The 55,292-nt window shown below is 64.5% G+C and carries 54 protein-coding genes and 1 tRNA gene (2 of these 55 only partly in view); 27 read left to right on the plus strand and 28 right to left on the minus strand.

Annotation, left to right across the window (positions count from 1 at the left end; translation table 11 throughout):
- The 5 genes from AC4HIX_RS04410 to AC4HIX_RS04430 all read left to right on the plus strand — a co-directional run.
- On the plus strand, positions 1–736 hold the 3' portion of the coding sequence (locus AC4HIX_RS04410; RefSeq protein ID WP_490398039.1) for a beta-ketoacyl-ACP synthase III. Its footprint begins 239 nt before the window's first position; 736 of the gene's 975 nt are visible here — the last part of the coding sequence; its start codon lies beyond the left edge, outside the window; the stop codon is at positions 734–736.
- Between the two features lie 101 nt (positions 737–837).
- Positions 838–1,140: an integration host factor subunit alpha gene (ihfA, locus tag AC4HIX_RS04415; RefSeq protein WP_008207184.1), complete on the plus strand. Its 303-nt coding sequence runs from the start codon at positions 838–840 to the stop codon at positions 1,138–1,140.
- A 16-nt stretch (positions 1,141–1,156) separates the two neighbouring features.
- Entirely contained in the window at positions 1,157–3,217 is a 2,061-nt protein-coding gene (locus tag AC4HIX_RS04420; protein WP_490398040.1) for a MerR family transcriptional regulator, read from the plus strand.
- A 149-nt stretch (positions 3,218–3,366) separates the two neighbouring features.
- Positions 3,367–3,443, plus strand: a tRNA-Pro gene (locus tag AC4HIX_RS04425).
- 125 nt (positions 3,444–3,568) lie between these two features.
- Positions 3,569–4,648 (plus strand): 2'-deoxycytidine 5'-triphosphate deaminase, encoded by a 1,080-nt coding sequence (locus AC4HIX_RS04430; RefSeq protein WP_490398041.1) that lies wholly within the window; start codon positions 3,569–3,571, stop codon positions 4,646–4,648.
- Positions 4,649–4,710: 62 nt separating this feature from the next.
- Here the strand turns inward: AC4HIX_RS04430 and AC4HIX_RS04435 are convergent, their stop codons facing one another.
- Positions 4,711–5,208 carry an Lrp/AsnC family transcriptional regulator gene (locus tag AC4HIX_RS04435; protein ID WP_490398042.1) on the minus strand — a complete coding sequence of 166 codons (498 nt, stop codon included), beginning with the start codon at positions 5,206–5,208 and terminating at the stop codon, positions 4,711–4,713.
- A 104-nt stretch (positions 5,209–5,312) separates the two neighbouring features.
- On the opposite strand from AC4HIX_RS04435, the gene AC4HIX_RS04440 reads away from it, so the two are divergent.
- Positions 5,313–6,464 carry an MFS transporter gene (locus tag AC4HIX_RS04440; protein WP_490398043.1) on the plus strand — a complete coding sequence of 384 codons (1,152 nt, stop codon included), beginning with the start codon at positions 5,313–5,315 and terminating at the stop codon, positions 6,462–6,464.
- Here AC4HIX_RS04440 and AC4HIX_RS04445 read toward each other — a convergent pair.
- From AC4HIX_RS04445 to AC4HIX_RS04480, 8 genes are all read right to left on the minus strand, one after another.
- A complete protein-coding gene (locus AC4HIX_RS04445) occupies positions 6,439–6,645 on the minus strand; it encodes a hypothetical protein (protein ID WP_490398044.1) in 207 nt (68 codons plus the stop codon). The two genes, AC4HIX_RS04440 and AC4HIX_RS04445, sit on opposite strands and share 26 nt — an antisense overlap.
- A gap of 126 nt (positions 6,646–6,771) precedes the next feature.
- Positions 6,772–7,455 (minus strand): SMC-Scp complex subunit ScpB, encoded by a 684-nt coding sequence (gene scpB, locus AC4HIX_RS04450; RefSeq protein WP_475052660.1) that lies wholly within the window; start codon positions 7,453–7,455, stop codon positions 6,772–6,774.
- Positions 7,455–8,249 (minus strand): segregation and condensation protein A, encoded by a 795-nt coding sequence (locus tag AC4HIX_RS04455; protein WP_490398045.1) that lies wholly within the window; start codon positions 8,247–8,249, stop codon positions 7,455–7,457. The genes scpB and AC4HIX_RS04455 overlap by 1 nt, the downstream gene beginning before the upstream one ends.
- The gene (gene nagZ / locus AC4HIX_RS04460; protein WP_490398046.1) at positions 8,242–9,246 is read right to left on the minus strand and encodes a beta-N-acetylhexosaminidase; all 1,005 of its coding nucleotides are present in this window, start codon (positions 9,244–9,246) and stop codon (positions 8,242–8,244) included. Before nagZ ends, AC4HIX_RS04455 begins: the two co-directional genes overlap by 8 nt.
- Positions 9,247–9,363: 117 nt before the next feature.
- On the minus strand, positions 9,364–10,548 hold the full coding sequence (locus AC4HIX_RS04465) for an SPOR domain-containing protein (RefSeq protein ID WP_490398047.1): 1,185 nt from the start codon (positions 10,546–10,548) through the stop codon (positions 9,364–9,366).
- A gap of 117 nt (positions 10,549–10,665) precedes the next feature.
- Entirely contained in the window at positions 10,666–12,411 is a 1,746-nt protein-coding gene (gene argS, locus AC4HIX_RS04470) for an arginine--tRNA ligase (protein ID WP_490398048.1), read from the minus strand.
- A 177-nt stretch (positions 12,412–12,588) separates the two neighbouring features.
- Complete coding sequence (locus AC4HIX_RS04475; RefSeq protein ID WP_490398049.1) at positions 12,589–12,888, minus strand: YciI family protein; 300 nt, start codon at positions 12,886–12,888, stop codon at positions 12,589–12,591.
- Positions 12,889–13,055: 167 nt separating this feature from the next.
- On the minus strand, positions 13,056–14,207 hold the full coding sequence (locus AC4HIX_RS04480) for a deoxyguanosinetriphosphate triphosphohydrolase (RefSeq protein ID WP_490398097.1): 1,152 nt from the start codon (positions 14,205–14,207) through the stop codon (positions 13,056–13,058).
- Between the two features lie 102 nt (positions 14,208–14,309).
- Between AC4HIX_RS04480 and AC4HIX_RS04485 the strand changes: the two genes are divergently transcribed.
- The gene (locus tag AC4HIX_RS04485; protein WP_475052673.1) at positions 14,310–14,633 is read left to right on the plus strand and encodes a HesB/IscA family protein; all 324 of its coding nucleotides are present in this window, start codon (positions 14,310–14,312) and stop codon (positions 14,631–14,633) included.
- Positions 14,634–14,755: 122 nt separating this feature from the next.
- On the opposite strand, the gene AC4HIX_RS04490 is transcribed toward AC4HIX_RS04485, so the two are convergent.
- The 3 genes from AC4HIX_RS04490 to AC4HIX_RS04500 form a co-directional block, all read right to left on the minus strand.
- The gene (locus AC4HIX_RS04490; protein WP_490398050.1) at positions 14,756–15,667 is read right to left on the minus strand and encodes a DMT family transporter; all 912 of its coding nucleotides are present in this window, start codon (positions 15,665–15,667) and stop codon (positions 14,756–14,758) included.
- Complete coding sequence (locus AC4HIX_RS04495; protein WP_490398051.1) at positions 15,667–16,728, minus strand: DUF6902 family protein; 1,062 nt, start codon at positions 16,726–16,728, stop codon at positions 15,667–15,669. The genes AC4HIX_RS04490 and AC4HIX_RS04495 overlap by 1 nt, the downstream gene beginning before the upstream one ends.
- Before the next feature lie 96 nt (positions 16,729–16,824).
- Positions 16,825–17,430 carry a hypothetical protein gene (locus AC4HIX_RS04500; protein WP_490398052.1) on the minus strand — a complete coding sequence of 202 codons (606 nt, stop codon included), beginning with the start codon at positions 17,428–17,430 and terminating at the stop codon, positions 16,825–16,827.
- A 362-nt stretch (positions 17,431–17,792) separates the two neighbouring features.
- Here AC4HIX_RS04500 and xth point away from each other — a divergent pair, with 362 nt between their 5' ends.
- Entirely contained in the window at positions 17,793–18,599 is an 807-nt protein-coding gene (xth, locus tag AC4HIX_RS04505) for an exodeoxyribonuclease III (RefSeq protein ID WP_490398053.1), read from the plus strand.
- Between the two features lie 101 nt (positions 18,600–18,700).
- Here xth and AC4HIX_RS04510 read toward each other — a convergent pair whose 3' ends face one another.
- Together AC4HIX_RS04510 and dksA are read right to left on the minus strand one after the other, a co-directional pair.
- Positions 18,701–19,867, minus strand: a complete 1,167-nt coding sequence (locus AC4HIX_RS04510; RefSeq protein WP_490398054.1) for an FAD-dependent monooxygenase — start codon at positions 19,865–19,867, stop codon at positions 18,701–18,703.
- A gap of 102 nt (positions 19,868–19,969) precedes the next feature.
- Positions 19,970–20,392 carry an RNA polymerase-binding protein DksA gene (gene dksA, locus AC4HIX_RS04515; protein WP_421053780.1) on the minus strand — a complete coding sequence of 141 codons (423 nt, stop codon included), beginning with the start codon at positions 20,390–20,392 and terminating at the stop codon, positions 19,970–19,972.
- Between the two features lie 186 nt (positions 20,393–20,578).
- On the opposite strand from dksA, the gene AC4HIX_RS04520 reads away from it, so the two are divergent.
- The 4 genes from AC4HIX_RS04520 to AC4HIX_RS04535 all read left to right on the plus strand — a co-directional run bounded on the left by AC4HIX_RS04520 (position 20,579) and on the right by AC4HIX_RS04535 (position 24,421).
- Positions 20,579–21,418, plus strand: coding sequence for an AAA family ATPase (locus tag AC4HIX_RS04520; protein ID WP_475052687.1), 840 nt, complete (start codon positions 20,579–20,581; stop codon positions 21,416–21,418).
- A 262-nt stretch (positions 21,419–21,680) separates the two neighbouring features.
- Positions 21,681–23,015 (plus strand): DUF2927 domain-containing protein, encoded by a 1,335-nt coding sequence (locus AC4HIX_RS04525; RefSeq protein ID WP_490398055.1) that lies wholly within the window; start codon positions 21,681–21,683, stop codon positions 23,013–23,015.
- A 33-nt stretch (positions 23,016–23,048) separates the two neighbouring features.
- Positions 23,049–23,216: a hypothetical protein gene (locus tag AC4HIX_RS04530; protein WP_490398056.1), complete on the plus strand. Its 168-nt coding sequence runs from the start codon at positions 23,049–23,051 to the stop codon at positions 23,214–23,216.
- Positions 23,217–23,236: 20 nt separating this feature from the next.
- On the plus strand, positions 23,237–24,421 hold the full coding sequence (locus AC4HIX_RS04535; protein WP_490398057.1) for a vWA domain-containing protein: 1,185 nt from the start codon (positions 23,237–23,239) through the stop codon (positions 24,419–24,421).
- Positions 24,422–24,638: 217 nt separating this feature from the next.
- Here AC4HIX_RS04535 and AC4HIX_RS04540 read toward each other — a convergent pair whose 3' ends face one another.
- The gene (locus AC4HIX_RS04540; RefSeq protein ID WP_490398058.1) at positions 24,639–25,007 is read right to left on the minus strand and encodes a hypothetical protein; all 369 of its coding nucleotides are present in this window, start codon (positions 25,005–25,007) and stop codon (positions 24,639–24,641) included.
- Positions 25,008–25,191: 184 nt separating this feature from the next.
- On the opposite strand from AC4HIX_RS04540, the gene AC4HIX_RS04545 reads away from it, so the two are divergent.
- From AC4HIX_RS04545 to AC4HIX_RS04565, 5 genes are all read left to right on the plus strand, one after another.
- Positions 25,192–26,646: an alkaline phosphatase D family protein gene (locus tag AC4HIX_RS04545; protein WP_490398059.1), complete on the plus strand. Its 1,455-nt coding sequence runs from the start codon at positions 25,192–25,194 to the stop codon at positions 26,644–26,646.
- A gap of 201 nt (positions 26,647–26,847) precedes the next feature.
- Entirely contained in the window at positions 26,848–27,612 is a 765-nt protein-coding gene (gene minC / locus AC4HIX_RS04550) for a septum site-determining protein MinC (RefSeq protein ID WP_490398060.1), read from the plus strand.
- A 26-nt stretch (positions 27,613–27,638) separates the two neighbouring features.
- The gene (gene minD, locus AC4HIX_RS04555; RefSeq protein ID WP_475052697.1) at positions 27,639–28,487 is read left to right on the plus strand and encodes a septum site-determining protein MinD; all 849 of its coding nucleotides are present in this window, start codon (positions 27,639–27,641) and stop codon (positions 28,485–28,487) included.
- Between the two features lie 3 nt (positions 28,488–28,490).
- Positions 28,491–28,754: a cell division topological specificity factor MinE gene (gene minE / locus AC4HIX_RS04560; RefSeq protein WP_475052699.1), complete on the plus strand. Its 264-nt coding sequence runs from the start codon at positions 28,491–28,493 to the stop codon at positions 28,752–28,754.
- 186 nt (positions 28,755–28,940) lie between these two features.
- A complete protein-coding gene (locus AC4HIX_RS04565; RefSeq protein WP_490398061.1) occupies positions 28,941–30,392 on the plus strand; it encodes an HD-GYP domain-containing protein in 1,452 nt (483 codons plus the stop codon).
- Here AC4HIX_RS04565 and AC4HIX_RS04570 read toward each other — a convergent pair.
- On the minus strand, positions 30,389–31,561 hold the full coding sequence (locus tag AC4HIX_RS04570) for a threonine/serine exporter family protein (RefSeq protein WP_490398062.1): 1,173 nt from the start codon (positions 31,559–31,561) through the stop codon (positions 30,389–30,391). The two genes, AC4HIX_RS04565 and AC4HIX_RS04570, sit on opposite strands and share 4 nt — an antisense overlap.
- Positions 31,562–31,722: 161 nt before the next feature.
- Here AC4HIX_RS04570 and AC4HIX_RS04575 point away from each other — a divergent pair, with 161 nt between their 5' ends.
- Positions 31,723–32,409: a M48 family metallopeptidase gene (locus AC4HIX_RS04575; protein ID WP_490398063.1), complete on the plus strand. Its 687-nt coding sequence runs from the start codon at positions 31,723–31,725 to the stop codon at positions 32,407–32,409.
- Between the two features lie 75 nt (positions 32,410–32,484).
- Here the strand turns inward: AC4HIX_RS04575 and AC4HIX_RS04580 are convergent, their stop codons facing one another.
- The 4 genes from AC4HIX_RS04580 to AC4HIX_RS04595 form a co-directional block, all read right to left on the minus strand.
- Positions 32,485–33,027: an RSP_2648 family PIN domain-containing protein gene (locus AC4HIX_RS04580; protein WP_490398064.1), complete on the minus strand. Its 543-nt coding sequence runs from the start codon at positions 33,025–33,027 to the stop codon at positions 32,485–32,487.
- 5 nt (positions 33,028–33,032) lie between these two features.
- Positions 33,033–34,247 carry an RSP_2647 family RNA methyltransferase gene (locus AC4HIX_RS04585; protein WP_490398065.1) on the minus strand — a complete coding sequence of 405 codons (1,215 nt, stop codon included), beginning with the start codon at positions 34,245–34,247 and terminating at the stop codon, positions 33,033–33,035.
- Between the two features lie 101 nt (positions 34,248–34,348).
- Positions 34,349–34,621 (minus strand): hypothetical protein, encoded by a 273-nt coding sequence (locus AC4HIX_RS04590; RefSeq protein ID WP_475052711.1) that lies wholly within the window; start codon positions 34,619–34,621, stop codon positions 34,349–34,351.
- Positions 34,602–37,409: a [protein-PII] uridylyltransferase family protein gene (locus AC4HIX_RS04595; RefSeq protein WP_490398066.1), complete on the minus strand. Its 2,808-nt coding sequence runs from the start codon at positions 37,407–37,409 to the stop codon at positions 34,602–34,604. Before AC4HIX_RS04595 ends, AC4HIX_RS04590 begins: the two co-directional genes overlap by 20 nt.
- A 346-nt stretch (positions 37,410–37,755) precedes the next feature.
- Between AC4HIX_RS04595 and AC4HIX_RS04600 the strand changes: the two genes are divergently transcribed.
- From AC4HIX_RS04600 to AC4HIX_RS04615, 4 genes are all read left to right on the plus strand, one after another.
- Positions 37,756–38,217 (plus strand): DUF2852 domain-containing protein, encoded by a 462-nt coding sequence (locus tag AC4HIX_RS04600; protein WP_490398067.1) that lies wholly within the window; start codon positions 37,756–37,758, stop codon positions 38,215–38,217.
- A gap of 84 nt (positions 38,218–38,301) precedes the next feature.
- Positions 38,302–38,733 carry an RDD family protein gene (locus tag AC4HIX_RS04605; RefSeq protein ID WP_490398068.1) on the plus strand — a complete coding sequence of 144 codons (432 nt, stop codon included), beginning with the start codon at positions 38,302–38,304 and terminating at the stop codon, positions 38,731–38,733.
- 143 nt (positions 38,734–38,876) lie between these two features.
- Positions 38,877–39,701 carry an arginyltransferase gene (locus AC4HIX_RS04610; protein WP_475052718.1) on the plus strand — a complete coding sequence of 275 codons (825 nt, stop codon included), beginning with the start codon at positions 38,877–38,879 and terminating at the stop codon, positions 39,699–39,701.
- A complete protein-coding gene (locus tag AC4HIX_RS04615; RefSeq protein WP_490398069.1) occupies positions 39,701–40,084 on the plus strand; it encodes a VOC family protein in 384 nt (127 codons plus the stop codon). The genes AC4HIX_RS04610 and AC4HIX_RS04615 overlap by 1 nt, the downstream gene beginning before the upstream one ends.
- Before the next feature lie 147 nt (positions 40,085–40,231).
- Here the strand turns inward: AC4HIX_RS04615 and AC4HIX_RS04620 are convergent, their stop codons facing one another.
- The 3 genes from AC4HIX_RS04620 to AC4HIX_RS04630 all read right to left on the minus strand — a co-directional run bounded on the left by AC4HIX_RS04620 (position 40,232) and on the right by AC4HIX_RS04630 (position 44,751).
- Positions 40,232–42,586: a TRAP transporter large permease gene (locus AC4HIX_RS04620; protein WP_490398070.1), complete on the minus strand. Its 2,355-nt coding sequence runs from the start codon at positions 42,584–42,586 to the stop codon at positions 40,232–40,234.
- Positions 42,587–42,600: 14 nt separating this feature from the next.
- Positions 42,601–43,527 carry a TRAP transporter small permease subunit gene (locus AC4HIX_RS04625; protein ID WP_475052723.1) on the minus strand — a complete coding sequence of 309 codons (927 nt, stop codon included), beginning with the start codon at positions 43,525–43,527 and terminating at the stop codon, positions 42,601–42,603.
- 141 nt (positions 43,528–43,668) lie between these two features.
- Entirely contained in the window at positions 43,669–44,751 is a 1,083-nt protein-coding gene (locus AC4HIX_RS04630) for a TRAP transporter substrate-binding protein (protein WP_475052726.1), read from the minus strand.
- A gap of 283 nt (positions 44,752–45,034) precedes the next feature.
- Between AC4HIX_RS04630 and AC4HIX_RS04635 the strand changes: the two genes are divergently transcribed.
- Positions 45,035–46,462, plus strand: a complete 1,428-nt coding sequence (locus AC4HIX_RS04635) for a cache domain-containing protein (protein ID WP_490398071.1) — start codon at positions 45,035–45,037, stop codon at positions 46,460–46,462.
- A 61-nt stretch (positions 46,463–46,523) separates the two neighbouring features.
- Positions 46,524–47,168, plus strand: coding sequence for a response regulator transcription factor (locus AC4HIX_RS04640; protein ID WP_490398072.1), 645 nt, complete (start codon positions 46,524–46,526; stop codon positions 47,166–47,168).
- 28 nt (positions 47,169–47,196) lie between these two features.
- Here the strand turns inward: AC4HIX_RS04640 and AC4HIX_RS04645 are convergent, their stop codons facing one another.
- From AC4HIX_RS04645 to AC4HIX_RS04655, 3 genes are all read right to left on the minus strand, one after another.
- Complete coding sequence (locus tag AC4HIX_RS04645; protein WP_490398073.1) at positions 47,197–48,342, minus strand: lytic murein transglycosylase; 1,146 nt, start codon at positions 48,340–48,342, stop codon at positions 47,197–47,199.
- A gap of 120 nt (positions 48,343–48,462) precedes the next feature.
- Positions 48,463–49,464, minus strand: coding sequence for a hypothetical protein (locus tag AC4HIX_RS04650; RefSeq protein ID WP_490398074.1), 1,002 nt, complete (start codon positions 49,462–49,464; stop codon positions 48,463–48,465).
- A gap of 77 nt (positions 49,465–49,541) precedes the next feature.
- Complete coding sequence (locus tag AC4HIX_RS04655; protein ID WP_490398075.1) at positions 49,542–50,393, minus strand: HalD/BesD family halogenase; 852 nt, start codon at positions 50,391–50,393, stop codon at positions 49,542–49,544.
- A 405-nt stretch (positions 50,394–50,798) separates the two neighbouring features.
- Between AC4HIX_RS04655 and AC4HIX_RS04660 the strand changes: the two genes are divergently transcribed.
- Together AC4HIX_RS04660 and ilvN are read left to right on the plus strand one after the other, a co-directional pair.
- Positions 50,799–52,550 (plus strand): acetolactate synthase 3 large subunit, encoded by a 1,752-nt coding sequence (locus AC4HIX_RS04660; RefSeq protein ID WP_475052736.1) that lies wholly within the window; start codon positions 50,799–50,801, stop codon positions 52,548–52,550.
- 89 nt (positions 52,551–52,639) lie between these two features.
- Positions 52,640–53,200, plus strand: a complete 561-nt coding sequence (gene ilvN, locus AC4HIX_RS04665; RefSeq protein ID WP_475052738.1) for an acetolactate synthase small subunit — start codon at positions 52,640–52,642, stop codon at positions 53,198–53,200.
- Positions 53,201–53,231: 31 nt separating this feature from the next.
- Here the strand turns inward: ilvN and AC4HIX_RS04670 are convergent, their stop codons facing one another.
- Positions 53,232–53,588: a hypothetical protein gene (locus AC4HIX_RS04670; RefSeq protein ID WP_490398076.1), complete on the minus strand. Its 357-nt coding sequence runs from the start codon at positions 53,586–53,588 to the stop codon at positions 53,232–53,234.
- Positions 53,589–53,863: 275 nt separating this feature from the next.
- On the opposite strand from AC4HIX_RS04670, the gene AC4HIX_RS04675 reads away from it, so the two are divergent.
- Positions 53,864–54,622, plus strand: coding sequence for a helix-turn-helix domain-containing protein (locus tag AC4HIX_RS04675; protein ID WP_490398077.1), 759 nt, complete (start codon positions 53,864–53,866; stop codon positions 54,620–54,622).
- Between the two features lie 2 nt (positions 54,623–54,624).
- On the opposite strand, the gene AC4HIX_RS04680 is transcribed toward AC4HIX_RS04675, so the two are convergent.
- Positions 54,625–55,292 carry the 3' portion of a DUF2189 domain-containing protein gene (locus tag AC4HIX_RS04680; RefSeq protein ID WP_475052742.1) on the minus strand. Its footprint extends 103 nt past the window's final position, so 668 of the gene's 771 nt are visible here — the last part of the coding sequence; the start codon falls outside the window, past its right edge; the stop codon is at positions 54,625–54,627.

Consider the following 55,292-nt stretch of genomic DNA (forward strand, 5'->3'; position numbering starts at 1 on the left):
GGCAACCTCCACCGCCGACCTTACCTTCCCCTCTGCCGCCACAATGGTGCAATCCAAGCTGGGCATGACCAAGGGCTTTGCCTTTGACGTGCAGGCGGTCTGTGCGGGCTTTGTCTATGCGCTGAGCAACGCCAATGCGCTGATCGCCTCGGGCCAAGCGGAGCGGGTGCTGGTGATCGGCGCCGAGACCTTCAGCCGGATCATGGACTGGACCGACCGCTCCACCTGTGTGCTGTTCGGCGATGGCGCCGGGGCGCTGCTGCTGGAGGGCCAGGAGCTGGCAGGCACCAACAAGGACCGCGGCATTCTGGCCACCGACCTCAACTCGGACGGCCGCTACAAGGATTTGCTGTATGTTGACGGCGGCGTATCGTCGACCCAGTCGACCGGCCATCTGCGGATGCAGGGCAACCAGGTGTTCCGCCATGCAGTCGAAAAACTCGCCTCTACCGCGAACACCGCACTGGACCGCGCCGGGCTTTCGGCGGCAGATGTGGACTGGATCGTGCCGCATCAGGCCAACATCCGCATCATCCAGGGCACGGCCAAGAAAATGGGCCTGAGCATGGACAACGTGGTGGTAACTGTGCAGGATCACGGCAATACCTCCGCCGCCTCCATTCCGCTTGCCCTGTCTGTCGGCAAAGAGCGCGGCCAGATCAAAGAAGGCCACCTGATCGTGACCGAGGCCATCGGCGGCGGCCTGGCCTGGGGCGCGGTTGTGCTGCGCTGGTAACCCTTCCGCCCGGATTCCTGCCCGAAACACCCCGCGCAATTCATTGATATTGACAGGGAATTTCCCCGCGCCATATGCTTTGGCAAACAACGGGGATTGGTATGGGCGAAAAAACACTGACACGAATGGATTTGAGTGAAGCAGTTTTCCGGGAAGTTGGCCTGTCGCGCAACGAAAGCGCGCAGCTGGTGGAAAGCATGCTGCAGCATATGTCGGACGCCCTGGTGCGCGGTGAACAGGTGAAGATCTCCTCGTTCGGGACATTCAGCGTAAGGGACAAGTCTGCCAGGGTCGGGCGAAACCCGAAGACCGGCGAAGAAGTGCCGATTCAGCCGCGCCGCGTGCTGACCTTCCGGCCCTCCCACCTGATGAAAGACCGCGTGGCAGACGGCAACCGTAAATAACGGGACCAATTGAGCCATGTCAAAATCACCGGACGCCTTCCGCACCATCAGCGAAGTTGCGGATTGGCTGGGCGTGCAGGCGCATGTCCTGCGCTTCTGGGAGAGCAAGTTCACCCAGGTCAAACCTGTGAAGCGCGCCGGCGGGCGCCGCTATTACAGGCCTGCGGACATGCAGCTGCTGGGCGGCATCAAGAAACTGCTGCACGACGACGGTATGTCGATCAAGGAGGTGCAGGCACTGCTGCGCGAGCATGGCGTCGCCCATGTGGCGGAGTTTTCCCATTCCCTCGACGCCACCGCCGAGGACCGGGCTGCCGCGGCGCCGCCCGCAGACAAGCTGGGTGATGACTGGCAAAGCTCTCTGGACCTGAGCCACGAGCAGGCCGCGCAGGATGAGGCCGGTTCCGGCCTTGGCCCCAGCAATGTGGTTGGCTTCCCGCAACAGACCGCCGGCGGAGCGGTCCCGGACGCCGCGGCAAGCGGCACCTCGCAGGAGACCGCCGCCGCCCCCGGAGAGATGAGCCCTGCGGCCCCGGAAAACGCTCCGGACACAGTTTCTGAGCCCGCTCCCGCAGAGCCGGAAGGCCCGGAAGCGGCGCAAGAGCCGCAGATGCGGATGGACCTGACCCACCCCGCCGACGAGGCAGAAACAGAGGAAGCGGCGGAGCCTGAGCTGGGCCAGCCCGGCTCCGGCACAGTGTCTGCCGACGAAGCGGCGGCGGATGACACTGCACCTGCTGCTGCGGAAGACTACCCCGCTGCGGTGACGGAAACCGGGGCCGCCTCACCGTGGAACGATACCAGCGCGGAGGATGCTCCCGAAGACGCCCCCTCGGCAGAGGCTGCCGGCAAGGAGGCCGGCGAGGCCGCAGCTGAACCGCCAGCAGCCCCGCAGGCGCCCGCAGCGGCGGAACACCCTGAGCAGCTTGAGATGCCAGCGGCTGCCGCAGATGAAGCGCCGCAAGACGCCGCACCGTTAGTATCTGAGGACGCCCAGGCTGCTGAGGCAGTGACCGCGCCGGATCACGAGGCCGCCCCCACTGACATGGTGGACCCGCTGCAAGGTGACATGGTCGTTTCCCATGCAGAATCTGAAGCCGGCCAGGAACAGGTTCTGCCGGAAGACCCTGCTTCCGCAGCAGAGACGCCATCCGCGCAGTCAGCTCCGGCAGGGCTGACCGGGCGGGCTTCGTCCCGTGCGGCACCGCAAGCGCCGCTGCTGGATTCGCCGGTGGAACCACCTGCGGAGGACGTGGCGGAGATGCCAGAGGAAGCTTCCGCCGGCGCGGACACTCTGCAGCCTGGCGAAGCCGGGCCGCAGGCGGAGCCGGAGCGGCTGGACAGCCCTGACCACACTGAACACTCCGGAGAAGGCATCGCCCTGGAACCCGCCGCAGACCCTGAGCCGGTGGCTGCTTACGGGCCCGAGGAGGAATACCAGACGGCTGCAGGCGCTGGCCAGGCGGAGGACATGCCCCCGCTCGCGGCTGTTGAAGCCGAACCGGCGCCAGCAGAGGATACTCTGGTTGCTGCGGCCGGGCTGCAGCCTGATATGCCGCTGGAGTTTGGCAGCGGTGCCGAACCGGCCGCCGCCTCTCTGCCGGTGAGCGGCTCCGGGGAGGACGCGGATACGGAAGCTGACCCTGCGGCCGCCTTCCCCCCGCATGATCTGGACGAGGCCGCGCGGCAGGTGGATGCGATGGAATTCGCCTCCGGCTTTGACCCTGATGCCGACGTGTCCCCTGAGGCGGAAACGCCGCAAGACAGCCTGGCGGCAGAACAACTGCCAACGCCGGAATCCGCGGAAACGCCTCTGCCAGAGATGGCGGAACCACCTGCGCCGGAGGCAGCAGAACCGGCTGCACCACAGGCAGCAGAACCGCCTTTGCAGGAGGCGGCGGATCCCTCCCCTGCCCCCGCTGCGCCGCATCATGCTGTTCTGGCCCATCTGGCGGCGATCCGGAGCCTGCCGCCGCAGACTTTGGAAGAGATTGCCGCCTGCGCCGAGAAACTGCGCGCATTGTCCGCACGGGAGGCGGTTTCAGGTGCAAGGGAATCCAGTCAGGAAATCACTTGATTTCCGGGCTGTGCCCCGCGCCGGAAAACCGCAGTCTCAGGGCTGCGGCGCCGCAACTGCCTCAGCCGACTGAATTTCTTTGCGGGGACCGAAAAAATCTTGCCGCGCCCTCTTGCCCCTGCCGTGAAAACGGTTAGAAGGCTCTTCAACGGGCTATGGCGCAGCCTGGTAGCGCGTCCGTCTGGGGGACGGAAGGTCGCAGGTTCGAGTCCTGCTAGCCCGACCATTTGAAAAACGCCCGGGTGCTTCGGCACCCGGGCGTTTTCATATCCCGGCCCTGATTTGCCGATTGCGCAGCAGGGCCGATTGGGCCAGCATCGCCGGGACATCCGGCGCGGAGGGGGACAGGAAATGACAGGCGTTTTGCCCAGCCAAACCATTGAAAACATGCTGGAGAACGGCGAGATCACCGTCAGCACGCCGCTGGTGGAGGGCCAGGTGCAGCCTGCCAGCCTCGACCTGCGGCTAGGCAATGTGGCCTACCGGGTGCGCGCGTCGTTTCTGGCGGGCCAGGGCCGCAGCGTCTCCGACCGTCTGACCGAATTTGAGATGCACCGGATCGACCTGAGTAATGGCGCGGTGCTGGAGAAAGGCTGCGTCTATGTGGTGCCCTTAATGGAAGGGCTAGCGCTGCCGCAGGATGTGTCGGCGGTGGCCAATGCCAAGAGCTCGACCGGGCGGCTGGACCTCCTGACCCGCACCATCACCGACGGCGGCGAGGAGTTCGACCGGATCAAGCCAGGGTACACCGGCCCGCTGTATGCAGAGATCTGCCCGCGCTCCTTCTCGGTGCTGGTGCGGCCAGGAATGCGGCTGAACCAGATCCGCTTCCGCCGCGGCCAGGCGGTGCTGTCGGACGCGGAGCTCAAGATGCTGCACGCGGGCACGCCGCTGGTCGACGGCGAGGCGGTGATTGAGGACGGCCTGGGCTTTTCCGTCGATCTGAAGCTGCCGGGCACCGATCTGGTCGGCTACCGCGCCAAGCCGCATACCGGGGTGATCGACCTGGACCGGATCGGCGAATACGATCCGCAGGAGTACTGGGAGGAGGTTCGCACCAAGGATGGCCGCATCATCCTGGACCCCGGCGCGTTCTATATCCTGGTAAGCCGCGAGGCAGTGCATATCCCGCCGGCCTTTGCCGCCGAGATGGCGCCCTATCTGGCGATGGTGGGCGAGTTCCGGGTGCATTACGCGGGGTTCTTCGACCCCGGTTTCGGCCATGACGCGGCGGGCGGTGCCGGATCGCGCGGGGTGCTGGAGGTGCGCTGCCACGAGGCGCCGTTTGTGCTGGAGCATGGCCAGGTGGTGGGGCGTCTGGTCTATGAGAAGATGGCCGAGGTGCCGGAGCAGCTCTATGGCGCGGGGATTGCGTCGAACTACCAGGGCCAGGGGCTGAAACTGTCGAAGCATTTCAAGACGCCTGCCTGATCGCGGTTAGGGCAGCGCCCGTGGGGGCGGACGGGCACTGCCCGGCCTATCGGCCGGGCGGTCTATTTCACCGGCCCGCCTCCTGCCAAATCCTCTGTCGTGCCCGCTTGCACCGGCCGGTCCAGATGAGTGGACAGCACCGTATAGGTGCGGGTGGCGCGCACGCAGCCGACCTCATAGATCCGCGCAAGCAGCCCCTCCAGCGCCTTGGGAGAGGCGACGCGGACCTTGAGGATCAGGTTGGTGTCCCCGGCGGAGCTGTGCACCTCCTCTAGCTCCGGCATGTCCTGCAAGGCCAGCAGGTCCGTGGTCACGCCCCAGCCCTCGGTATCCACGTGGATGAAGGCCAGGAGCGGCTTGCCCACCGCGGCGCCGTCGAGCCGTGCAATAGTCGCCTCGATCGCGCCAGAGGCCCGCAGCCGCTTGACCCGCTCGTGCACCGCGGGGGCCGACAGGCCGACCTCCTGGCCGATGGCGGCGTAGGAGAGGGTCGCGTCCTGGCTCAGCGCGCCTAATATTCTTCGGTCCAAAGCGTCCAGCGCACGGGTGGTCCCGGCCATTTTCCGAACTCCATTTGTTTTTTCTGCCGCCTGGACGGCCCGCTCTTCACAGAACCACATTCAGTTCGTAGCTAAATTACCTGAACAATTTTCGAGGTAAACCCATGCGAACCCCGATTCTGATCCTGATGAGCGCAATTGGCGTGATTGGTGCAAACTCGCTGCTGCTGTCGCCGGTGGTGACGGCGGTCAGCCAAACCCTGAATGCCACCACGGCAGAGGTGATGCGGGCCGCCAGCGCCTATGGGCTGGGAGTGGCGGCCGCGGCGCTGCTGCTGGCACCGCTGGGGGACCGTATTGGAGCGGGACGGCTGCTGCGCGCGGCGCTGTTGCTGCTGGGGGCCGGGCTGGCGGCCAGCGCGGCGGCACCGGATGTCTGGACGCTGATCGCGGCGCAGGCCCTCTGCGGGCTGGCGGCGGGGGCTGCCCTGCCCTCAATCTACACGCTGGCGATGGTGATTGCCCCCAAGGGGCGCGAGGCGCGGGTGCTGGGCTATGTGCTGGCGGGCTGGACGGTGTCGATGGTGCTGGGGGTCAGCGTCAGCGCCTGGGCCACCGACCTGGCGGGCTGGCGCGCGGTCTATGGCACGCTGGCGGGCGTGGCGCTGCTGTTGTGGGCCGCCTCCGCGTCTTTGCGCGCCGCGGGCAGCCCCAGCGGCCAGGCGACCTCGCCGCTGACGGCGCTGCGGGTGCCGGGGATCTTCCGCGGTCTCTTGGCAACCGCCCTGCTGATGCTGGGCTTCTACGGCAGCTATTTCTTCACTGGGGCGCACATCACGCTAGAACTGGGGAAGAGCACCACCCAGGCCGGCCTTCTGCCGCTTTTCTACGGCATCGGCTTTGGCCTTGCCGTGCTGCTGGATCCGCTGCTGGACCGGCTGGGGCTGGCGCGCGCCACCGCGCCGGTGCTGCTGGCGGTCACAGCCAGCTATCTGCTGATGATGGCTGTGGCGCCGCACTACGTGCCGCTCTTGGGCGCGGCCCTGGTCTGGGGCGTGTTCCAGCATCTGGGCCTCAACCTGCTGGTGGCGCGTCTCACCGCCCTGGACCCGTCCCAGCGCGGCGCCATCATGGGGCTGTACAGCACCGTCACCTATCTTTGCGTATTTGCTGCGCCCTTTGCCGGCGGGCTGCTGTTCGCCGCTTGGGGGCTGGCGGGCTGCCTGGCGTTGTCGGCGCTCCTGGCCCTCAGCGGCGCGGCAGAGGCCCTGGGCCTGCGCCGCAAGGATCTCAGCCCTGGCGGCGCCCCTGCTTGACGGAAGGAATGCGCGAGCGCCCGGCCTGCTGCACGGGCGGGGCGCTTTGCCCCTGCCCTTGGCTGCGGCCTTGCTGTTTGCTGCGCTTGGCAACGGCGTTGATCCCGGCATTCACACCGGCCCCCACCGCGCGGCTGACCAGCCGCCGCAGCACCATGTTGATGATCCAGTTGATATTCATCGCGTTGCCCGCCGTGTTTTGTCCTGCGGAGCATCCTAGGGGCAGATTAAGACGATTTCTGGGCGCCTCGTCAGGTGCCTGTCAGGGCGGCGGCGGTGACGATTGCTCCAGCCGCCGCCGGCGCCGTCACTCCTCGAACAGTTCGGCCTGTTCTTCCGGCTCGTCGTCCTCGTCGCCGCCCTGGCCCATCGGCAGGCTGCCCGGCGGCGGGCGGTTTTCCAGAAGGCCCGCGGCGCGCAGTTCCTTGAGGCCCGGCAGGTCGCGGGCGCTTTCCAGGCCGAAGTGATCCAGAAACTCCGGTGTCACCACGAATGTTACCGGCCGGCCCGGCGTCATCCGGCGGCGGCCGAGGCGGATCCAGTTCATCTCCATCAGCTGGTCGATGGTGCCGCGCGACACCGAGACACCGCGGATTTCCTCGATTTCGGTGCGGGTTACCGGCTGGTGGTATGCGACAATCGCAAGGGTCTCGATTGCGGCGCGGCTTAGCTTGCGCAGCTCAGTGGTTTCCTTCTGCATCAGGAAGCCCAGGTCCGGCGCGGTGCGGATCGCCCAGGCATCGCCCAGACGCACCACCCGCACGCCGCGCCCCTCGTAGCGCTTGCGCAGATGCTCGACTGCCTCGCGTGGGTTGCAGCCATGCGGCATGCGGCCTTCGAGGTCGCGCAGGGTCACCGGTTCGGCGCTGGCAAACAGCACCGCTTCTACCATCCGCTCCTGCTCTGCCATCGGCGGCGCGTCGAACAGCGTATCGTTGTCTTCGCGGATGGGAGCGCCCTGGCTCTGACCATCCATGATCTGGTCTTCCATCAGGTATCCTCGTTCAGGCTGCGCAGCTGGATCGGCGCAAATGTTTCGCTCTGGCGCAGCTCGGCCTTGCCTTCCTTGACCAGCTGCAGCGAAGCGGCAAAGGTCGCCGCAGTGGCGGACCGCCGCTTGACCGGGTCGCTGTGCCAGCCGTCCGGCAGGTAGCTGATCAGGTCGGTCCAGTCGCCAGTAAAGCCCAGCAGATGGCGCATCCGGTCCAGCGCCTCCTCCATGGTGAAGACCGAGTCGCGGTCCATCACAAAGGGGCGAAAATCCTCCTTGGTGCGGATGCGGGCATAGGCCTGCATCAGGTCCAGGAGGTTGGCGGTATAGGTGACGGTCTTGATCCGGGCGACGGTCTCCACCTCGCCGCGGGCGAAGAAGTCGCGGCCCAGCCGGTCGCGGCCCATCAGCCGGGCGGAGGCATCACGCATCGCCTGCAGACGCTCCAGCTGGAACGCCAGGTGCGCGGCAAGCTCCTCGCCCGAGGGGCCTTCCTCCTCCGGATCGGGGGGCAGCAGCAGGCGCGATTTCAGGAAGGCGAGCCAGGCCGCCATCACCAGGTAGTCGGCGGCAAGCTCGATCCGCAGCTCCTTGGCCTTTTCGACAAAGGCCAGGTACTGCCGCGCCAGCTCCAGCACAGAGATCCGGCGCAGGTCCACCTTCTGGGTGCGCGACAGCGTCAAGAGCAGGTCGAGCGGGCCTTCGAACCCGTCGACGTCCACGATCAGCGACTCGGCTGCGAGCCGTTCCTCTACGCTCGTGTCCGCATCTGAAAAGAGTGTCTGTTCAGCCATACACCTGCCCGCCCATGAGGGCGGCAAGTTCGTCTTCAGCGGCCTGAATGTCAAGATCCGCAGGGGGTTTGCGGGCTGCCAGCGCGCGGTCTGCGCGGGTTTGCGCTGCCTCTGTCATGCGGCCTGCGGCCTCTGCCACCGCGATCCGGTCGGCCAGCGGGGCGTTGCACAGGAGAACCACATCGCAGCCGGCCGCCAGCGAGTCACGCGTGATGTCCGTCAGCGCCCCCTTGAGCGCCTTCATCGAGATGTCGTCAGTCATGATCAGCCCGTCAAAGCCGATCTGCTCGCGGATCAGCTGCATCATAACCGGCGAGGTGGTGGCCGGGCGGCTGTCGTAGGCGTCATAGACCAGATGCGCGGTCATCCCCAGCGGGATGCCGTTCAGCGCCTTGAATGCGGCGAAGTCGGTCTGCTCCAGAGTGCGCGGTTCAGCACCCACATGCGGCAGGTCCATGTGGCTGTCGGCGGTGGCGCGGCCATGGCCGGGGATGTGTTTCAGCACCGGCAGCACGCCGCCGTCGAGATGGCCCTGCGCCACCGCGCGGCCGATCGCGGCCACGCTCGGCGCGTCTTCGCCGTAGCAGCGGTTTTTCAGGAATTCATGGGTGTCCGCGCAGGCCACATCGGCAATCGGGGCGCAGTTGCTGTCGATGCCGAGGCTGTGCAGCTCATCCGCGATCAGGCGGTAGCGCAGGTACATGGCGCGCTCGGCGCCCGCGCCGGCCCGCTGCACATGCTCCAGCGGCGGCAGCCACTCGCGCCCCAGCGGGCTGCGCAGGCGCTGCACCCGGCCGCCCTCCTGGTCGATGGTGATCGGGCAGTCGCGCCCCACCGCCTCGCGGAATTCGTTGCACAGGGCGCGGACCTGATCGGCGTCTTGGATGTTGCGGGCAAACAGGATGAAGCCGAAGGGATCGGCATCGCGGAAGAACGCCTTTTCATCTGCGCTCAGGCGCAGGCCGTCGGCGTCAAGGATGGTGGCTCCAAAAGTCATGAGTGTGCCCTATCGCCCCCTAAGTTGCGGGAGGGCAGCGCCCGGCCCGGGGTGGGTGCTATGCGCCCGCCCTGGGGGCGGGTCGGGCGCTGCCCGGCCTGGCGGCCGGGCGGTTCGTTACCGCGTGGTTACCGGAATGCAGTCGGCATTGCCAGCCACCAGCGCCGAGCAGAAGCGGCGGGCATCCGACAGCCCGGCAAAGCCCATCGCCCGAAGGCGGTAGAAGGTGCGGCCGCCGCTTTCGGCGCGCTGGATCACCCGCTGCTTGCCTTCCAGATAGTCGGCAAAGCGGGCATGGATGCGGTCCCATTCGGCGCGGGCAACTTCGGGGCTCTCATAGGCGCCCAGCTGCGCCAGCCTGGTGCCGGCCGGAAGGGTGGCCGGGTCGACATCGACGGCCGCGGCACGTGCCGCCGGTGCGGTTGCGGCCGGAGCGGGGCTGAACCTTGCGGGCCGGGCCGATGGCCGCAGCGAGAGTTTGACGCCGGGCGCGTTCAGGATTGCCGGCGATGCGGCAGCAGCGGCAAGTGCCGGCTGCAGCGGTTCCGGCTGCACGATGGCGGGTGCCTGTGCCGAGGCGGGTACCGCAGCCGACAGCGTTTCCGCCTCGCGGGCGAGTTCCGCAACCAATGCGTCGATATCGCCGTTCTGGAAGGAGGCCACCGCGTCGTCGCTGACGCCCGGCCCTTCGGACGCCCCTGGCTCTGCCGGAACGGCCGGAAGCTCTGCCGGGGCGGATTCCGCGGCCAGCTGCGGCAGCGGTTTGTCATCTTCGGTCAGCCGGATCGCGGGCGGTGCCAGGGTCAAACGGTCGGCCGGGGCCTCGGCGCTGCCGCTGGCGGCAACCGCATTGACCGCAAGCCCCTGGTGATCCGCCTGGGAGCCGCCCGGATTCGCGGGCTGTTCGCGCATCGGCCCTTCGGCCGCGCGCACCACCGGCACGCCGCTGACGTCCCGCATCACCAGCTTGTAGCCCCAGAAACCAACCCCCGCGACAAGCGCAATCGAGGCCGCGGCGCCCAGCAGGCTCAAGGTCTTGGAGAATCGCGCCCTCAGCCCGGCGGGAGCAGCGGCATAGGCGGTGTAGCCATCGTCGTCATAACCCTGCCCGTCCGGCTGGTAGCCGTAGGAAGGGTCGGCGTAGCCATAGTCCGGTTCAGCGCCCGGCCCGGTGTACTGCTGCCCTGCATACTGCTGATCGGAGTACTGCTGCCCGTAGGGGCCGCCAGTTGCGGTGTCCTGCTGCCGGCCACTGCCCTGTGTATAGGCGTGCCCCTGGCCCGCCTGCGCAAAATACGCCATTTTCCGCCTCACTGCCCAGGTGGCAGCGCATGTGCTGCGCTGCGCCCCAAGTCTCTTGAACTGCCTCACTCCGGCGGATGTGCAATTTTCACCGCAAAGGCTGACGCCCTTTTTGGTTTATCGCATCTCTTCTGCCGGTTTCACGCCAAGAATACCAAGACCTGCCGAAATGACAACGGAAACGGCTTTGGCCAGGGCCAAATTCGCATGTGTTGCCGATTGGCTGCTCTCGTTAACAAATCGTAAACCTTCTTGCGATTTTCCGAGGTGGTACAGCCCGTGCAGCTCCGACGCGAGGTCGTAGAGATAGAAAGCAACCCGGTGCGGCTCATGGGTGCGGGCAGCGATTTCCACTTGGCGCGGCCATTCGGCCAGCTTCTTGGCCACCGCCAGCTGAGCGGGGTCAGCAACGAGGCTCAGGTCGGCGGCGTTCAGGGCGGCGTCATCCGCCGCGATCCCCTGCTCCGCTGCCTTGCGCAGGGTCGAGCAGATCCGCGCGTTGGCATATTGCACATAGAACACCGGGTTGTCCTTGGACTGCTCCAGCGCCTTGTCGAGGTCGAAGTCGAAGCCCTGGTCGTTCTTGCGGGTCAGCAGCATGAAGCGGGTGACGTCGGGGCCCACCGCATCGACCACGTCGCGCAGGGTGACAAAGGTCCCTGCCCGCTTGGACATCTTGAATTCCTGGCCGTCCTTGAACAACTTCACCAGCTGGCAGAGCTTGATGTCCAGCGGCACCTTGCCGTCGGACAGCGCCGAAACCGCCGCCTTCATCCGCTTGACGTAACCGCCGTGGTCGGCGCCGAAGATGTCGATCAGCTCGTCAAAGCCGCGCTCCACCTTGTCATAGTGATAAGCGATGTCCGGCGCGAAATAGGTCCATGAACCGTCGGATTTCTTCACTGCCCGGTCGACGTCGTCGCCGTGGTCGGTGGATTTGAACAGGGTCTGTTCGCGCGGCTCCCAATCGTCGGGCTTCTTGCCTTTCGGCGGCTCCAGAACGCCCTGGTAGATCAGGCCCTTGGCCTCAAGCGCCTTCAGCGCGGCCTCGATCTTGCCGGTGCCGTAGAGGGATTTTTCGGAATAGAACACGTCCATTTCGATGCCAAGCTGGGCCAGATCCTCGCGGATCAGTTCCATCATCGCATCGGTGGAGAACTCGCGCACATCCGCCAGCCAGACCTCCTCGGGCTGGTCCAGATAGGCATCCCCCACCTTGTCCTTCAGCGCCTGCCCCACGGGCACCAGGTAGTCGCCGGGATAGGTGCCGTCGGCAAAGGCGATTTCCTGGCCGTGCGCCTCCAGGTAGCGCAAGTAGACCGAGCGCGCCAGCACGTCGACCTGACCGCCGCCGTCGTTGATGTAATACTCGCGCGTGACGTCATAACCGGCATAAGCCAGCAGTGCCGCCAGCGCATCGCCGAACACTGCGCCGCGGGTATGGCCCACGTGCAGCGGGCCGGTCGGGTTGGCAGAGACATATTCCACATTGACGCGCTTGCCCGCGCCCATGTCCGAGCGGCCGTAATCCGTGCCTGCGTCCAGGACGGATTTCAGCACACCCTGCCAGATGCCCGGCGCCAGCCGAAGGTTGAGGAAGCCGGGGCCTGCTACTTCCGCGCTCGTGATCCGTTCGTCTGCGGCCAGTTTGGCCGCCAGCGCCTCGGCAATGTCGCGCGGCTTCATCTTTGCCGGTTTTGCCAGCACCATCGCTGCGTTGGTCGCCATATCGCCATGGGCAGCATCGCGCGGCGGCTCTACCGCGACGTTGGCAAAATCGAGGCCCTCGGGCAGCACGCCTTCGCCGGTCATGGCGGTGAGGCTGTCAATCACAAGCGAGCGGATATCGGTAAAGAGGTTCATATCTGGCGTCCCAACTGTTCAGCACTGCGGATACCGGGGGCCGCAGGAAGGGTCAACAGGATTGCAGGGGCAACCCGGGGGCCTCAGGCGGAGCGTGCCGGAAAATTCGAATTTTCCGGCCAATTTTCTTCCTCAAGAAAATTGCGCCGCTGCCGCGGCGCGGCGCCCGCCCGGCGGTTAGGAGAGCATTCCCTGGACGGCGGAGGCGGTGCCCCATTGGGTGATGGTGTAACGGCGCAGGGAGGCGACGTAATAGGGGTCCTGCAGGATCAGCCGCTCCACGTCCTGGCGGGTTTCGGCCTCCACATTCCAGATCGCGCCGGGAAAGTCCTGCATCGGCCGCATCGCCAGCGCGCCGCCGATCTGCAGCTCCGGATGGGCGCGCACAAAAGCGATGTGGGCGTCGCGCCGTTTCCTGTCGCCGCGCACCCGGTCCATCTCCGGTTTATCTGCGAATGTGACGGTCCAGCGTGCCATGGCTTTCCCCTTGCTGCCTCTCCCGCGGATACCGCCGATGCGCCGCGTGATCATAGGGCCAGATGATAGCACGGCTTACAGCCAATTCCCGAATCCGGAGGACGGACCCGGCAGGCAGGCAAGGCGCCTCCGGACCTGTTTCCCCGTCTTGCTTCGCGCGCCTGAGCTCAGACTTCTACCTTCACCCCGATCAGCCGCTCATGCTGCTGCAAGGCAAAGCGGTCGGTCATGCCGGCAATATAGTCCGACACGATACGGGCCAGCGCGGCGCGGTCCGCGGCTGCGGCGATGTCGGCGTGCCAGCGCTCCGGCATCTCCAGCGGGTTGTCCAGGAAATAGGGGAACAGCGCCTCCACCACCTTGGCGACCTTGGCGCGCTTCTCCATCACCGAGGGCGCCCGGTACATGCGGGTGAACAGGAAGGCGCGGATTTCCTTCAGGTCGCGCCACAGCGGATCGGAGAATTTCACCACCGGCCGCCCCAGGGCGCGGACCTCCTCGACGCTTTGCACGCCGCTTTCCGCCAGCAGCGTGCGGGCGGTGTCGATCACGTCGCCCACCATCACCCCGAAGAAGCGGCGCAGCGCCTCGTGGCGGCGGCGGTTGGGGTCAAGGCCGGGGTAGAGCCGGTCCACCTCACCGTATGCCTTGTCCAGCAGCGGCAGCCGGGCCAGGTCATCATCGCTGAACAGCCCGGCGCGCAGGGCGTCGTGCAGATCGTGGTTGTTGTAGGCGATGTCATCCGACAGCGCGGCCACCTGCGCCTCGGCGCTGGCGTGGGTGTGCAGCTCCAGATCCACCGCGGCGTTGCATTCGGCCAGTGCCCAGGGCAGCTCACCCGCCACAGGGCCGTTGTGTTTGGCAATCGCTTCAAGGGTTTCCCAGGTGAGGTTCAAGCCGTCGAACTCGGCATAATGCCGTTCCAGCCGTGTCACGATGCGGATCGCCTGCGCGTTGTGGTCAAAACCGCCGTAGGGTTCCATCAGCGCGTGCAGCGCATCCTCGCCGGTGTGGCCGAACGGCGTGTGGCCCAGGTCATGCGCCAGCGCCACCGCCTCGGTCAGTTCCTGGTTCAGCCCCAGCGCGCCCGCTATGGTGCGGCCCACCTGCCCCACCTCGATCGAGTGGGTCAGGCGGGTGCGGTAATTGTCGCCCTCATGCTCCACAAACACCTGGGTCTTGTGCTTGAGCCTGCGGAACGCGCTGGCGTGGATGATCCGGTCGCGGTCGCGCTGATAGGGCGAGCGGAAGGAGCTTTCCTCCTCCGGAACCTGCCGCCCGCGGCTGCGGTCCGGCATCGTGGCATAAGGTGCGTGCAATTCAAATCTTTTGGCCAAAGCTGGGGCTCCACATCTTGCCGCGTGAATTGCACCTTTCTATATAAAGCTTTGCGCTGCAACCTACGCCCGTGGAGAAAGCTGATGAACCTGCCCCCGAAAGTCACTGACCGCGCCTTTGCCCGGCTGGCCGAGATCGGCGCCGCGGATCAGGGCCAGGCGCTGCGCGTCGCGGTCGAAGGCGGCGGCTGCTCCGGCTTCCAGTATGAGATCGCGCTGGACGAGGCAAAAGATGACGATCTGGTGCTTGAGGGCCAGGGCGAGAAAGTGGTGGTCGACGCCGTCTCGCTGCCGTTCCTGGAGAACGCCGTGATCGATTTCACCGAAGAGCTGATCGGCGCGCGGTTCACCATCGAGAACCCGAACGCCACCTCCAGCTGCGGCTGCGGCACCTCGTTCTCAATGTAATCCCAGCCTTGCCGGCATGTTTCCCGGCGCGCGAAACGGCCCGGAAAACGCGTGTTTTCCGGGCGGTAATCACTGCATAATTCCGGTACCCCGTGGAAGGCACAGGCACCCTGTTTCAGACGTCAGGGATCGGTCTGCAACCGTCCCGCCCCGCGCAGCCGCGGCATCGCCGGGGCGAGCTGGTCCCAGATCAGGTAGAGGCCGGAGGCAATCACAATGGCGCCGCCGGCATAGGTTGTAAGGGGCGGAAACTCTCCAAAGAACACCGCGCCGATCACCGCCATCCAGATGAATTGCAGGTTCATCAGCGGGGTGACGGCATAAGACGCCAGCAGCCGCAGCGCCACCACCAATAGCCAGCGCGCCCCGAACAAGAGAAACGCATATGCGCCGGCCCAGACCACATCCCTAAGCGGCATCGGCAGCCAGACAAAGGGCAGCATCAGGAGCATCACCAGGCAAATGGTCAGGTTTGGGTAAAAAACCTGGGCCAGCGAATTGCTTTCATACCGGCCGATAAACCGCGCCAGCGTCATGGAAAAGGTGCCGGAGACCGCTGCGCCAAAGGCTACAAAATGGCCCAGAGACGCAGAGGCAATCCCTCCCGGAAACAGGAACAGCACCCCGGCAAAACCAGCGCCGAGGGCTGCCCAGGCCACAGGGCGCACCGGCTCCTTCAGCACCAGACCGGACATGGCGCCGGCCAGCAGCGGCATCAGACCGATAAAGACGAACACCTCGGCAAAGGGCAGCAGCCGGAACGCATAGAAGAAGCAGACCGCCGCAACCAGCGTCGCGCCGGAGCGCAAGGCCATCGCCCGTGGGCACACGGTCCGGAACCCGCCCCGCATACCGGGCAGCCGGTCGGCCAGCAGGCAGAAGCCAGCGACCATCGCGCCGGACAGCGCATAGAGCTGGGCGGCGGCGTATTGGCCTGCAAGCAGCTTGGTGATCCCGTCGGCAGAAGCAATCAGCCCGGTGTAGGCGACCACCAGCAGCGCCCCGGCCAGGGCTTGGTTGCGGGACCAGCGCATCACGCCGCCCCTGCGCTGCCCGCGCGCGCAAAACCTTCGAAAAATCCGGCAAATCCCGCGCAGCTGCGTTCGGCCGCCAGCAGGATGCCATGTTCCTCTTCGCTCAGCGCCGCCTCCGCGCGCGCTTTCACGACGCTCCAGCTGGCCCGGGCCATTCCGGCCTCGAATACGGCTTCAGACAGGCTCCTCAAGATGCTCCCTCCCTGCTGCGCCGACACATGCACCGCCCCTACGGGAACCGGCTGCCGGAAGGCCGGGCGACCGGACAGCAGCATGAGCCAGTTGACTACAAAATACTCGTGATACGCATCATGAAGTCCACTAAATTCACCCCTAGCGAGTGAATAGGCAGAAACCTGCGCATCAAGCCAGGCCTCCCACGCGGCCGGCGGCTGCTGCCCGGCGTAGCGCATAGCTATGCAAATCTCGGCCAGCAGGTCGGCATTCTGATCAAGGAACGCCACCAGCCCGGCGAACTCCAGGCTGGTGATTGCGGCCTGTGGCAGGCCAGGGTCCCGGCGTCCGTACCCGGACAGGTAAAACACGATATGTGTTAGCTCGTAGGCGGCTTTTTTGTTTGGAATGGCAAAAGTTTGCGGGCGCGAGATAAAGCTGCGGAGCCGGTCATCCAGCCCGTCATCCCGCACAGTGACGCCGCGCCGCGCCAGCAGGCGGCGGGCCTCGGCTCGCTGCAGGTCCGAAAGCTCTGCCGCTACCAGCCCCTGGGCGCAAACCCACTCGGCAATCTGCGCCCCGGTCTGGCCCGGCAGGCCCAGATCCTCCAGATCCAGGCAGATCGACAGGATGAAGCGGTAGTACTGGCGGAAGAAACTGATGCGGCGCGCCGCGCCCTCGTAAAACGGCTGCAAGGGCGCCAGGGCCTCAGCAGTCACATCCGCCCCGGTGCATTCGAGAATGTTCAGAAGCTCCGCATTTTCCTTGAGCCAGAACACGTCTTCCTGACTGCGCCGGTGCGATGCGAAGCTGGCGATCAGCGCCTCCTGAGCGCCGGCCCGGGACTGGCGGGCGGCGGGAGAGAAAAACGGGAGGATCTTGGCCATGGAAACCTCTTGCAGTTGGATGCGGTGCGGCGGCGGCCCCGAATACTGGCGCCGCCCCGGGGCATAAGGCCGGGAGGTTCCCCGGCCCCGCCAGGATCAGCTGCCCGAAGAGAACAGCCGGGTGGCATCGCCGCTGCTGGTGCGCGCCTCAGACGCGGGAGCGGAGCCCGAGGAGAACAGATGGGTCCCCTCCCCGCGGCCTGCCGCCGCCGTCGCGGCCGGTGCCGAACCGGAAGAGAACATTTCCGTCAGGTCGCCCGCACGGGTTTCGGACTGCGGCGCCGGCGCAGAGCCAGACGAAAACATTTCCGTCAATTCGCCCTCTGCTGAACCGCTGCGCAGAGCAGGCGCGGAGCCGGACGAGAACATCCCGGTCTGATCACCGGCCTCAACCCTTGCGTGCGAAGCGGGTGCGGAACCGGATGAAAAAAGCTGCACCAGATCGCCCGCAGTGCTTTCCGCTGCGGCCGAAGGTGCAGATCCAGACGAGAACAGACCGGTTTCCTCCCCAGCCCAGCTTTCGGTCTTCTGCGGCATTGAACCGGACGAAAACAGCGACACACCATCCCCCACGGCGGGATCTGCCGCGTATTCGGGTGCGGAACCGGAGGAGAACATCTCAGTGGCACCGCCTGTGAACAGGCTGTCGTCTGCGCCCGGACGGGTTGCGCGGAAGGCATTGATTTTTTGCTGAGCAGTCATTTTGGAACCCCATTCGTTGAAGACAAAAGGCTCCTCGACGCTGGCACGCCCGCTGCACAGCGCAAAGATAAAATGCAATTTCACATTGTATTTTTGCCAAATTTAAACTTTAACTTCTGCGCGTTATTTTTTGTTGAATTTAATTTAATTCAATTAATCCACAGAATATTCACCGCGTTATTCACACGGGTGTTTTTGCAAAATAATCCAAATCAACCTGGCGGGCTATTTTTCAGCAACGCAAAACCGGGTGAGCCAGCCGCGATGCAGTGATTCGCTGGCCGCGCAAGCAGGCTTGCCCCGCGGCGCTGATTCAGCGATAGATCAGCCTCAAATACCGCAACCTGCGCCGGAGACAAGCCATGAAAATCGCCACCTTCAACATCAATGGCATCAAGGCCCGGGCGCAGGCGCTGCCGGACTGGCTGGACGAGGCTCAGCCCGACGTGGTGGTGCTGCAGGAAATCAAATCGGTGGACGAGGCGTTCCCGCGCGAAATCTTCGAAGAGCGCGGGTATAACGTGGAAACCCACGGGCAGAAGAGCTTTAACGGGGTGGCGATCCTGTCGAAACTGCCGCTGGAGGATGTGCGCCGCGGCCTGCCCGGCGATGACAGCGACGAACAGGCGCGCTGGATCGAGGCCACCGTTGTAGGCAAGCAGGCGATCCGGATCTGCGGCCTCTACCTGCCCAATGGCAACCCGGTGGAGCTGGAAGCGGACGGCAGCCCGGTGGCGGGCGGCAAATACGCCTATAAACTCGCCTGGATGGAGCGGCTGAAGGCGCGGGCGCAGGCGCTGATGGCCGGCGAGATGCCCGCGCTGATGGCGGGCGATTACAATATCATCCCGCAGGCGGAAGATGCCAAACGGCCGGAGGTCTGGGTGGAGGATGCGCTGTTCCGCCCGGAAAGCCGCGCCGCCTTCCAGCGGATCGTCAACCTGGGCTTTACCGAGGCGTTCCGCGCGCGGCACCAGGGGCCTGGGCATTACTCCTTCTGGGATTACCAGGCCGGCGCCTGGAACCGCGACGACGGCATCCGCATCGACCATTTCCTGCTGACTCCGCAAGCCGCCGACCTGCTGCTGGACTGCCAGATCGACAAGGATGTGCGCGACCGCGAGAAGCCCTCCGACCACGTGCCGGTCTGGGTCGAACTGGACATCTAGGCACAGCCAGCGCCGCGCGCCAGCGCGGCGCACGGCCCAACGGGCGCGGCTCATTTCAAAAATGAGCATGCGACGGGCGGGAGGCCTCCGCCAGCTCTGCCTCAGGCGGTGACGTCGTGGCGGTAGATCCAGTCGAACTGGCCGACCATCCTGTCCGGCGCAAAACGGCCGCCCAGTTTCAGCACCTGATGCGCCGGCCAGCTGAGCGGCGCCCGCAGATGGTATTTCCAGGCGTTGCGGCTCGCTGCCCGCACCACTTTCTGCGCGCGCTCGCGGCGGCGGGCCTGATAGAGCGCGAGGCCTGCGCCGGTATCATCCGCCTCGTGCAGCGCGCGGGCCAGAACCCAGGCATCCTCCAGCGCCAGATTGGCGCCCTGCGCCATAAACGGCAGCGTCGGATGCGCGGCATCACCCAAGATTGCGGTGTTGCGGCCGTGCCAGCGGTCCGCCACCGGATGCCGGAACAGCCCCCACAGCAGCACTTCCTCGACCGCTTGGAGCAGGGCCGCAGCATTGCCGCCGAAGCCTGCAAAGGCAGCCCGCAGGTTGGCGGGGTCGTCCTTGAAATGCCAGCCCTCCTCAGCCCAGGCGCGGCGCTCCTGCACCGCCACCAGGTTGACCAGGCTGCCATCGCGCAAGGGGTAAGCGACCAGATGCCGTCCCGGCCCCATGAACAGCTGCGCTTCGGCCGGCAGGTTCAGATGGTTCGGAACGGTCGCGCGCCAGGCCACCTGGCCGGTGAAGACCGGCTTATCCGCGCTATTGAGCGCAGCGCGGGCTTTCGAGTGCAGCCCGTCGGCACCGATCACCAGGTCGCCGCCGCATTGGGCGCCATTGCCCAGATGCACCACAGGCTGCGGTCCGGGCTCCACCCGCTCAACCTTCTGCAGCAGCCGCACCTGCACACCCTCGCGCCGGGCAGCGCCGGCCAGGATGCCGATCAGATCCGAGCGGTGCACGAAGTAATAGTTCAGGCCGTGGGCGTATTCGTCGAGGTCCAGCCGCAGCACCTCATTGCCGCGGCGGTGGCCGCGCAGCACCACCGCGCGCGCGCGCTGTGAGCACCAGGCCAGGTCATCGGCCAGCCCCAGCGCCTTGAGCACCGCGACACCGTTGGGAGTGATCTGAAGGCCCGCGCCAACCTCGGAGATTGCCTCGGCCTGTTCCAGCACGGTCACGCTGGTGCCTTGGCGCCGCAGCGCCAGCGCTGCGGTCAGACCGCCGATCCCGGCGCCGATGACGGTTATTTTCAGACCTTTGAGTTCCATGGGCTCCTGCAGATTCTCCGCCCGCCCCCAATGAAACAAAAAACGCCGGAGCAAAAGACCCCGGCGTCATCTAATTGTCGGTTTGTCCGCTCCAGACAGCGGTCAGTCGTCGCGGTGGACTTTTTCGCGGCGCTCGTGGCGCTCCTGGGCTTCCAGGCTCATCGTCGCGATGGGACGCGCATCCAGGCGCTTGAGCGAAATCGGATCGCCGGTCACCTCGCAATAGCCGTATTCACCTTCGTCAATGCGGCGCAGCGCAGAGTCGATCTTGGCGACCAGCTTGCGCTGGCGGTCGCGGGTGCGCAGTTCAAGCGCGCGGTCGGTCTCTTCGCTGGCACGGTCGGCAACATCGGGGATGTTGCGGGTGTTGCCCTGCAGCCCTTCGATCGTATCGCGGCTGTCGGACAGTAGTTCCTGCTTCCAATTCAATAGCTTGCGTCGGAAATACTCAAGCTGCCGTTCATTCATGAACGGCTCATCTTCGGCCGGTCGGTAGTCGTCCGGCAGAAACACTTCTTGCTTCATTTCGGCTCCTTCGGTCTGGCCCATAATGTTGGTCATAATTTGCACCTGAACATTTTGGCTCCCCCTCTGCCGCAGCGTTTATCCCTATCGGGAAGGAATGTCACTACACAATAGTGGCGTGGTTTGGTTAAAAGCGTGATAAGAACTTGGCGCTGCGGCACCGATTATGACTGGAACAGGAAAGATATGCAATTTCAGGGCACTAAGGAATATGTCGCAACGGATGATTTGAAGGTTGCGGTGAATGCGGCGGTGACACTGGAGCGGCCGCTGCTGGTCAAGGGCGAACCGGGCACCGGCAAGACCGAGCTGGCCAAGCAGGTGGCAGACGCCCTCGGGCTCAGGATGATCGAGTGGAACGTGAAGTCCACCACCCGCGCCCAGCAGGGCCTGTATGAATATGACGCCGTCAGCCGCCTGCGCGACAGCCAGCTGGGCGACGAGCGCGTGCATGACGTGAAGAACTACATTAAGAAGGGCAAGCTGTGGGAAGCGTTTGAGGCGGATGAGAAGGTCGTCCTGCTGATCGACGAGATCGACAAGGCCGATATCGAGTTCCCCAACGACCTTTTGCAGGAACTCGACAAGATGGAGTTCCACGTCTACGAGACCGGCGAGACGATCAAGGCCAAGCACCGGCCGATCATGATCATCACTTCTAACAACGAGAAAGAGCTGCCGGACGCCTTCCTGCGGCGCTGCTTCTTTCACTACATCCGCTTCCCGGACGCGGAGACGATGAAGAAGATCGTCGAGGTGCATCACCCTGGCATCAAGGACGCGCTGCTGACGGCCGCGCTGACCCAGTTCTACGAGATCCGGGAAACGCAGGGTTTGAAAAAGAAGCCTTCGACCTCCGAGGTGATCGACTGGCTGAAACTGCTGCTGGCCGAGGATCTGAGCCCCGAGGACATCGCCCGCAACGGCGCGGACGCGCTGCCCAAACTGCATGGGGCGCTCCTGAAGAACGAACAGGACGTGCATCTGTTCGAGCGGCTTGCCTTCATGGCCCGCGGGCGGCGCTGAGGCCCAGCCTTCCACGCGTGATCCGCGCTTAACGGTTCCGCGGCCTTGCCCGCGGGACCATCCGGAAGGCGCCCTTTTCCGGCAGTTGAGCCTGTCCCTTCTAATCACCGCCGAATTCCACTATCAGAAGAGAAATAGCCGGGCGTCCAGGTCCGGGCTGATAGGAGACGCCTGATTGCCTGCTGACGCTGCCCCGGTTTCACACCTCCTGGCCTGCCGCGAGGGCCTGAGGCTGCTTCAGAGAGCTGCTGCAGGCGCTGCCTTGCTGGCGCTTTCGGCCTGCGCCGTCCCGTCTGCGCGGGTGGAGGCCCCGACACGGGCCGTGGCGGCTCCGGCAGCGCTGCCTCCGGTCAAGGTGTTCACCCGCCAGCGGCCGCAGCCTCCGCAGCGGTCCAACGCCGAAATCGCCCGCGATTTTCTGGACCTGCATTTCCGGCTGGAAGGCGGCAGCACTCTGCCCCAGTTCACCCGGTTCGAAACCCCGATCACCCTGCGGGTGACGGGCACCCCTGCGCCGGGTTTCAGCCGTGATCTAAACATGCTTCTGGCGCGGCTGCAGGACGAGGCCGGCATTCCGATCCGCCGCGTCTCCGGCGACAGTGCGAGCATTACAATCCAGTCTGTCTCCCGCGCCGAGATCCGCCGGGCGCTGCCCAAGGCGGCCTGTTTCGTGGTGCCCAATGTATCGTCTCTGGCGGAATACCGGCGCAACCGGCGCAGCCCGCGCACCAACTGGTCACTGCTGCGCAGCCGCGAGCGGCTGGCAGTGTTCATCCCCAACGACGTGAGCCCGCAGGAAGTGCGCGATTGCCTGCATGAGGAGCTGGCCCAGGCGCTCGGACCGCTGAACGATCTGTACAGGCTGCCGGATTCGATCTTCAACGACGACAATATCCACGCGGTGCTGACCGGCTTTGACATGCTGATCCTGCGCGCCACCTATGCGCCCGAGCTGCGCACCGGCATGAGCCGGGCGGAAGTGGCGCAGCGGCTGCCCGCGATCCTGGCGCGGCTCAATCCCGGCGGCGCCCGGTCTGCAGCCACCTGGCTGCCGGAAACGCCGCGGGCCTGGATCAACGCCTATGAGCAGGCTCTGGGGCCCGGCACCGGGCTGCGCGAGCGGCTGCGCGCCGCCAACCGCGCCGCGGCGATTGCCCGCGACCTGGGCTGGCAGGACCACCGCCGCGCCCTGAGCCACTACACGCTGGGCCGGATGCTGCATGTGCGCGAGCCGGAACTGGCGCTGCAGCACTTCCAGACCGCGATGAGCTATTTGCAAGGCCAGCCGGGCACCCGGATGCACCAGGCCAAGCTGACGGTGCAGCTGGCCGCCTATGAGGTTGCGACCGGCAACGGTGCGGCGGCGCTGGCGCGGCTTCGCCCGGCAGTGGAAACCGCCTCGGCGCATGAAAACGCAGCGCTGTTGTCCACCCTGCTGATGCTGCAAGCGGAAGCCCTGGAACTGGAGGACCGCACTGCCGAAGCCCGCCGGGTCAGGCTGGACAGCCTGGGATGGGCAAGGTACGGCTTTGGCCCGGATTGGGTGGTCGAGGCGCGGCTGGAGGAAATTGCCGCGCTGCGCCCGGCCGGGTCCTGATCCTGCAACAAAAGACAACGGACGGAAAAGACCATGATCGTAATCGCAGGCGTGCTGCTGGGCACCCTCATCGGCGCGCTGAAGGCCCGCAAACGTGGCGGCAACACCCTGGACATGCTGCAATACGGGGCTGTCTATGCCATCGTTTTTGGTATTCTCGGCCTGCTGGCAACCATCCTGACGCACCGGGTGCTGGCGTAACCAAGTCCTGAGGCTCCGCGATGTTCCAGCCCTTCTTTGAAAACCTGCGCAAGGCGTCCATTCCGGTCAGCTTGCGCGAATACCTGACATTCCTTGAAGGGATGAAGGCGGGGCTGGCGACCTATGACATCGAGGCCTTTTACTTCCTCGCCCGCGCGGCGATGGTGAAAGATGAGCGCAACATCGACAAGTTCGACCGCGCCTTTGCCGCCACCTTCGAAGGGCTGGAGGCGATCCCCGCCGAGGCGGTGATGGAGGCGGTGGACATTCCCGAGGAATGGCTGCGCAAGATGGCCGAGAAGCATCTGAGCGCGGAAGAAAAGGCCGAGATCAAGGCGCTAGGCGGGTTCGACAAGCTGATGGAGACGCTGAAGGAGCGCCTCAAGGAACAGCAAGGCCGCCACCAGGGCGGAAATAAGTGGATCGGGACAGCGGGCACCTCGCCGTTCGGGGCCTATGGCTATAACCCGGAGGGCGTGCGGATCGGGCAGGACAAGAGCCGCCACCAGCGCGCGGTCAAGGTCTGGGACAAGCGCGAGTTCAAGAACCTGGACGGCGATGTCGAGCTGGGCACCCGCAACATCAAGGTGGCCCTCAAGCGCCTGCGCCGCTGGGTCCGCGAAGGCGCGCAGGAAGAGCTGGATTTGGACGGCACCATCCGCTCCACTGCCGAGCACGGCTATCTGGACGTGAAGACCCGGCCGGAGCGGCATAATGCGGTCAAGGTGCTGCTGTTTCTGGACGTGGGCGGCTCGATGGATCCGCATATCCAAGTTGTTGAGGAGCTGTTTTCTGCTGCGCGGGCCGAGTTCAAGCATCTGGAATACTACTACTTTCACAATTGCCTGTATGAAGGCGTCTGGCGCGACAACCGGCGGCGCTGGAACGAAAAGATCCCAACCCACGAGGTGCTGCGCACTTACGGGCCGGACTACAAATGCATCTTCGTCGGCGACGCCTCGATGTCACCGTATGAGATCGCCTATCCCGGCGGCGCCAATGAGCATTGGAACGAGGAAGCGGGCCAGGTCTGGCTGCAGCGCGCGCGCGAAGCCTGGGCCTCGAACCTGTGGATCAACCCGGTGCCGGAGAAATACTGGGACTACACCCATTCGATCGGCATGATCCGCGAGATCTTTGAAGGCCGCATGGTGCCGATGACGCTGGACGGGCTGGAACGCGGCATGCGCGAGCTGAGCCGCTAGCCCCGGAACAAGCGGACCCTCAGGCCAATCGGCCCTCCCGCCCCCGCAGGTGCGCTGGCTGGTGCCAGAACCCCTTGGCGGTCTTGAGCATGGCATCCTGCCCTGCGGGCAGGATGCGCGCCGGAGCCGCGGCTCCGGCGCCAGGCCCGACCGGCAATCGGGCATGCCGCATGCACGCTGGACGGGCGGGAGGGCCGTCTTTGTGTTTGACCTTGCGCTAACCGCCCCACAGCCCCCAGGCGCCCAGAGCGGCCACCGGCACGAACAGCCAGCCCTGCGGCAGCAGTCCGTAACCCGCCCGGCGCAGCGGCGGTAGCAGCAGCCCGACCGCCGCCATCATTGCGGCCATTGCGGTTCCGGCCAGCGCCAACCCCTCCGATCCGCGGGCGCCGAGGAACAGGAACAGCGCCATCAGCCCCAGGCAGCCGGTGACCAGATGCCAGCACAAGAGCGTGGTCTCGCGCACGACATCCGGCAGCTGCCGGTCCTGCGCCAGGGGACGGGCGCATTCACGGCCTCCAGCAACGGCATGAACAAGCATCCACAGGGCGGCCAGAAGGGCAGCAGCCAAAAAACTCCATTGCATGTCAAATCTCCTGAAAAATCCGCGCCTGCGGACGGGCCGGAGGCGGTTGGGCAATATGCCGGCAGCCTGACTACACCCGCCCGTGTATCGCCACCGGCTTTTCTGCCGCAGACCCGGCAACCGTACAAAGTAATGCCGCCAGCGGTTGATTGCGCCGCCGCCCGCACCTAGGTGCTGTGACGGCATGAGCAGCAGCACCCATACACCAGGCCCGATAACTGGCGAAATAACCGGCCCGATCCTGATCCTTGATGATCTGCGCGATGGCCGGATGCATCTGGCCGCTATGTTCATTGCGCCCTACGGCGCGGCTCTGCCGCCTGTTCAGCTGGACGGCAGTGAAGCGCAGCCCGAACCGCTGGCGGAATACGGCACCCATACGGTGCTGCGGGCGCGGTTCAGCCTGCCGGCGGACTGCCCTTCCGCCTACCAATGGAACGGCACGCGCTATGAGCTCGCAGGCGGTTTTGGCGGCGATCTGCGGATCGCCTATGCTTCCTGCAACGGCGAGGAGCATGGCGACCTGGACCGCGACGGCAACGAACGCAACGCCATGTGGGCGAGGATGGGGGCGGAGCACCGCTCGCGGCCCTTCTCGTTGCTGCTGCATGGCGGGGATCAGATCTATGCCGACGAGGTCACGGACGGCCACCGGCTCAGCAATAGCTGGCCGGACAAACTGCCGAGCGACCCCTCGCGGGAGGACCTTGCCAGTCTGCGCAGGTATCTGCGGGAAGGTTTTCTGCGCCGCTACCTGGCGGTCTACAGCGCGCCGGAGCTGGCGTGGATTGCGGCCCGCGTCCCCTCGCTGATGCAGTGGGACGACCATGACATCTGCGACGGCTGGGGCAGCTTGCGCCGCTCCAGCACCTATTCGCCGGTCGGGCAGACCCTGTTTGCAGCGGCCCGCGAGGCGGCGCTGCTGTTCCAGCACGGCTGCTGCGACGGAGACCTGCCCGCACGGTTTCCCGACCCCGAGGGCACACATCTGGGCTGGCGTATCGAGGCGCCGGGGCTGCGGCTGCTGGCGCCCGACCTGCGCTCCGAGCGCAGCCGCCGCCGGGTGATGGCAAGGGGCGGCTGGCGGATGATGAAGGCAGAGGTGAAACGTGCTGCGCCGGGCCAGACCTTTCTGCTGTCCAGCGTGCCCCTGCTGGGGCCGCGGCTGTCGCTGCTGGAGCTGCTGATGGTGCTGACACCGCGGATGCAGAAATATGAGGATGACCTGCGCGACCAGTGGCAGAGCCGGGCGCATCGTGCCTCCTGGCGGCGGATGCTGCGCATGATGCGGGAGGTGGCCGCCAAGGACGGCCAGCGGGTCACGGCAGTGTCCGGCGAAATCCACCTGGCCACGCGGGGCGAGATGGCCCTGGGCGGCGGCAAGGTTCTGGACCAGCTGGTGGCCTCCGGCATTTCCCACCGCGCCCCGCCCAAGGCTTGGGCGCGGGCACTGGGCGTTCTGTCCTGGCTGGGCGATGCGCCCCTGCCCGGCCACCCCATCCGTATCCGCAAGATCCCCGGTCAGGCCGGCCGCTATGCGGCGGAGCGGAACTATCTGATCCTCGAGCGCCAGGGGGCAGAGTGGAAAGCGGTCTGGGACCTTGAGACCTCAGGACAGTCCGCCCCCCTGCAGCTTTAGCCGCAGCCGCATCTGGCCGGGGCAATGGTTTTCTTCGCAACCTGAAGCAGTTTGCCTGCGGAAATCCGCCGGTGCGCACGGCATCCGGCGCATGTCCGCCGAAGCCGCCATGCGACGGTTGAACGGCCCATTGCCCAAACGGTACCCAAGTTAAAAAGAAACAGCGGGCCAAAGCCGCAATCCCCCGAGCAGGAGCATCGCGTGAGCGTGCCGCATCAAGACATAGCCCCCCGCGGGGACTCCCCCGCCGCCGCCATAAAGCCCTTTCAAATCCGCGGGCGGTACTTCACCGCCGTAGCGCTGCGCCCGGAGGACGGGCCGCTGGACAAGGCCTTTTACGCGGCACTGGATGCACAGCTGCGCTGGAGCCCGCATTTCTTTGACGGCGCGCCGCTGATTCTGGATCTGGCCCAGGCTCCCTGCCTGTCGCGCCCGGCCGAGCTGCGGGCGCTGACCGACAGTTTGCGCAGCCGCGGCCTGGCGGTGTTTGGTGTGCAGAATGCTTCGCCGGAACAGATCTCTGCGGCTGAGGACGCCGGGCTGATCAGCATCGCCAGCGGCAAAGATGCACCGCTGAACATGGACAGCGGCACCAAGCCGGGCACCCGCCGCGGGCTCCCCAAGAAACTGCGGCCGCCGGAAAACAGGCTGATCACCCAGCCGGTGCGTTCGGGCCAGACGGTGGTGGCCGAAGGCGGCGACCTGGTGGTGGTCGGGCCGGTCAGTTCGGGCGCGGAGCTGATCGCGCGCGGCAGCATTCATGTCTACGGGCGGCTGAGAGGCCGTGCCATGGCGGGGGCCGAAGGTGACGAGAGCGCCCGGATCTTCTGCCGCGACCTGGACGCGGAGCTGCTGGCAGTCGCCGGACTGTACCGGACAAGCGAGAATTTGGAGCCGGATCTGCTGAACCGTCCGGTGCAGGTATTCCTGCAGGACGAACGGCTGTGTGTAGAAGCCCTGGGATGAAGGCTGGGATGAGAGAGGCAGGACGAATGAGTAAAGACCTGAAACTGGAAGAGCCGCTTGGCCGGGTGATCGTGGTCACCTCGGGCAAAGGCGGCGTTGGTAAGACCACAACCTCGGCGGCAGTGGGTGCCGAACTGGCGCGGCGCGGACACAAAACGGTTGTGATCGATTTCGACGTCGGATTGCGCAACCTGGACATGATCATGGGATGCGAGCGCCGGGTGGTGTTCGACTTCATCAATGTGATCCAGGGCGATGCCAAGCTGAAGCAAGCGCTGATCCGCGACCGGCGTTTGGAGAACCTGTCGGTGCTGCCCACGTCGCAGACACGCGACAAGGATGCGCTGACTAAAGAAGGTGTTGAGAAAGTTCTGGACGAGCTGCGCCAGGAGTTCGACTATATCATCTGCGACAGCCCTGCCGGGATTGAGCGCGGCGCGCAGATGGCGATGCATTTTGCCGATGAGGCGATTGTCGTCACCAACCCCGAAGTGTCCTCTGTCCGTGACAGCGACCGGGTTCTTGGGCTGCTGAACAGCATCACCGAACGCGCCAGCAAAACCGGTGCCGAGCCGGTCAAGGCGCAGGTGCTGATCACCCGCCACGACAAGTCCCGCATCGACAGCGGCGAGATGATGCCGGTGGAGGATGTGCTGGAAATCCTGGCGGTGCCGCTCTTGGGCATCATCCCGGAAAGCACTGCGGTTCTGCGCGCTTCTAACCTGGGTGTGCCGGTGGTGATGGATGAACCGTCTGCAGCGGCAACCGCTTATGAGGACGCGGTGGGCCGGCTGATCGGCGAGCAGATCGAGATGCGGATTGCGGCCGACCCGAGGCGCGGGCTGCTGCAGCGGCTGTTCCGCCGGGCGGTGTAAGCGATGTTCGGATTTTCCCTCCGCCCCCGCAAAGCTTCTGCCAGCACCGCCAAGGAACGGCTGCAGATCCTGCTGGCGCATGAGCGCAGCGGCAGCGGCGGCGCCCGCCCCGACTGCCTGCCCCAGCTTCAGCGCGAGATTCTCGAAGTGATCCGCCGCCACATGCAACTCGGCGACGAGGCGATCGACATCCGCATGGAGCGCGGCGACGAACTGTCGAGCCTGGAGATAAACATTGAATTCCCTGGCAAGCTGGGTGTGAATTAGGGCCGGGGCCCTGGGGGCTGCCAAGCGGCGGCCCCTGAATAATGACCGCGGGGCTGCCAAACGGCGGCCCCGGACATTTTACGAAAATCGGGCGTAGAGTTCCCACCCCTATCCTGCGCCGGGTAAGGCCAGGTTAATCCTGTCCGTGCTGTCATTGGCCTTCCGCATTTTCACTGCCGAAGGCCAATGACCTATACCTTTTCCTCCTCCAGTCCCGGCCAGGCCGGCGGCTCCGCACCGCAGGGCATCCTGCGGCTGGGGGAGCTGCTTGGCGCGCTCAGCCATGCGCTGGATCTTACCGAAGGCCAGCCCAAGGGCCATTGCGTCCGCTGCTGCTGGATCGGTATGCAGGCCGCGCGGGAGCTGGAACTGCCGCCGCAGGCGCTCTCCGACCTCTATTTCACGCTGCTGCTGAAGGATCTGGGGTGCAGCTCCAACGCGGCCCGCATCTGCCAGCTGTACCTGACCGATGATCTGTCCTTCAAACAGAACTTCAAGACGGTGAGCGGCTCACGGCAGGGCATCGAATTCCTGCTGCGCAACACCGCGCTGGGGACCAGCCCGCTGCAGAAGCTGAAAACGCTGGGCCACGTGATTGCCAGAAACGGCCAGCTGGCGGGCGAGCTGATCGAGACCCGCTGCAACCGCGGCGCCGGTATTGCCCGGCAGATGCGCTTTTCCGAGGATGTGGCAGAGGGCATCGCCAGCCTGGATGAGCACTGGGACGGCGGCGGCCAGCCGCAGGGCCTGGAAGGCGCCGCAATCCCGTTGTTTGCGCGCATCGCGCTGATGGCGCAGGTAGCAGACGTCTTTGCCGCCAGCGCAGGGGCAGAGGCCGCCGCGGCGGAGCTGGAAGCCCGCGCAGGCAGCTGGTTCGACCCGGACCTTGTGCCGGTATTCACCGCGGTGATCCGCCGCCCCGGCTTCCTGGCGGATTTGCAGGACCCCGCGCTGGAGGCAGAGGTCTTTGCCACCCCGCAGGCGCAGCATATCCATGCCTTGGATGAAGACTACCTGGATGAGATCGCCCGGGCGTTTTCGCTGGTGATCGACGCCAAGAGCCCCTTTACCCACGGCCATTCGCAGCGGGTGGCGCGTTATACCGGGCTGATCTGCGACCAGCTGGGCTACTCCCCCGGACGCCGCCGCTGGATGGTGCGGGGGGCCCTGTTGCATGACATCGGCAAACTTGGTGTCTCCAACACCATCCTGGACAAGCCCGGCAAGCTGACGGATGAGGAGTTCACCCTGATGAAACGGCACCCGGTACTGGGCCATGAGGTGCTGAGCAGGATTGCCGCCTTCCGGGAGCTTGCGGATGTGAGCGCGGCGCATCATGAGCGGCTGGACGGCAAGGGCTACCCGTACGGTATGGATGCCAGCCAGCTGACGCAGGATATGCGGGTGATGGCAGTGGCCGATATCTTTGACGCGCTGACCGCCGAACGCCCCTACCGGTCAGCGCTGCCGCTGGAGAAGACCTATGCCATCATGGATGACCTGGCAGGCCCCGGTATCGACCCGGACTGCTATGCTGCGCTGCAGGATGCGGTGACCGCCAGCGGCTGGCCATCGGCCTCGGACGCGGGGCTGCCCGAAAGCACGTGGGAACTTCCGGCCGCTGAACGCAGCGCCTAGCTGGCGAGGTTACGGTTCTTCTGCGAATAGAGCGCCAGCGCCGTCACCTGCCCCGCCACGATGGCCGAGAACATCAGGAGGGCTGACAGGCCGATACTGGCGTCTGCCATCAGGGTCTCATTGAACAGCGATTGCGTCGCGCTCATCAGCACCCGGCTGCCGGGAACCAGGATCAGGATGCCCTGCACGATGTAGATGGCGCCGGTAAGGTTCAGCGACTTGGCCAGCCAGGTGCCGTACAGCGTGATGCACATGGCGGTGACCCAGGTGCCGACGATCCAGCCGCCGCCAAAGCCCAGATAGAGCGGCCCCCACATACCTAGCACGGTGACCGGCAGCGCCCGCAGGATGTCCACCATCCGCGCGTTGAAGATTATCCCGATGGAAAACGACAGCGCCGGCAGCGCCAGGTAGGGCATCCACCACAGGACACCGTTCACGTTCTCCACATGCGGCGTTGCCCCCCAGAGCGCCGCACCGATGCTTACGCCGATGTAGATGCCAATGAACAGTTTCATCAGCACGAAGATTGACTGGGCAAAAAGGCTGGAACCTGAGATCACGTCATTGAAGGCGAGGCACTCCAGCGAGTTGGCAATCGACAGCCCCGGCACGAACAGCACGATGGCGGCGATGCAGGTGCCCCAGACCGGCACCTCCACCCCCATGCTGCTGACCAGCGAGACCGCCAGCCCCGCGACCAGCGCCGACAGGAACTCCACCAGGATCACCCGGTCGCCGCGGCAGAACAGCTGGCAGAGCCAGACCAGGAAGCCCAGCACCGCCGACAGCGCGATTGTCGTCAGCGCGCTGCCGATGAGGGTCAGGAAGGCGGGCGGAATGGCGATATTGGCCAGCATGATCAGCCAGCCAGGATAGCGGCCCGGCTCCTCGATCCCCGGGTCCTCCACCGCGTTGATGCGGATGATGGTGCGCGCCAGCAGGCTGAGGTTGATTTGTGCGGGCTCCAGGCGGCGGATGATGAACTGGTTGTCCTCGTCCGGGAACTGGCAGGAGATCGAGGTGGGGGTGGCCTGCACGATCACGTTGATGCCTTGCTTCCTGGCATAGAACTGCAGGTATTTCTCGATCTTGTAGGGCGCGCAGCCGCTGCGGTGCAGGGTCTCGCCGGTGTCGGCGATGTTGCGGAGCTGAGAGAGCGGTGCCATGTGCCGGAAGCCGTTGTTTTCTGGAGCCTTTGGGTCGCACCCCCTTAATGGATGCGGGGCGCGGCGGCGAGTGCGGATTTTGCATGGCGGCCTGCGCTGGGTGCAAGGCTTCCTGACTGCTGCCTCTTGCTGGAGGCGCGGTTTCGGCCCATATCTGTGCCATGCTGCGCCTTCTGCCGATCCTGCTGGCCGTTGCCTATGGCCTTGTGATGTACCGGATTTCGATCTGGCGCACCCACCGGGAGCTTGACCAGCGCTCGACTGAGCTGGCCGACCCCAGGCTCAAACAGCTGACTGACCGGCTGGCGGCGGCGCTGAACATTGCCCGCATTCCCGTGCATATTTACGAGGTCGACCCGGTCAACGGGCTGGCGGCGCCGGACGGACGCATCTTCATCACCCGCGGATTTTACCGCAAGTACCAGAACGGTGAGGTCAGCGCCGAGGAAATGGCCTCCGTGATTGCGCACGAGCTGGGCCATGTGGCGCTGGGGCATGCGAGGAAGCGGATGATTGATTTCTCCGGCCAGAACGCGCTGCGCACCGCGCTGATGATCATTCTCGGGCGCTATATTCCCTTTGTCGGGCCGTGGATTGCCGGGGTGCTGACATCGTTGCTGGCGGCGCGGCTGTCGCGCGGCGATGAGTATGAGGCCGATGAATACGCCGCTGCACTGCTGACCAAGGCAGGCATCGGCCTCGCCCCGCAGAAAAGCCTGTTTGCCAAGCTGGAAGAGCTGACGCAATCGCGCGCAGGCATGGCACCGGCCTGGCTGATGAGCCATCCCAAAACCGAAGAGCGCATCGCCGCGCTGGAGCGGCTGGAAGCGAAATGGGCCAAGGGCTGAGCCTGCGGCACGGGCGGGATTGAGGGGCCGGCCCCTCAAACTCCCCGGAGTATTTCAGGAAAGATGAAATCGCGGTCAGGCTGACAATGCCTTGGCGAGCCGTGGCAATCGGGCCTTCTTGAGCAGCGGGCGGATCTCCCAGCTGCCGCCAGAGAGGCGGTTTGCCTCCGCGAGCACCTGGTTGCCAAGCGCCTCCAATCCGGTGCTGTCCTCAAGCCAAAAACGGTAGAGGAGTTCATCCGGGCCAAGGCGCTCCAGGCCTTCCTCTGCCAATGTGTGGCGGGGGAAGTCCTTGTTGTTCACTGTCACGATACCGTCGGCATGCCCTGCAATAGCAGCGGCCAGCACATGGGTGTCTGCGCTGTCAGGAAGCCAGAGGCGGGCCTCAGTACCCGGGGCCGGAGCAACTTCGGCCTTGGGCCAATGAGCCCGGACCAGGGCGATTTCCGCCTTCGCTTGCGCTGCGCCCTCAGGGCCGAGTTTCAGCGCCGCGTGTTCCCACTCGCCCAGAATGCGGGCAGACCAGAGCGGGGTGAAATGGCCCAGCCCCGCCGCGCCCAGCAACATCTCCCGCATCACGGTCGGGTAGAGCACGCAAGTGTCGAGGAGCAGCTTCACCCGTTTCAATCCAGCCGGAAAAACACGGCCTTCAGATAGCCGCTTTCGGCCAGCTGCGGCAGCTGCGGGTGGTCTGGGCCGGCGTAGCCGGTGTGGATCAGCGCAGCCCGGCGGCCTGCCTTGCCGATGCCGCGGGCCGAAGCGTTGCGGAACCTGGTGAGATCGGCGGCGTGCGAGCAGGAACAGAGGCCCAGGTAGCCACCGGGTTTCACCAGTGGTGCGGCCAGCTTGGCGACGCGCTCATAGGCGCGCAGGCCAGCCTCCAGCGCCTGTTTCGACGGTGCAAAGGCGGGCGGGTCGCAGATCACCACGTCAAAGCTCTCGCCTTCCTCAGCCAGCGCGGCCAGCACTTCGAAGGCATCGCCCTGGCGGGCGGTGAACTTTTCCTGGTGGCCGCTGGAGGCGGCGCCCTGCACAGCCAGTTCGAGTGCTGCTGCCGAGCCGTCGACGCAGGTCGCATGCCCTGCCCCGCCGGCCAGCATCGCAAGGCCAAAGCCGCCGACGTGTGAGAACACATCCAGCACCTTGGCGCCCGGCGCAGTCAGGCGGGCGGCAAAGGCGTGGTTTTCCCGCTGGTCGAAGAACAGCCCGGTCTTCTGGCCGCCGGTGAGGTCGGCCATATAGGTGGCGCCGTTCATTTGAACCGGCACCGGCGCGGCAGGGGCCTCGCCCCGCAAGGTCAGGTTCACGTCGTCCAGCCCCTCCAGGGAGCGGGTGCGGCCGGAGGCGTTTTTCAAGATCACCTCTGCACCGGTCACCTCCGACAGGGCTGCAGTCAGCATGTCCAGATGCGCCTCGGCCCAGGCGGCGTTGGGCTGGACCACGCAAACCGCACCAAAGCGGTCGATCACCACACCGGGCAGCCCGTCGGATTCTGCGTGCACCAGCCGGTAGAAGGGCGCGTCATAGAGCTGTTCGCGCATTTCCAGTGCACGGGAGAGGCGAGCGGCGAACCAGGCCTGATCAATCACCGCCTCCGGGTCGCGGTCAAGCATCCGGGCGATGATCTTGCTTTCCGGGTTCACGGAGACCAACCCCAGAGGGCGCTGTGCCTCATCCTCCAGCACCGCCAGGGTGCCGGGCGCCAGCTTGCGGGTACGCCGGTCGGTCACCAGCTCGTTGGCATAGACCCAGGGAAACCCGTGCCGGATGGCGCGGGCGTTGGACTTGGGTTTCATTTTCACACGGGGGCGCTGCGGCGCATCGGAGGAGGCTGTCATGGCCCCCTCATATCCTTAAGCCAGGTACAGGAAAAGGGGCCGCTTCACCCCTGCCTTCAGAACAACAGCCCGGAGTTGGGTCTGTGTGCCCAGCAAGCTTGTCACCGTTCGCGCGAGCGCCAGCCGCCGCGGCGGCGCGGCTTTTCCGCGCCAGCCAAACCGTCGCGCAGCACAGCCGTCATCGGGTGATCCGGCTGTTCGCTGCCGTAGCGCTCCAGCAGCGCCTGGATATCGGCGCGGCTGTCGCGGGCGGCGTCCATGCCCAGCGCCCAGTCAAAGAAGATGCTGCGGCATTGCGCGCCGGTAATGCCGTCGATCCGGTAGGATTCGTAGATCAGACCGCGCGGGTCCTGTTCAATGCTGCCCTTCTTCATCCGCCCCTTCCTCTTGCAAGGCTTCCCCTATGATCGCAGCACAGCGTGAGTAGCGGGCCTGCAGTTCCTGCTCCAGCTCTTCCAGCCGGGTATAGCCGGTGGTGCGGCAAAGGAACTGCGCCCCGCCCTCCCCTATACCATCGGAGTCGATGGCTTTGCCGGAGAGCAGCCGCGCTGCGCATTGCACGGACCAGAATAGACGGTAACTAGCGCCGAGGTATTCTGCATCCGCGTCACTCAGCCATCCGGCAGCGACAGCACCGGCCAGGCCCGCGGCCACATCGCGCGCGCCAGAGCCGGACGTCAGCGCGCCTGCTTGGGAAATCAGCTCCACATCCATCATCCGGCCGGGCCCGTTCTTGGCGTCCCAAACGCCCGCCGGCGCCTTGGCGGCAGCAAGCCGCGTGCGCATCTGCGCGACCTCTTGCAGCACCTTGCCGCGTTCCCGCGGCTGCGCCAGGAAGCCTGCCCGGAAATCCTCGATTTCCGCAGCCAGGCTGTCGTCCCCGGCCACCACCCGCGCGCGGGTCAATGCCAGATGTTCCCAGACCCAGGCCTCGTTCTGCTGGTAGAGGGTGAACCCCGCCAGGCTGACCGCCACCGGCCCCTGCGTGCCGGAGGGGCGCAACCGCATGTCGACTTCATAAAGGCGGCCTTGGGACATCGGGGCGGAAAGCGCCGTGACAAAGGCCTGGGTCAAACGGGCGTAGTAGGGGCGCGTTGCCAGCGGGCGTTTGCCTTCGGACATCTCCTCCGTGCCGGGATCATAGATCACGATGATGTCGAGATCGGATTGCGCGTGGATCTGCCCGGCACCGAGCGAGCCCATCGCCAGCACCGCTGCGCCCCGGCCCGGCGGCGGACCGTGCTTGCGGGAGAAGTGATCCACCACTTCCGGAGTGATCCCGGCGATCACCACCTCGGCCAATTCGGCGTATTGCGCCCCAGCCTGGCGGCCGTCGATCAGCCCGCGCAGGTGGTGCACCCCGATGCGGAAGTGCCATTCCTTGCACCAGCGGCGGGTGGCGTCGAGGCGGGATTCGTAATCGCTTTCCAGGGCCAGGCGCCGGTTCAGTTCCGCCCGCAGTTTGGCTGCTCCCGGCCAGGGGTCGAAGAACGAGCCGCCGATCACCGCATCAAATACGGCGGAATTGCGGGACAGGAAGCTGGCCAGCTCGCGGGAAGTGCCGGCGATGTCGATCAGCAGGTCGATGAGCTGCGGATTTGCGCCGAACAGCGAGAACAGCTGCACCCCGGCAGGCAGCCCCGCCAGGAAACCGTCGAGCGCCAGCAGCGTCTCCGCCGGTTTGGCGGTCTTGGCGACCCGGGCCAGCAGTTCCGGCTTCAACCGTTCAAAGATCTGCGCGCCGCGGGCCGAGCGCAACGCCGGGTAAGTCGGCCAGCGGGCGATTACGGCGCCGTCGAGTTCTGCCGTATCCTCCGGCACGGCTGCAGGCGGCGGAGCGGCGCCCGGGGAAAAGAATCCCTCGGTCAGCGTATGCACCTCTTCCAGGCGCTCCTTTATTTCCGCCATCAGCTCGGCAGGGTCACGGTCCATCAGGCAAGCGACCCGGGCGATCCCGTCCTCGGATTTCGGCATCCGGTGGGTCTGGGCGTCATGCACCATCTGGATGCGGTGCTCGACCTCGCGGTGAGCGCGGTAATGGGCAGTCAAGGTCTCTGCCACCTCTGGCGGCACCCAGCCTTTGTCCGCCAGTGCTGCCAGCCCTTCAACGGTGCCACGCAGACGCAGGCTCTCGTCGCGCCCGCCTGCAATCAGCTGCCGGGTCTGGGTGAAGAACTCGATCTCGCGGATGCCGCCGCGGCCCAGCTTCATATCGTGGCCCGGAACATGCAGGGCACCGCCGGTGCCCTTGTTCTCGCGGATGCGCAGGCGGATGTCGTGGGCGTCCTGAATGGCGGCAAAATCCAGGTGCCGCCGCCACACAAAGGGGCGCAGGGTGTTGAGGAAACGCTCCCCAGCCTTGATGTCGCCGGCACAGGGACGTGCTTTGATATAGGCGGCGCGCTCCCAGGTTCGTCCCAGGCTTTCATAATAGCGTTCGGCCGCTTCCATCGCCAGGCAGACGGGTGTCACCGCCGGGTCCGGCCGCAGCCGCAGGTCGGTGCGGAACACATAGCCTTCGCCGGTGCGGTCGCTGAGCGCCGCGCACATGTTCTTGGTCGCGCGCACCATGCCCTGGCGTGCCTCATAGAAATCATCCGGGTCGAAACGTGTTTCGTCGAACAGGCAGATCAGGTCGATGTCAGAGCTGTAGTTCAGCTCATGCGCGCCCATCTTGCCCATCGCCAGGATGGTGAGCCCGCCTGCGGTCTCCACGTCATCCTCCGTCAGCCCCGGCAGTTTTTTACGCCGGATCAGCGTCGCGATCTCCGCCTTGATGGCCACATCCGCGCTCAGCCCGCCGAATTCCGTCAGCGCGCCGGTCACCTGTTCCAGGCTCCAGCCGCCGCTGAGGTCGCACAGCGCGGTCAGCAGCGCCAGCCGCCGCTTGGCCTGACGCAGGCCGGGTTTGAGCTGTGTGCCTTCCAGCGCGCGGCAGTCCGCCAGCACGCTGCGCAGCGCCGCATCCGGGTCCTGCAGCGCTTCCGGCAACCAGCCCGCCTCCCGCGCTGTCAGCTCCTTGAGATAGGGGCTGGAGCCGCAGGCCCCGGCCACCAGATCCGCCAGATCGCCGGTTAGCGCCGGTACAAGCGCGCGCGCTTCGTCGCCAAGTTCGTGGTCAAAGGGGCGGGGAATGCGGGTGATCTGCAGAGCGGTCGTCATGCTCCCGACACTGTTCCCGCGGCACCGCCGCGTCAATGGCCGAATTGCCGCTCCGCACTATGCGAGGCCCGGTGCCGGCGCGCGTTTTCAAGGTTTCCATGGCCCTTCTTTAGCATCTGCGTCTAGCCGGAGCTGACGCAGGATTGCGCCAACCGCTGACGGTCCGGCCTCTGAAGAAATAGCAATTGCCTTATCAGCAAGACAATTGCCCCTTGCGCACCTGAGGACCTGGCCGCAGCAGAAGATGTGAAAAAGATTTACATGAAGCCTTGAAACCCCAGCGGCGGCTTCCGATATGCAGTAATGTGAAAGGAATTTACATAGACCCGCAAACTGGAGGACCCCGATGACGAGTTTCACCCCAACCGCCCCCCATGCACCGGTGCAGGGCTGGTTTTCCCGCAGCGAAGCCTGGCTGGACAGCAAGGGCAAAGGCGCCTGGATTGCCGCCATGGTGCTTGGCTTTGTTTTCTTCTGGCCCGTGGGCTTGGCCCTTCTTTTCTACATGATCTGGAGCAAACGAATGTTCAGCAAATCCTCCTGCCGCCACAAAGGCAAAACCTGGGCACGTCACGGCTTCTCGGCGATGAAACCTTCAGGCAACAGCGCCTTTGACGCGTACAAAGCCGACACGCTGCGCCGCCTGGAACAGGAGCAGCATGATTTCGAAGCTTTCCTGGAACGCCTGCGCGAAGCCAAGGACAAAGCCGAATTCGACCAGTTCATGAATGAGCGCGCCCGCGCCGCCGATCATGGCGATGACGCGGAGGACGAGGACCAAGACGGCGGCGAACCCAAGCGCCACTAAGCTGCCCTCCTCCTCCGGCTGCCCCGCCCCGTCCGGGCGGGGCTTCCCCTACCTGCTTCTTCCTCCTCGCAAAGGACCCCATACATGACCGCCCTGCCCGATCCCGACTACCAGGCAGAATTCTATTCGTCTGTTCCGGCCAAGCGGCTGATCGCCTGGATCATCGACAGCATCCTGATCTTTACCCTCAGCGCCGTTGCGGTGGTGCTGACCGCCTTTACCGGCCTGCTGATCTGGCCGCTTCTGTATCTGGCAGTGGGTTTTGCCTACCGGACCGTGACAATCGCCAACGGCTCCGCCACCTGGGGGATGCGCTTTGCCGGGATCGAGCTGCGCGACAGCACCGGCCAGCGGCTCGACAGCGGCCTGGCAGCGCTGCACACCGCGGGCTACTCCATCTCGCTGGGCTTTCCGGTCCTGCAAGTGATCTCGATTATTCTGATGCTGACCTCGCCGCGCGGCCAGGGGCTGACCGACCATTTCCTCGGCACCGTAATGCTGAACCGCCGGGTTTGAGCGAAATCCGCAAGAGCCCGTTAAACCATTTTCCACAAGGCTACTTGGCGCATCGGAACCGCATTGCTATCATCAGCTGGAGTATCTGCCGCCCGTTGCAGGCGTCCGTTCCATCTGCCCCGCAAAACCGCTGAAGAGTTCCGATGCGCCATACCCTTCCCATTGCTCCTCAGTTCTACGTGACAGCCCCGCAGCCCTGCCCCTATCTGGCGGGCAGGATGGAGCGGAAGCTGTTTACCGCGCTGCAGGGCGACGGGGTGGAGCAGCTTAATAACAGCCTCAGCCAGCAGGGCTTCCGGCGCTCGCAAAACGTGCTCTACCGGCCGTCCTGCTCGGAGTGCTCGGCCTGCCTGTCGGCGCGGATCGATGTTTCGGCCTTCACCCCAACCCGCAGCCAGAAACGCACGCTCAAGCGCAACGCCCGTCTGGAGCGGCGGGCGACATCGCCCTGGGCGACCGAGGATCAGTTCGCCCTGTTCCGCCGCTATCTGGACAGCCGCCATGCCGATGGCGGCATGGCTGACATGGATGTCTTCGAATACGCTGCGATGATTGAGGAAACACCGGTCCGCAGCCGGGTGGTGGAATATGCCGAAGAAGGCAGCAACCAGCTGACTGCTGTATCGCTCACCGATGTGCTGGAGGACGGGCTCAGCATGGTCTATTCGTTCTACGCGCCGGACCAGCCGCAGAACTCGCTCGGCACCTTCATGATCCTCGACCACATCAGCATTGCGCGCGAGGCGGGCCTTCCCTACGTCTACCTCGGCTATTGGGTGCCCGGCAGCCAGAAGATGGGCTACAAAGCCAAATTCTCAGGCCTTGAGATCTATCATCAGAGCGAATGGAAGAAGATGACCGACCCGGCGGAATTCGAGGCGGCCAGCCACCCGCTGTCGACCGATCCGATCGCCGAACAGGTCGCCAACATCCAGCTGCCTGAACATCCCATACACCGCAGCCGCTGATGCAATACCTCCACGCAGTTTCCTTGGTGGTGCCCGATTACGACGCCGCCATCGCCTTCTACTGCGGCCAGCTCGGCTGGCAGCTGGCCGAGGACATCGATCAGGGCGGCAAACGCTGGGTGCGCATTCTGCCACCGGGTGCTTCGCAGGGCAGCCTGGTGCTGGCCCGTGCCGAAGGCCCTGAGCAGCAGGCCGCCATCGGCAACCAGTTCGGCGGCCGCGTCGGGCTGTTCCTCGCCACAGACAGCTTTGAGCGCGACCATTCCGCCATGCTGGCCCAGGGCGTGACCTTCGAGGAAGACCCGCGGCACGAGCCCTACGGCACCGTCGCTGTCTGGCGCGATCCCTTCGGCAACCGCTGGGATCTGATCCAGTTCACCTGAGACCTGCGCCGCTCCATTTCATCTTTCAAGAAGTACTCCAGGGTGAATTGGCCCTTGGCCAAGAGGGGCAGCGCCCCTCCCCCTGCAGGAAAAGCAAAGGGGCCCGCTTGGGGCCCCCTTTTCCGTTTTCCTGTCCTGCGTCCCGGATCAGTTCGGGATCAGTGCCGGCACGATGGTCACGATCGACGGGAAGGCCCACAGGATGGCGATGCCCACCACCTGGATCAGCACGAAGGGCACGATCCCGCGGTAGATATGGGCTGTCGTCACCTCCTTGGGGGCAACCCCGCGCAGGTAGAACAGCGCGAACCCGAAGGGCGGTGTCAGGAACGAGGTCTGCAGGTTCACCGCCACCATGATGGTCACCCACTTCGGATCGAACGACCCGCCATAGATCACCGGCCCCACGATCGGGATCACGATGTAGATGATTTCCAGGAAGTCCAGCACGAAGCCCAGGAAGAACAGCACCAGCATCACGATCAGGAAGACCGTCATCTCGTTGTCAAAGCTCTTCAAGAACTGCTGGATATAGTGTTCCCCGCCAAAGGAGATCACCACCAGGTTCAGAAGCTGCGAGCCGATCAGGATGGTGAAGACCATCGAGGTCACCTTGGCAGTTTCCCGCACCACCGGGGTCAGGACGCCCGATTTGAACAGCACCCAGCAGCCGAACAGCAGCCCGAACAGCGCATAGAGATACGCGGCATAGGCGACAATGAAGGCAATCCAGGTTTCAACCGAGACCCCGCCCTGGTTCACCCGCAGGTCGAAGTTCATGCCGACCAGGATGCACAGCATCACCGCAAAGGTGGACCAGATGATGATCTTGCCGGAGCGCCCCTCGTCCTGCAGCTTGCGGTAGGCCGCCAGCATGATGGCGCCGCCAGCCCCCAGCGCCGCAGCCGGCGTCGGGTTGGTGATGCCGCCCAGGATCGAGCCCAGCACCGCAACAATCAGAACCAGCGGCGGGAATACCACCCGGATCAGATCGTTTTTGGCGCAGCGGGCAGCCGCCTCTCGGCAGCCCCATAGCGCTAGCAGCAGCGGCAGCGCGATCCACAGCACGGTTACGCCCGCCGATGTGGTCGGCGCAATCGCCACCAGATCCACCAGCGCAATCAGCAGGATGCCGATGGCCCCCAGGATCAGCGGCTTGGCATCCCGCGAAGGCGCCACGCCGCGGCCGAACGCCAGCACCAGGCCCAGCACAATCATGATCACGCTGATGCCGGTGCCGATCGGCGCCGCAGCGGCGATCTTGGCTTCGCGGGCAGCGGCGATTTCCTCTTCGCTCAGCTTCGCAGCCAAAGCCACGCCGCCAGCCGCGTCGATGGCTTCCTGTTCCGCAACGGCGGCGTCCCAGGCCTCCTGCCCGTGCAGGTCGATCATGGCCTCCTGGCACTGCGGTCCGACATTGGTGCGCAGCGAAGCGGTCTCACCGGCGTCCGAGAAGGTCGAGACGGTGATGTTCTGGCTGCCGATCACATTGAAGCTCGACAACAGAATCGCGCCGCCGATCAGGGCCGCCGGAACCGCCAGGAACCAGGTCAGGCCTTCATTGCGGGTGATCACTTCGCCGGTGCCGCCTTCGATGGTCACCGCGGGCGCCTTGTGCGGGTTCAGCAGCGCATAGCCAAAGGCGTAAGTTGCATACAGAAGCGCAAGCAGGATACCCGGCAGCAGCGCCGCCTGGAACAGAGTCCCGACCGAGACCACCGCCGGCTCACCCAGGTAGGTGAGCGCGTCGGAGCAGCCTGCCTCCATCGCGCGGGTCTCCTGCGCGGTCGAGTAAAGGTCGCCCGCCAGCGTGCCCAGGAGAACGATCACGATCGACGGCGGAATGATCTGGCCCAGCGTGCCCGACGCCGCGATCACACCGGTCGCCAGTTCCGGCGAGTAGTTGTTGCGCAGCATGGTGGGCAGCGCCAGCAGGCCCATGGTCACCACAGTCGCGCCAACGATACCGGTGGAGGCCGCCAGGAAGGCGCCCACAACCACGATCGACACCGCCAGGCCGCCCGGCAGCGGCCCGAAGACGCGCGCCATGGTGGTCAGAAGGTCGTTGGCGATCTTGGACCGCTCCAGGGTGATGCCCATTAGAACGAACATCAGCACTGCCAGCAGGGTTTCAATCGACGCGCCCGCCAGCACCCGCTCGTTCATGCGGTTGACGATGAAGGAGATGTTGCGGTCCAGCGCCACTTCCCAGCCCTGGATGAAAACGGGCTCGGCGATCCTTGGCAGGTCCGGATAGCGGAAGGTGGATATTTTGTCGGGCCTGATGCCCGTACTCACCAGATCACGGTAGGCCTGCGACGAGGTGTCGATGGCCTGGTGGATCAGGATGCCCGCACTGTCCAGCGCGGCGATGATCCCGAAGGAGATGATCCCGGCACCGCCGATGGCAAAAGCCACCGGAAAGCCGGAGAGGATGCCCCCGAAGAGGCAGAAAAATACGATGAGCAGGCCGATCTCGACGCCATCAAGTCCAAATAGCATGTTTCCGACGTCCCTTAATGCGTGCCTTCGTAGGCTTCTTCACCCTCTCCAAGGCTGTCCTTGTCGAGGTATTTGTTTTCACTGCCCTGGCCTTCGACGAACTCCAGGAAGGAGCGGTAGAAGAAGGCGATGGCGTGCAGGAAGACGAGACCGGCGAAGGCGATCAGCAGGATCTTGAACAGGAAGTAGGCGTTGAACCCGTTAGGGCTGAAGCCGATGGTTTCCACGTTCCAGCGCAGCGCGCGGGATTTCATTACCAGCCGCTCAAGCGTGTCCGAGGCCGAGGGGTTCGGCACAATGAGGTGCCGCCACAGGAAGAACCAGCCGTACATCCAGGTGAGCACCGCGGCGGGCATCATGAAGATCAGCGAGCCGATCATGTCCACGACCTTCTTGGCGCGGAAACTGATGCCGGAATAGATCAGGTCCACCCGCACGTGGCCGCCCTGCACAAAGGTGTAGGTCACACAAAGGCAGACCACCAAGGCGTTGTAAAACTTCAGTTCTTCGGCAAACCAGCTGATGTCCTGGCTGAACGGGATGCCGAAGCCGAAGCTGATGTCCGGCCGCGCGAACACACGCTGCATGAAGACGATGATGATTTGCTGCAGCACCATCAGAAGGCCTGCCCAGGCAAAGAAACGGCCGACGGTGTTGGCCAGCCCCTCCAGGCCCCGCACCATGCCCCACATGAAGCCGCGGAAGTAGAGGCCGATGCCTGTCAGCACCAGGAAGGTGGTGAAGACGACGAAGAAGAACTCGACCGAGCCGCCATAGTAGACGAAGCGCATGATCGAGGCCTTGTCGGACCAGTCGAGCCAGAGCTGCGGATGGGTGACGGCGTAGCCGAGATTATAAAAGGCGCCGGCGATGTTCTGGATCAGCCAGACAAGTCCGCCCCAGATTGCGCCAAAGAAGGTGATGCCACTCTCTTCCTGCATGTTTCCCCCGGGAAGATTGCTGCGAAGCTGCGGTGGCAGGCTGGGCTCACGGCGCTGATGGCCGGCCCGTCTGCACTGCGTGCAACTGCATGTGGATCCCCCGCCTGCGGCGGAGGATCCGGTTAATGCCAGTCAGGCGGATCAGCCCAGGACGCGGTCGCGCTGTACGCGGTAGGCGCCTTCGGACTTGGTGATCCAGCCGGAGGAGGCTTTCATCGAGGATTCCACGCTGTTGCGGATCTTGGCAAACAGCTCGTCGCCCATGAACTCGTCCAGGGTGTCCTTGGTGGCCTGGCCGAAAGCGTCCCAGACGCTGTCCGGGAATTCCAGGGTCTTCACACCGCCGGACTGCAGGCGCTGCAGCGCTGCACCGTTGTTGTTCATGAACTGCGCCAGGCTCCACTGGTGGCCGGCAGCGGCCGCCATTTCGATGATCTTCTGGTGCGCAGGCGACAGGCTTTCGAAGACTTCGCGGTTGGTGGCAACCGACAGTGCCGCGCCCGGCTCGTGGAAACCGGCGGTGTAGTAGGTCTTGGTGATTTCCTGGAAACCGGCCTTCTCGTCCGCCCAGGGGCCGATCCACTCGGTGCCGTCGATGGCGCCGGAGGAGAGCGCCTGATACACTTCGGAGCCCGGAATGTTCTGCACCGAGGCGCCCAGCTTGCCCAGCGCCTTGCCGCCCAGGCCCGGCATCCGGAATTTGAGGCCGTTGAAGTCTTCAGGGCCAGAGATTTCCTTGTTGTACCAGCCGCCGGACTGCGGGCCGGTGTTGCCGCCGATGAAGGACTTCAGGCCGAAAATCTGGCCGAGCTCATCATGCAGCGCCATGCCTTCGCCGTGGTAGTACCAGTTGGTCAGTTCCTGCGGGGTCATGCCAAAGGGCACGGCGGTGAAATAGGCGTAGCCCGGGTGCTGGCTGACGAAGTAATAGTCGGCCGCGTGATACATGTCGGCCTGGCCTGCGGTCACGGCGTCGAAAACTTCGAACGCGCCAACCAGCTCGCCTGCGGCTTTCAGGTCGATGGTCAGCGAGCCATCGGACATAGCGGTAATGGCGTCGGCAACATACTGCGCAGAATCATGCACACCTGCCAGACCGCGGCCCCAGGTGGTAACCATGGTCAGGGTGCGGTTGCCCTGGGCATAGGCCGGCGCAGCCAGGGTGCTGGCTGCTGCGGCGGAGCCGCCCAGTGCGGACGTTTTCAAGAAAGAACGGCGATCCATTAATTATTCCTCCCATTAGCATTCGGATTGCCCGGAAGGTCCCCCCCGGGCGGATCGGTTCGAGTGCGGCCAGCCTAGCGGCGGCGAACTTTATGTGAATACCTAGTACTGCGTAGAACGGCACGTTTTTCGCGGTTGCGAGGGAGAAGTTGGCGCATTTCTTGCGCGAATCGGCAGGGTTGAGCACAAGCAAAGGGTGCAAACGTGCCCCGCCTCTTTGATTCCTCTGGGCGGCTGCGCAATGATTCGGTACAAGAATCTGACCAATTCCAGGACCCCGCTTATGCGCCTGTTCGAAACACTTTTGCGCCCTACCTACGCGCAGAAACTGTCGCTTCTGATGACCTTGCCGCTGATCGTGGCGGGCACAGCGATTGCGGTTCTGGTGGGCTACCAGTCGCGCGCTCTGGCGGAGCGCGAGATACAGGCGCTGGAGGTGCAGCTCCTGGAGGCCAAGAAGGCGGAATTGCGCAACTACGTGACCCAGGCGCGCAACGGCTTTGCCCATATCTATGGCCTGGCGGCACCGGACGATGCGCAGGCCAAGGAACAGGTGGCCCAAATTCTCAGCGCGATGATCTACGGCAAGGACGGGTTCTTCTTTGTCTACGACTACGACGGCACCAATCTGGTCAGCCCGCGGCAGACCGAGTTCATCAACCGAAACTGGGCAGGCCTGACCGACAGCGCGGGCGTGCCGGTGGTGGATGAGTTCATCCGCCTGGCCCGCGACGGCGCCGGCTGGCACAGCTTCACCTGGGAGAAGCCCTCGACAGGGGAAGAAGCGCAGATGATCGCCTATGTGCTGGGCCTGCAGGACTGGCAATGGGCCATTGGCACCGGCGTGTTCATCGACGATGTGCTGGCCACGGTGGCCGCCTCGCGCGCCGAGGTGGAGGCGCGTGTGCGGCGCACGTTCATTTATATTGGTGCTATCACCCTTATTTCTCTGGGCCTGGTTTTTGGATCCGGCATGTTCCTGAACATCCGCGAGCGGCGGCTGGCCGATGCCAAGCTCAAGGAACTGACCCAGCGGGTGTTCGACGCCCAGGAGGAAGAGCGCGGCCGGGTGGCGCGTGAGCTGCATGACGGGATCAGCCAGCTGCTGGTGGGGGTTCGCTATGCCTTGGACAACACCCGCCGCCGCCTGACCCGCGGCGATGGCGAGGGCGCGGTGGCGCCGCTCGAAAAGGGCACGGAGAACCTGCTGACGGCCATCACCGAAGTGCGCCGCATCAGCCGCGACCTGCGACCGGGTGTGCTGGACGATCTGGGGCTCGGGCCCGCGCTGAAGGCGCTGACCGATGACTTTGCTGCGCGCACGGGGATTGAGACGGCGTTTTCCACCGTGGTCTTCCGCAACCGGCTGGACCAGGACTCCAAGATCGCGCTCTACCGCATCGCCCAGGAAGCGCTGACCAATATCGAGCGCCATGCGGAGGCCACTAAGGTCAGCATCGACCTGCGCGGCCATACCAAAGGCGCCACCATGCGGATCACCGATAATGGCCGCGGCTTGCCGCCCAGGGACGCGCGCACCGGCCCCGGGATCGGGCTGCGCAACATGCAGGAACGGATCGAGCAGCTTGACGGCACCTTGCGCATTCTGTCATCACGGGGCACCCAAAGCGGCACGGTGATTGAGGCAAGCCTGCCTCTCAGCCATTTGCTGCCGCCGGGCGAGGAGGGAACGTCTGCACAACTGCCGTGACCGGGGAGGATACGGCGAGGTGCAAGGCACCTGGTTAACGGAAAGCTGCATTGGGGGAAGGATGGCTGATCCGGTGAAGGTTCTGATCGTGGATGACCACCCGATGGTGGCCGAAGGCATCCAGTCGATCCTGGAAAGCTATGATGATATCGAGGTGGTCGGCTCGCTGACGGACGGCCGCGATGCGGTCGAGCAGATGGGCCGGCTGGCGCCGGATGTGGTGCTGATGGACCTGAACATGCCCAAGCTGGGCGGTCTCAGCGCCACTGAGATCATCCTGGAACAGCACCCGGGCACCCGCATCCTGATCCTGTCGATGCATGACAGCACCGAATATATCTCAACCGCGCTCAGCCACGGCGCGATGGGGTACGTGCTGAAGGACGTGCCCACCGAGGAAATCAAGCAGGCCATCGACGCGGTGATGGAGGGACAGACCTATCTCTGCACCGGCGCAGCCGGATCCTTGAAGCCCAAGAGCGACGACACCCGCGAGGCGCTGACCGGGCGGGAGCAGACCATCCTCTTGGAGCTGGCGCAGGGCAAGTCCAACAAGGAAGTCGCCCAAGCGCTTGATATCTCCGTCAGAACCGTCGAGACACACCGCAAGAACATCAAGCGCAAGCTGGGCATATCCTCAACCGCAGGGCTAACCCGCTATGCGCTGGAGCACGGGGTGCTGCAAGGCACCGGCGCCGGGTTCTGAACCGTCACCCCAAGATCTCAGACTGACCCTATCTCAGACTGGCCAGCAGCGCCTGTGACGGCTCCCCGGTTGCGGGCAGGCCGCGGCTTGACTGATATCCGCTGATCGCTGCGCGGCTTTTCGGCCCAAGCACCCCGTCTGCGCCACCGGTGTCAAAACCTCTGGCGGTCAGGCGCTTCTGCAGCAGAATGCGGTCGTCCTTGGTCAGCCCGTATTTGTCCGGCGGGAAGCTGGCGCGCAGCGGGGCGCCCCCAGCGATGCGGTCTGCCAGATGCCCCACCCCGATCGCGTAGGCATCTGAGTTGTTGTAGCGCTTGATGGCGTTGAAGTTGCTGGTGACCGCAAACTTCGGCCCGCCTGCCTGCGGCTGGATGATGCGGCCTGCGGGGGTGCCGGGCGCTCCGGCCTCTCCGCCCCACTTCAGCCCGCGGGTCCAGCCGTTCCTTTGCAGATAGGCAGCGGTGGAGGCCAGCGCGTCGCTGGGATCCTCCGACCAGATGTCGCGGCGCCCGTCGCCGGTGAAGTCCACCGCAAAAGCCTGGTAAGAGGTCGGGATGAATTGAGTATGCCCCATGGCGCCTGCCCAGCTGCCGGTCATCCGGGCGGGTGTGATATCACCGTTCTGCAGGATCCTGAGCGCGGCCAGCAGCTGTTTTTCAAAAAACGACCCGCGCCGCCCGTCATAGGCCAGCGTCGAGGTAGCTGAGATCACCGGCACATCACCGCGGCGCTCGCCAAAGAAGCTCTCCAGCCCCCAGATGGCGCAGATGATTTCCGCATCAACACCGTAAGTCCGCTCCAGCGCCCGCAGGGTAGCACCATACCGGGCAAAGGCGGCGCGGCCCTTGGCCAGCCGCTCGTCCGAGACGGCGATGGACAGGTAGTCCTCCAGCGAGCGCTTGAATTCGGTCTGGTTGCGGTCGCGCTTGATGACCCCCGGCAGATACCCCGCCCCGCGGAAGGCGGCGCGCAGGGTGGACGGGGCAATGCCCCTGGCTTCAGCCCGGGACCGGAAGGCGGCCACCCACCGGTCATAGCCCGGATTGGGCACGGGGCGCAGATCCGCTGGCAGGCCGGAGACGCGGGAACTGCCTGCGGAAGGCACTGTGCTGCTGCAAGCCGTCAGCCCAAAGGCTGCAAGACCAAACCCGAAATGACGCCGTGTGATGTTCATGCTGTCTGCCCGTTCTGGTGAATGCCGCGCCCCTTGCTTCAGGGCTTTTGCATCACAGGCTGCCAGAAACCTGCCGGGCCGCCAAGGTCCGGAATTGCGCCAGGGCGGAGACCTGCCGCCCTATTGTCCCGCTGTCAGCCCCGGCGCCTCCCCCGCTGCAAGCCGCTCCCGCGGGAAGCCTGCGCGGGCAAAAATCTCCCATATCCTCTGTTCCAAGTCCGGAGCGCCGATTTCGAGGCAATTGTTCCGGAAGTACCAGGTCATGAATTGCGCGTAGCCGCCGGTACGGGTCTGCGCCCGCTGCAGCGCTTCGGCAAACTGCCCCGGCCCGGTGACAGTTTCTGCCATGTGGTGAAAGTCGGACTTGCCATAGAGAATGGCCGGCGTGTGGTGCAGAAACCCTTCGATCGCCACGGAAGAGTTGACCGAAACCGTCGCGCAGCTGGCGGCGAGAATGTCGTGGATGTTGGCGCCAGATATCATCACCCGGCTGTCCCCGGCTGCAATCTCTGCCAGTTCTGCCATGGTTCCGATATCCGCCAGCCTGGGGTGCGGCTTGACTAGCACGGTCCGGCCGTCCGCCCCCTGCAGGACATCCTGCAGCATGGCGATATCGGTAAAACCGGTTGTCCCGGCCTTGAAAGGGTAGGACCCCTGAAAGAAGACAGAGATACACCCCACCGGAATGTCCTGCCGCTCTCGCGGAGCACTGTAACGGGTCCGGCGCGTGTCCTTCCACGTCCTCTGGAGCCGCCCGTAGAACCGCTTGGCGTATTGGTACGGGATCATGTCCTCGCGGAACTCCCTGGAAGCGGCCGGGCTGAATTCGCGGGTGCCGTGCGGATCGAGATGCCAGAAGCCGTCAAAGTACGCCAAGGCGGCATTCAGCACATTGGGCATCTGCACCTGCCGGTCATTCAGTATGTGCAGATTGCCGTCCTCGAAGCGGCGGTCTGGAACATGCCTGGAACGGCTTGTGATATTGGAAGAAATGGCCCGGAACTCACAAGCGATGCCCTCTGCCGCCAGCATGTTCTGGATCACACCGAAAAGCTGCAGGAAACCGCGCGAGAGATCTTGCTCCAGATACGTTCTGCGCAAATGGATTATAACTCCGGGCACCGGCGGCTTTCCTGCAAGAGACTGAAATGAGTATCCAGAACCCGCGTTGCAGGTCCAGTCCTCCGAAGCATCTGCAGTTAATCCCGCAGCGCGTCGGCACGCAGCCCTTCGCGCTCATAGTGACGCGGCAGCACCCGCCCATATAGCTGCCGGGTGCGCTCAACCCCGCCGCACATGCCCTCCTGCTCGACAAAGGAAAAGATACCCACATAGCGTTTGCGCGCCCCCTCGACAGGAGCAACGCGGTGAAGGGAATAGCGGCCCCGGAAGATCTGCAGATCGCCTGGCTGCAGTTCCAGCTTGCGCAACAGCGGCGAGCCGCCCGCCAGCACTCGTGCAACCCCATCGTAATTCTCATCCGCCGGGGTGCGCAGCATCGGCGCATACTCGAACTCGCCGCCGCCCTCACCGTTTTGAATCGCCAGGGTCACAGTGTAATTGTTGGTGTCGAAGTGCCAGGGGAAGCCCTGCCCCGCCTCGACCATGTTGATGATCACATCAGCCAGCGGATCGTCATAGCGGAAGAACCTGTCCTCCGGTTCTCCCAGCGCCTCGCGGACAAAGGGCATGAAGCCGGGAAATTCGTAGATCGCCCGCAGCGGGCTGTCCGCACCGAAATTGTCGGCCGGGATAAAGGCGTTCGAGCGGTCAAAAAACTGCCTCACCGGATGGGTCTCCGGCAAGGTGCTGTCGTCCTTGGAGAAATAGGCATTGGTGCGGCTGAAGGACTTGTGCCCCTTGTCTGCCACCGCATCGGCCTCTGCCGCCAGCCTGGCTATGCCCGCCTCATGCACGAAGCCGGGCAGCACCGCGCAGCCGTCCGTGTCAAGGTCGCGCCGCAGATCTGCGATCAGCCGGTCATAGGCGCTGGAGCCGGGCCGGTCGATCGGATACCGCCCAAGATCCACCAGATCGGAGAGTTGAACCATGTCCGCGTCCTTTTCCGTTACCTCAAGCTGAAATTGAGCTTGCCTGCTGCCGGGGCAGCGTTCTGGCACAAACCGGACACGTGCGTGCCGGATTTGAACGATTTGACGCCTCGGCGCGCGGCTGCTTTCGCGGATATTTCGCCGCACCCGGGGTCACAAGCAAGAAAATGTCCCCGCGCATGGCTTTTTTGACACGTTTGCCGGTTGACGCCCCTGTCCAGCCCCCATAATGTCCGCTGCAACGCAACGAGGAGCCTGTGGACGTGACCACCCTAGTCGTAATCGTAGGAACCAAGCGCATGGGCCGGTGACGGTTGACCATAATCGAACCCATGCGCCTCCGACTTGAAATCGGGGGCTTTTTTTATGCGTAATGACGATGCCGCCAATTGGAGCAAAAAGCAGATGACACGTGAGATGACCGGCGCGAAAATGGTTGTTCAGGCCCTGAAGGATCAGGGTGTGGACGTAGTCTTCGGATACCCTGGCGGCGCCGTGCTGCCGATCTATGACGAGATCTTTCTGCAAAATGACATCCGCCACGTCCTCGTGCGGCACGAACAGGGCGCGGTCCACGCGGCTGAGGGCTATGCCCGTTCCACCGGCAAGCCCGGCGTTGTCCTGGTGACCTCTGGCCCCGGCGCCACCAATGCGGTGACCGGCCTTACCGATGCGCTCTTGGACTCGATCCCGATCGTGGTTCTGACCGGCCAGGTGCCGACTTTCATGATCGGCTCGGACGCCTTTCAGGAAGCTGACACCGTGGGCATCACCCGCCCCTGCACCAAGCACAACTGGCTGGTCAAAGATACCGACGCGCTGGCCGGCACCCTGCACGAAGCCTTCCATGTCGCCAAATCCGGCCGCCCTGGCCCGGTTCTGGTCGACATCCCCAAGGACGTGCAGTTCGCCAACGGCAAATACCAGGCGCCGAAACCGGCAGCCTCGCATTACCAGCCGCAGCTCAAGGGCGACATGGAGGCTATCACCGAACTGGTTGAAGCGCTGGAAACCGCCAAGCGCCCGGTCTTCTATACCGGCGGCGGTGTGATCAACTCCGGCACCGCGGCCAGCCAGTTGCTGCGTGAGCTGGTGGATGGCACCGGCATTCCCGTCACCTCGACGCTGATGGGCCTGGGCGCCTACCCCGCGTCCGGCAAGAACTGGCTGGGCATGCTGGGGATGCACGGTCTTTACGAGGCCAACATGGCGATGCACGGCTGCGACCTGATGATCAACATCGGCGCGCGGTTCGACGACCGGATCACCGGCCGCATCGACGCCTTCAGCCCCAAGTCGAAAAAGGCGCATATCGACATCGACCCCTCCTCGATCAACAAGGTGATCCGGGTCGACATTCCGATCGTCGGCGATGTGGCGCACGTGCTCGAAGACATTCTGAAAGTCTGGAAGTCGCGCGGCCGCAAGGTGAACCGCGAGGCGCTGGCCAAATGGCACAAGCAGATCGACGAGTGGCGCGCGGTCAACTGCCTGTCGTTTAAGAACTCCGAAAAAACCATCAAGCCGCAATATGCGCTGCAGCGGCTGGAGGAGCTCACCAAGGGCCGTGACCGCTATGTCACCACCGAGGTCGGCCAGCACCAGATGTGGGCGGCGCAGTACCTGGGTTTCGAGGATCCCAACCGCTGGATGACCTCCGGCGGCCTCGGCACCATGGGTTACGGCTTCCCCGCCTCGATCGGCGCCCAGATGGCGCATCCGGATGCGCTGGTGATCAACGTCGCGGGTGAGGCGTCATGGCTCATGAACATGCAGGAGATGGGCACCGCGGTGCAGTTCCGCCTGCCGGTCAAGCAGTTCATCCTGAACAACGAGCGCCTGGGCATGGTGCGCCAGTGGCAGGAGCTGCTGCACGGCGAGCGTTACAGCCACAGCTGGTCCGAGGCGCTGCCCGACTTCGTTAAACTCGCGGAGGCCTTTGGAGCCAAGGGCATCTGTGTCAGCGATCCCAAGGACCTTGATGATGCGATCATGGAAATGATCGACTACGACGGTCCGGTGATCTTTGACTGCCTGGTGGAAAAGCACGAGAACTGCTTCCCGATGATCCCGTCGGGCAAGGCGCATAACGAGATGCTGCTGGGCGAAGCTGAGACGCAAGGCGTCATCCAGGCCGGCGGCGCAGTGCTGGTGTAACCGCGGCCGGGCCGCAAAATTCTTATGAAGAATTTTGCCAAAAGTTTTCTGAAAGCTTTTGGCAGCGACAAACGAAAGGACGGCGACTGATGTCTGCCCTGCATATCAAAAAAGGCTCCACCCGCCATTCCGCCTATAATCTGCGCCCGACGTTTTCCGACGTGCAGGAACGCCATACCATCGCGGTGCTGGTGGAAAACGAGCCGGGCGTTCTGGCCCGTGTCATCGGCCTGTTTTCAGGCCGCGGCTACAACATCGAAAGCCTGACGGTGGCCGAGGTGGACCACACCGGGCACCTAAGCCGCATCACCATTGTCACCACTGGCACCCCGCAAGTGATCGAGCAGATCAAGGCGCAGTTGGGCCGCATTGTGTCAGTCCGCGACGTGCACGACCTGACGGTCGAAGGCGTCGCGGTGGAGCGGGAACTGGCGATCCTGAAAGTGACAGGCGAAGGCGACAAGCGGGTCGAAGCGCTGCGGCTCGCGGATATCTTCCGCGCCAATGTGGTCGACAGCACGCTGAACAGCTTTGTTTTTGAGATCACCGGCGCGCCGGACAAGATCGACGCCTTTGCAGAGCTTATGCGGCCGCTTGGCCTGGCCGAGATCGCCCGCACCGGCGTTGCCGCGCTACTGCGCGGGAACTAACCCTGCCGCCGGCCTGGGACCAGGCCGGCCTTCAGCCCTGGCTGGCCTGAAGCGGTGCGGAAGCGCTCCGCTTCTTTTCTGATTTCAGCGGAAAGGGAACCACGCTGCCAAAGCCCTTGTCCGCGGTGCCGGCGTCAGAACCGCAAGCCTCCGCTGCTGACAGCCGGTCCGCCAGGTCCGGGCTGCCTTGTTCGATCAGGACCGTAAGGTTTTCGGCAATCCTGACATTCCCGCTAATGGACAGATCGAATTCAACCCAGTCCCCCGGATTACATTCCGGAATCTCTGCCCCAGCTACATTTGAAAAGAACGCGAGGTCCCCCTGATCTTCACACCAGATTACGGCTTTCGTCAGGGGTTCATCCCGCCATAAAACGACTCCAATCATACCAGTCCTCGCATTGCCGCTCACTGATTTTGAAACAATTGGGGTGACGCCAACATGGTAAAATCCGCACTGAGCCATTTCATTTTGTGTCGGCTTGACACACCTTCTGACGTGAATTAGCAACAGGCGTGACGCCAACGGGGAACGACTGCTGACGCCTCACAGCCGGAGTGTGGCATACTCAGCCTGGAAGCGCCGCAAATGCATCGCAAAAATTCGAACCGTCAGGGCCAGAAATGAACAACCAGAACCGTTCGCCAGCTAATTTGAGGAACATGTTCGGGGCCAATTTGCGCCAGTTGTCGCGGCAATACCCGTCGGTTTCCGAACTTTCCCGCCAGCTTGGCATTAACCGCACCCAATTCAACCGGTACCTTTCCGGAGAGAGCTTTCCGCGCCCGGATGTGCTGGACCGTATCTGCCGCTTCTTTGAAGTTGATGCCCGGATTCTTCTGGACCCGGTGGAAAAACTCTCCAAAGCCGGCCAGGTGGTGAATGGAGCTTTTCTTGCGGATTTCCTGGGCCGTGGCGTGCAGCGGCTGAGCGAGGAGTTATTCCCGTCCGGGTTTTACCGTTTTACCCGCCGCAGCTTCATTAATGACGACAAGTTCGTGATCGGTCTGGCCTATGTGTTCCGCGACGGGGGCGTAACCTACATCAAGGGGTTCGAAGCCAAAGAGGCGATGTACAGCCAGGGGCTGCCGGCGACACCGGCAGTGCGCGAGTTCCGAGGTTATGTCAGCCGCCACGAGGATGGCGTGGCCTTCGTGATCGCGCGGCGCAGGGCGATGACGTATTCCTTCAACTATCTGGCCCGCGAGGCCTCTCTGGAGAACAATTTCTGGTCCGGCTACGTTGCCCGCACCGTCCGCGAAAGCCAGACCGGAGAGCGGGTAACGCGGATGGTTTACGAACACTTGGGCCGCGACACCGGACAGGTGCTGGCCGCTGCGCGCAGTTCCGGCTTTGCCGACGAGGCGGATCTGCTCCCCTTCCACCGCCGCTTGCTGAACACCGGCCAGCCCTTCCGCTGACGCTATTGCGCAACTGCCTGGCGGTAGATGTGCCAGGTGGCGTGGCCCAGAAGCGGCAGCACCAGGAACAGCCCCAGGAACCAGGGCAGCAGCGCGGCAAAAGTAACGGCGGCAATCAGCGCGGCCCAGATCATCATCACCGTGAAATTCTGCTGCACATATTGAAAGCTGGTGATCATCGCGGTGACAAAGTCCACCTCTCTGTCCAGCAGCAGCGGCAGGGAAATCACCGTGATCATAAACAGCAGCAGCGCAAACAATGCCCCGACAACAGTTCCGACTGCCAGCATGGTCAGCCCGTTCACAGTCATGAGCACTTCTGCTGAGCTGGAGACATTGGTCATCGTCGCGTGCCCCATGAACAGCGCAAAGATCATGTGGCCGAGAAAGAACCAGAACAGGAATACCACAACGATGATGGCGCAGATTGAGGGCAGCTGACGGCGGCTTTGCTGCAGAACCACACCAAGGATGCCGCCAAAGGCAATCGGCTGCCCCTGCTCAAGCCTATGAGACACCTCATAAAGCCCCACCGCGGCAAAGGGGCCGATCAGCGGAAAGCCGATGGCTGCCAGGACCAGCCAGTAGGTGGTCCCCGTCTGTACGGTGATCCAGGCCATTGCCCAGCCTGCCAGCACGTAAAATCCGGCAAAGAACAGCCCGTAAAGCG

The sequence above is a fragment of the Leisingera sp. genome (assembly GCF_982940295.1).

Excerpts from the sequence above, each read along its gene's own strand:
- ihfA (WP_008207184.1), top strand. The coding sequence starts at position 838 with ATGGGCGAAAAAACACTGACACGAATGGATTTGAGTGAAGCAGTTTTC.
- AC4HIX_RS04420 (WP_490398040.1), top strand. The coding sequence starts at position 1,157 with ATGTCAAAATCACCGGACGCCTTCCGCACCATCAGCGAAGTTGCGGAT.
- AC4HIX_RS04430 (WP_490398041.1), top strand. The coding sequence starts at position 3,569 with ATGACAGGCGTTTTGCCCAGCCAAACCATTGAAAACATGCTGGAGAAC.
- AC4HIX_RS04435 (WP_490398042.1), bottom strand. The coding sequence starts at position 5,208 with ATGGCCGGGACCACCCGTGCGCTGGACGCTTTGGACCGAAGAATATTA.
- AC4HIX_RS04440 (WP_490398043.1), top strand. The coding sequence starts at position 5,313 with ATGCGAACCCCGATTCTGATCCTGATGAGCGCAATTGGCGTGATTGGT.
- AC4HIX_RS04445 (WP_490398044.1), bottom strand. The coding sequence starts at position 6,645 with ATGAATATCAACTGGATCATCAACATGGTGCTGCGGCGGCTGGTCAGC.
- scpB (WP_475052660.1), bottom strand. The coding sequence starts at position 7,455 with ATGGAAGACCAGATCATGGATGGTCAGAGCCAGGGCGCTCCCATCCGC.
- AC4HIX_RS04455 (WP_490398045.1), bottom strand. The coding sequence starts at position 8,249 with ATGGCTGAACAGACACTCTTTTCAGATGCGGACACGAGCGTAGAGGAA.
- nagZ (WP_490398046.1), bottom strand. The coding sequence starts at position 9,246 with ATGACTTTTGGAGCCACCATCCTTGACGCCGACGGCCTGCGCCTGAGC.
- AC4HIX_RS04465 (WP_490398047.1), bottom strand. The coding sequence starts at position 10,548 with ATGGCGTATTTTGCGCAGGCGGGCCAGGGGCACGCCTATACACAGGGC.
- argS (WP_490398048.1), bottom strand. The coding sequence starts at position 12,411 with ATGAACCTCTTTACCGATATCCGCTCGCTTGTGATTGACAGCCTCACC.
- AC4HIX_RS04475 (WP_490398049.1), bottom strand. The coding sequence starts at position 12,888 with ATGGCACGCTGGACCGTCACATTCGCAGATAAACCGGAGATGGACCGG.
- AC4HIX_RS04485 (WP_475052673.1), top strand. The coding sequence starts at position 14,310 with ATGAACCTGCCCCCGAAAGTCACTGACCGCGCCTTTGCCCGGCTGGCC.
- AC4HIX_RS04490 (WP_490398050.1), bottom strand. The coding sequence starts at position 15,667 with ATGCGCTGGTCCCGCAACCAAGCCCTGGCCGGGGCGCTGCTGGTGGTC.
- AC4HIX_RS04495 (WP_490398051.1), bottom strand. The coding sequence starts at position 16,728 with ATGGCCAAGATCCTCCCGTTTTTCTCTCCCGCCGCCCGCCAGTCCCGG.
- AC4HIX_RS04500 (WP_490398052.1), bottom strand. The coding sequence starts at position 17,430 with ATGACTGCTCAGCAAAAAATCAATGCCTTCCGCGCAACCCGTCCGGGC.
- xth (WP_490398053.1), top strand. The coding sequence starts at position 17,793 with ATGAAAATCGCCACCTTCAACATCAATGGCATCAAGGCCCGGGCGCAG.
- AC4HIX_RS04510 (WP_490398054.1), bottom strand. The coding sequence starts at position 19,867 with ATGGAACTCAAAGGTCTGAAAATAACCGTCATCGGCGCCGGGATCGGC.
- dksA (WP_421053780.1), bottom strand. The coding sequence starts at position 20,392 with ATGAAGCAAGAAGTGTTTCTGCCGGACGACTACCGACCGGCCGAAGAT.
- AC4HIX_RS04520 (WP_475052687.1), top strand. The coding sequence starts at position 20,579 with ATGCAATTTCAGGGCACTAAGGAATATGTCGCAACGGATGATTTGAAG.
- AC4HIX_RS04530 (WP_490398056.1), top strand. The coding sequence starts at position 23,049 with ATGATCGTAATCGCAGGCGTGCTGCTGGGCACCCTCATCGGCGCGCTG.
- AC4HIX_RS04535 (WP_490398057.1), top strand. The coding sequence starts at position 23,237 with ATGTTCCAGCCCTTCTTTGAAAACCTGCGCAAGGCGTCCATTCCGGTC.
- AC4HIX_RS04540 (WP_490398058.1), bottom strand. The coding sequence starts at position 25,007 with ATGCAATGGAGTTTTTTGGCTGCTGCCCTTCTGGCCGCCCTGTGGATG.
- AC4HIX_RS04545 (WP_490398059.1), top strand. The coding sequence starts at position 25,192 with ATGAGCAGCAGCACCCATACACCAGGCCCGATAACTGGCGAAATAACC.
- minD (WP_475052697.1), top strand. The coding sequence starts at position 27,639 with ATGAGTAAAGACCTGAAACTGGAAGAGCCGCTTGGCCGGGTGATCGTG.
- minE (WP_475052699.1), top strand. The coding sequence starts at position 28,491 with ATGTTCGGATTTTCCCTCCGCCCCCGCAAAGCTTCTGCCAGCACCGCC.
- AC4HIX_RS04565 (WP_490398061.1), top strand. The coding sequence starts at position 28,941 with ATGACCTATACCTTTTCCTCCTCCAGTCCCGGCCAGGCCGGCGGCTCC.
- AC4HIX_RS04570 (WP_490398062.1), bottom strand. The coding sequence starts at position 31,561 with ATGGCACCGCTCTCTCAGCTCCGCAACATCGCCGACACCGGCGAGACC.
- AC4HIX_RS04575 (WP_490398063.1), top strand. The coding sequence starts at position 31,723 with ATGCTGCGCCTTCTGCCGATCCTGCTGGCCGTTGCCTATGGCCTTGTG.
- AC4HIX_RS04585 (WP_490398065.1), bottom strand. The coding sequence starts at position 34,247 with ATGACAGCCTCCTCCGATGCGCCGCAGCGCCCCCGTGTGAAAATGAAA.
- AC4HIX_RS04590 (WP_475052711.1), bottom strand. The coding sequence starts at position 34,621 with ATGAAGAAGGGCAGCATTGAACAGGACCCGCGCGGTCTGATCTACGAA.
- AC4HIX_RS04595 (WP_490398066.1), bottom strand. The coding sequence starts at position 37,409 with ATGACGACCGCTCTGCAGATCACCCGCATTCCCCGCCCCTTTGACCAC.
- AC4HIX_RS04600 (WP_490398067.1), top strand. The coding sequence starts at position 37,756 with ATGACGAGTTTCACCCCAACCGCCCCCCATGCACCGGTGCAGGGCTGG.
- AC4HIX_RS04605 (WP_490398068.1), top strand. The coding sequence starts at position 38,302 with ATGACCGCCCTGCCCGATCCCGACTACCAGGCAGAATTCTATTCGTCT.
- AC4HIX_RS04610 (WP_475052718.1), top strand. The coding sequence starts at position 38,877 with ATGCGCCATACCCTTCCCATTGCTCCTCAGTTCTACGTGACAGCCCCG.
- AC4HIX_RS04615 (WP_490398069.1), top strand. The coding sequence starts at position 39,701 with ATGCAATACCTCCACGCAGTTTCCTTGGTGGTGCCCGATTACGACGCC.
- AC4HIX_RS04620 (WP_490398070.1), bottom strand. The coding sequence starts at position 42,586 with ATGCTATTTGGACTTGATGGCGTCGAGATCGGCCTGCTCATCGTATTT.
- AC4HIX_RS04625 (WP_475052723.1), bottom strand. The coding sequence starts at position 43,527 with ATGCAGGAAGAGAGTGGCATCACCTTCTTTGGCGCAATCTGGGGCGGA.
- AC4HIX_RS04630 (WP_475052726.1), bottom strand. The coding sequence starts at position 44,751 with ATGGATCGCCGTTCTTTCTTGAAAACGTCCGCACTGGGCGGCTCCGCC.
- AC4HIX_RS04635 (WP_490398071.1), top strand. The coding sequence starts at position 45,035 with ATGCGCCTGTTCGAAACACTTTTGCGCCCTACCTACGCGCAGAAACTG.
- AC4HIX_RS04640 (WP_490398072.1), top strand. The coding sequence starts at position 46,524 with ATGGCTGATCCGGTGAAGGTTCTGATCGTGGATGACCACCCGATGGTG.
- AC4HIX_RS04645 (WP_490398073.1), bottom strand. The coding sequence starts at position 48,342 with ATGAACATCACACGGCGTCATTTCGGGTTTGGTCTTGCAGCCTTTGGG.
- AC4HIX_RS04655 (WP_490398075.1), bottom strand. The coding sequence starts at position 50,393 with ATGGTTCAACTCTCCGATCTGGTGGATCTTGGGCGGTATCCGATCGAC.
- AC4HIX_RS04660 (WP_475052736.1), top strand. The coding sequence starts at position 50,799 with ATGACACGTGAGATGACCGGCGCGAAAATGGTTGTTCAGGCCCTGAAG.
- ilvN (WP_475052738.1), top strand. The coding sequence starts at position 52,640 with ATGTCTGCCCTGCATATCAAAAAAGGCTCCACCCGCCATTCCGCCTAT.
- AC4HIX_RS04670 (WP_490398076.1), bottom strand. The coding sequence starts at position 53,588 with ATGATTGGAGTCGTTTTATGGCGGGATGAACCCCTGACGAAAGCCGTA.
- AC4HIX_RS04675 (WP_490398077.1), top strand. The coding sequence starts at position 53,864 with ATGTTCGGGGCCAATTTGCGCCAGTTGTCGCGGCAATACCCGTCGGTT.